The following is a 56812-nucleotide window of genomic DNA, read 5'->3' as shown; positions in this document are numbered from 1 at the left end:
CCAGGACGCTCAGACCCACGGCGGGTTGGAGCGCGGCTTGGGCCGCGGAGCGCCAGGTCCGGGCAACCCCCTCCCAGGGGAGCGCCCGGGTGGCGATGGGTACGCGCCCCATGGACCGCCTCCTCTACTGGCTTTCGGAGGCCCGGGAGGGGACCGGTCCCAGGAGTTGGATCCTCAGCCCAAGAGTGCCCTCCGGGGCGAGCCACTGCACCATCCGGGTCCCCCCCACGATGGCCGGTGGTCCCTCCGGCCGGATGTTCCAGGAATCGAGCCGCTGCACCGTGTCCTCCACGTTCTCGCTGCGCAGGGCGATGTGGTGGACGCTGGGACCCACCTGCTGGAGGTAGGTCCGAAGCGGATGGGTCTCTCCCCACGGGTAGAGGAGCTCAAAGGTGATCCCGCACGCTTCCACGAACGCGAGATCGATCTCTCGGCCCATGACGTTCTTCTGGTGGGAGACCACCTTCCCCCCCAGAACGTCCACGAAGAACCGGAGCGCCTCCTCCATGTCCCGGACGACCACGCCGAGGTGATCCACCTGCAGCATCCGCGACCTCCCGGAAGGACTGGATTCGTGTGGAGAGGATCCCTGGGCTCCGGTGCCCCGCCCCCCTCCCCGGCCGACCTATAGACCGCACCCGTGCCTGCCCATCAACCGCACCCCGAATCGGCTGCAGCATATACAAATGGACCGACCCCTGTCAACGGACCGGGGAATCGCACACAAGTTCGCCACGGTGGGGGATGAGAAACCGGAGGTCTGGGAGAGGCCCCGGAGCTCGATGGACGAGGGCTCACCCCCCCAGGTAGGCCCGCTGCACGAGTTCGTCCCGCGCCAGCTCCGCCGCGGTCCCGTGGCGCACCACGCGGCCGGTCTCCAGTACGTAGCCCCTCTGGGCCACCCGAAGGCTCATGCGCACGTTCTGCTCCGCCAGGAGGATGGCGCAGCCCTCCGCCTGAATCCTCTGCAGCACCTGGAACACCTCCCGGACGATGAGGGGTGCAAGCCCCAAGGAGGGCTCATCCAGGAGGAGCAGCCGGGGACCGGCCATGAGCCCCCGCGCGATGGCCAACATCTGCTGCTCTCCCCCGCTGAGGGTTCCCGCCAGCTGGCCGTGGCGCTCCCGAAGGCGGGGAAAGAGGGTCCAAACCCACTCCAGCCTCCGGTGGACCGTGGACCGATCCCGCACCCCGTGCGCGCCGAGCAGGAGGTTCTCGTACACCGTCATCCCCGTGAACAGCTCCCGGCCCTCGGGCACCAGTACCACCCCGGCCCGGGCCAGGCGCTCGGGGCTCCATCCCAGGACGGATTTCCCCTCGTACTCGATGCGTGCTCCGGGTTGGGGGCGCACGAGCCCCGCGATGGCCTGCAGGAGGGTGGACTTGCCCGCGCCGTTCGCCCCGATGACGGCCACCGTCTCCCGAGGATGGAGTTCCAGGTGGACGTCCTGCAGGGCCCTGTGCTTGCGGTAGAAAACGGTAAGGCCCGCGACCCTCAGCATCCGGTGTCCTGCCCGAGGTAGGTGGCCACCACCTCCGGGTGGGTGAGCACCTCCTCCGGCTCTCCCTCCAAGATCTTTCGACCCGCGTGCAGCACCACCACCCGGTCCGCGACGGCACGCACCGCGGACATCACGTGTTCCACCAGGATCACCGCCCTGCCCTGGGCCCGCAGCCGCCTCAGGAGCTCCAGGCCCACCTGGAGTTCCCCTTCCGTGAGTCCCGCCAGCCACTCGTCCAGCAGGAGGAGCCTCGGATCCCCCGCGAGGGCGCGGGCCAGCTCCAGTCGCTTCTGATCAATGTAGGTGAGGTCGCCCGCGGGAACGTCCAGCCGACCTCCGAGTCCCACCTCCTCCCCCACCTCCTCTGCCCTCGCCATGGCCTGGGCCACGGGGAGGCCCCGGGCCCGGAAGAGGAAGCCCAGACCGATGTTCTCCCGCACCGTCATCGCCTCCATGATGCGGGGACGTTGAAAGGTCCGGCCGATGCCGAGGTGCGCCACCCGGTGAGGGGGCCATCCCGTGATGTCCCGGCCCTCCCATCGGATCGTTCCCGCGTCCGGCCTGAGAACGCCGCTGATGACGTTCAGGAGGGTGGTCTTCCCCGACCCGTTCGGGCCGATAACGGCCACCAGTTGTCCGGCCCGCGCCACGAGGTCCACCCCCACCAGGGCCTCCAGGCCCCCGAACCGCCGGCTCACGCCCCGCACCTCCAGCATCTACCCCTCGCTCCCCTCCACGCGCCCCAGTTCCTCTGCCCGAATCCGCCCCGCCTCCTGCCGGCGCTCCTCTGTCCGCTGCAGGATCCCCTCCACCATCCCGGACACGCCCCCGGGCGCGTACAGGACCAGGACCGCGAGGAGGAGGCCCAGCACGAACATGAAGGGGTAGGGGTAACGGGCGTACAGCCATTCGTAGAGGAGGAGCAGCGGGATGGTCCCCAACAACGGACCATAGCTGTGCCGGATCCCACCGAGCATGGCCATGAGGACCACCTGGAACGACCGGGTGGGATCGAAGGCCATGTCGGGGAGCACGTAGGCCCACCGGGGAGCCAGGATGGCCCCCACCACCGCCATGGCGCTCGCGGTCGCCGCGAACACCCGGATCTTCACCCGGGAGACGTCCACCCCTGCGTGGGAGGCGGCCAGCTCGTCCTCCCCGATGGCCCGCAGCGCATACCCCAGTCGGGACCTGCGCAGCAGGAACGCGCTCAGGAGAAGCACCGCGGTAATCCCCCATAGGGTGTAGTACAGATCCAGGTCGCCGAAGGGTACGCTCACGATCCGGCCCACCTTCCGGAAGAGCCGCCCCTCGAACCACAGCACGAACTGCCGGAGGAACTCGCTCAGGCCGAAGGTGAACATCACGAAGTACAGGCCGCTGAGCCGCAGGGTCGCGAGGCCCACCACAGAGGCCAGCAGGTACGCCAGGACAGCCGCCGCAGCGACGCAAGCCAGCACCGGGATGCGGCCGCCCAGGTATACGGTCACGTACGTCCCGATGCCGAAGAAGGCGGCGGTGGCCAGGGAAAAGTAGCGGGTGGGCCCGGAGAAGATGGTCCAGGCGGTCACCAGGGCCATGTAACTGAGGAGTTCCACGAAGAATCCCACGAGGTACGCGGACCCCCACCGGGGCGCCGTGAGGAGGACCAGCATCCCCAGGAAGTACGTGGCCCACGCGGCGGATTCCCCTCGCTCCCTCACGTCCGCCACCCGAAAAGACCCCGGGGACGCCAGAGCAGGATCCCCGTGAGCACCGCGAAGTTCACCGTGAGCCGCAGGGCAGGGTCCCAAACCGCGCTCACCACGCTCTCCGCGAGCCCCAGCAGCAGCCCTGCGGTAAGGCTCCCCACCACGCTCCCGATCCCTCCGAGCACGATCACCACCAGGGCCCGCACCGTCACGTCAATGCCCGCGGTGGGGCTGAAGGACCAGAACATGCTCAGCAAGGTCCCCGAAGCACCCGCCAGCATCCCCCCGATGCCGAAGGCCACGAGCCGATACCGCTCCACCCCCACCCCCACGAGCTGCGCGGCCCGGGGGTTATCCGCCATCCCCCGCAGCACCCGCCCCAAGCTGGACCACCGCAGGATCCCGTACAGCACACCGCTGAGCAGAAACGCTCCCGCCGCGGCCACCAGACGGTTCGTGCTGAAGGGATGCCCCAGGAGGAACACCGGCTCGCTCCAGAAGGTGTAGTGCCGCAGCTCCGCTCCCCAGAGCATGAGGGCGGAGCTCTGGAGGATGAACAAAAGGGCAAACGTCAGGAGGAGCATGGCCACCTCGGCTTCCCTCCGATCCATGCGGAAAACCCTCCGCAGGCCCGCGAGGTAGGCGGCACCGCTCACCACGCCCGCGGCCGCCGAGACGCCGAGGAGGGAGGCCAGGGGGCTCAGGCGCCCCGCGGTGTACAGGGTGTAGGTCAACAGGGCCCCCAGCATCACCAGCTCCCCGTACGCGAGGTTGAGGATCCCCGCCACCGCGTACTGGAGGTTCAGCCCCAGGGCGGTGAGGGCGTACACTCCCCCCAGGATCAGGCCGTCCAGGACGACGGCCACCCACGTGCCGCTTCCAGCCATCCGCGTCTCCGAAAAGGAAACCGGGGGGCACTCGTTGGCTCAGGCGCCCCCCGGATCCGTTTTCTCCGTTACCTTCGCCAGGCCGGCTTGGGAACCCGCATGGGACGGATCTGCCCCTCTAGACCCCACACGCCCAGGAACTGGCCTCCCTGCCACTGACCGATCATGCTGGGCCAGTAGGTGTTCATCTGCTCCTTGAAGCGGATGGGGCCCATGATGGTCCGGAAGGTCCGGGTGGCGATGACGTCCCGGATCTTCTTCCGGTCAATCTCCCCCACCTCCTCCACGGCCTGCTCCAGGACCTGTAGGGCCGCGGGCATGTATGCCCCGCCCCAGCACTCGATGGGCCGGCCGACCACCTTCCGGTACAACTCGTAGTACTCCTTGGCGCCCGGAATCTGTGGATTGCAGCCTCCCGCGCCCATCACGCCCTCGATGGTGCGCGCACCATACCGTCTTGGAAGATCCCCGAAGGCGATCCCCACGGTTCCGTAGTAGATCTTCGGGTTGAACTGCTGGGCAATGGCCTGCTCCAGGAGCAGGGAAAAGTCGGAGGGGTAGCTGATGGAGATGTACACGTCTGGGTTCAACGCTTTCATCTCTCGGATCAGCGGGGAGACGTCCGAGACCTGCAAGGGGTAGCTCTTCACGTACAGGATCTGAAATTCCGCTCGCTTGAGGGCCGCTTCGTACGCAGGCCAGAACTCGTATCCGTGCTGATCCGCGATGTACGTGGCCACGATCCTCGGTCCGATGGCTCCTCTCCGGCGGAAGTGCACGAGCATGTCCGTCACGGCTTTGGCATGAACGTCGGGCTGGGCGTGGAACCAGAAGGCATACGGGAACTCGTGCCGGCGCTTGTAGAGCTCCACCGCGCTCGCATGCACGCCGAGCAGCGGGTAACCGTACTTGTTAAAGATGGGTGCGGCCGCGATGTGCATGGCCGTGCCGTAGGGGGGAAGGATCAGGTCCACCTTGTCCTGGAGGATGAGCCGCTCCAGGTTCCGGATCAGGGTCTCCTGCTGGCTTCGGTCGTCGTACTCGATGAACTCGATGGGCACCCGGCGGCCGAACTTCTTGAGGTATAGCCCGCCCTTCTTGTTCAGCCCGTCAAGCCAGATCTTGAACTGGTACCGGCTGGCCTCCGGCACCCCCGGAGAGAGGGGGCCCGTCAGGGAGTGCACCACGCCGATCCGGATCTTCGCGGGCCCCCCGCTCTGGGTGGCCCCGTACCCGTAGGCGCTCACCCCCAGGGCCATCAACGCCACCACGATCAGGACCTTCCGTACCGAGCGCATGCACCTCACCCCCTCTTCAAGATTTGGGACCCCGCCGCCCGGCTCCTGATGCCCGTTCCCCCGTCCTCCCACCCCCCTCAGGTCCGCCGCCCGAGCCCGTAGAACTCCACGGGGGACGGCGCGAGGTACTCCGGCCCCACCTCCTCGATCTCCGTTACCCCCAGGAGCCCCAGGGTGGTGCTGATCTCCTCCTGCAACAACTCCAGAGCCCGCTCCACCCCCTCCTGGCCTGCCGCGGCCAGGGCCCAGCACTGGAGCTTCCCGATGAGGGCCGCCCGGGCACCCAGGGCGAGGGCCTTCACCACGTCCGTGCCCCGCAGGAGACCGCCGTCCACCAGCACCTCCGCCCGACCCCCCACCGCCTCCACGATCTCCGAAAGCACGTCCACGGTGGCGGGCGCGTGGTCCAGCTGCCGGCCCCCGTGGTTGGAGACGTACACCACCTGCACCCCGTGCTCCACCGCCAGCCGGGCGTCCTCGGGGGTGAGGATCCCCTTCAGGACCAAGGGGAGGGAGGTCTGGTCTCGGAGCCAACGCACATCGTCCCAGGTGAGGGCTGCCTGGTAGGTCTCGTCCGGGACGATGTCCGCGAGGTTCGGACGTTGCGCCTCCTGGCGGGGACGAAACCGGTTCTGGAGGTCCCGTTCCCGTCTTCCGTACACCGGGACGTCCACGGTCAGGCACAGGGCCAGGTAGCCCGCGGCTTCCACCCGGCGCACCATCCGGCGCATCCAGCCGCGATCCCCCCGCACATAGAGCTGGAAGACCAGGGGACCGCCTGCGGCCTCCGCCACCTCTTCCAAGGAACGCTCAGACATCGTGCTGATCCAGGCGATGGTCCCCCGCCGGCCCGCGGCCCGGACCACCGCCCGGGTACCGTCCGGGTGGACCAGGCCCAGGTTGCCGATGGGCGCCAGCATCACGGGTGAGGCCAGGGGGTGTCCCAGAAAGGTGGTCGCCGTGGACCGGACCCGGACGTCCCGCAGCACCCGGGGTCGGAAGGCGTAGCGCGTCCAGCCCAGCCGGTTCCGACGCAGGGTGGTCTCCGTCTCCGCCCCGCCGGAGATGTAGTCCCACACGTAGGGCGCAAGCCTCCGGCGGGCCGCCTGAACGAGGTCGCGGAGGGTGGCGAAGGATTCCGCGCCGCTCACGGAGGGGACCTCCTCAGTCCAGAAGGGTCACGGTTCCCGCATCCCCATCCACCCGGATCCGCTGGCCGGTGCGGATCCTCTGGGTGGCCACCCCGGTTCCCAGCACCGCGGGGATCCCGTACTCCCGGGCAACGATGGCCGCGTGGGACATGATGCCCCCGATGTCCGACACCGTGGCCTTGATCTTCGCGAACACGGGAGCCCAGCTGGGCTCCGTCACGGGGCAGACCAGGATCTCCCCGGACCGGACCTGTGAGAGGTCCTCCGCCGTGAACACCACCCGGGCCGGTCCCTCCGCTACCCCGGGCGCTCCCGGAATCCCCCGCAGCACGTTCTCCTCCTGGGGTGCAAGCCAGGACCGGACCCGATCCGGGGTGAAGCCCCACAGCATGACCACCGCGGGATCCGTCATCTCCTCCGGCACCCGGCCCAGAAACGGCGGGGGCGTGACCTTCCGGAGGGCCTGGTGGACCCGCCGCCGACGCTGGATCACCGGCCGCCAGTACCGGGGACCTCGGGCCCCGCATCCCGCGGACCACGCGAGCAGAAGATCGTGGAGGGCTTCCGAGACCTCCCGGGGCTTCAGATAGAAGACATCCTCCGGATCCTCGAAGAATCCCTGCTGCACGAACAGCCCCCCGAGCTCCCGGATCTTGTTCCAGAACAGGCTCTGGTACCACTGCTCCACGTAGAACTTGTGGTCCTCGATCCCGTAGTACACCTTCCGCGTCAGCTGGAGCATCTGATCGAAGGCCCGCCGATCCTCCTCCGAGGGGAGGAGCCTGCGATACTCCGTGGCGATCCGGTCCCGCTCCGCCACCAGTTCCTCCAGAGGCCGGTCGAGGGTCTCCCCGGCCCGGATCCGCTCGATGTAGTGGGGCAGGACCGAGAGGACCGGTGTGGGATCGTCCTTCCACGCCCGGTGGGTGTGATGGAACCCATCTCCCGTGCTCATGTAGAACCAGGGGTCCGCGCTCCGCTCCCACTCCCCGAGCCAGCGCCGGCCTCCTTCCGTGCCCTCCAGCGCGCGCCATACCTCCTGCCAGCTCCTCCCCTCCTGGAACGCCTCCTCGATCCCCAGCTCCACCGCGAGCCGCGCCAGCCGCTTCAGCTCGTCGTTGGGCCGGAACATGCTCACGTCGATCCCGGACACCATCCGGGGGATGACCGGATCCGGGATCTCGGGGAAAGCCTGCTTGCAGAACTGGTAGAAGGTGAGGTACTCCCCGAACCCGATCATCACGATCTCCATGTGCAGCTGCCACATGCGGTAGATGCTCTCCAGGGCCCGGTGGTACGCGTGCAGGACGTCCCAGGCGAGCCCCACCCCCCGCCGCTCCAGGACCACCGCTTCCTCCTCCACCTCCGGGAGGGGAGGGAACCGCAGGGAATCCAGGGCACGGATCTCCTCCGTGACCTTTCGCTTCCAGTTCCCGTAGACCTCCTCCCACTGCTCGTAGTAGCTCCCCGCCCGCCGCAGGAAGTACGGTGTCCGGCGCTCGACCTCCTGTGGGTCCGTGATGGGAGTGGGACTCATGTACACGTACCCCAGGAGGATGCGGAACGCCATGCCCTTCGCCCCGGGGATGAGGAAGATGCGGTGACTCATCTCCCCGATCCCCACGTGCCCCGCCTCCGCGGCGACGGTGTCGAAGGGCGCGAGGGGCTCCGTGTAGTGCATGGTGTTGAGAAACCAGAACCGTTCCTCCTCTTCCTCCCGCCGATCCGGGCTGAAGAGCAGGTAGTAGGGGTAGAGTTCCTCCCACCCCTCGCACTCCGGTGGGGTCATGACCTCAAACGGACTGGGAAACCCCCGGTCCATCCCACACCCCCCTTCGGTGGATCTCGCGCAAGGCCCAGAGCCCCGCGGGCCCGGGGCGGACGTTTCCTTTAGGGATTATGGGATTCGCCCCACTTGACGCTTCTCCTGCTGCCCGAGTACGTTTGGCACGAGGCCGTGCAGAGCGGAGGTGAGGGCGGTGCGCGTGGACTTCACGGGGAAGGTGGCGGTGGTGACGGGCGGAGGGTCCGGCATCGGTCGGGCCATCTGCCAGGAGTTCGCGCGGGCGGGGGCCCGGGTGGTGTGCGTGGACCTCGACCCCCGGGGGGGCGAGGAAACCGTGGCGCAGATCCGGCGGGAAGACGGAGAGGCGATCTTCGTGCAGGCGGACGTGACCCGTTCGGAGGACGTCCAGCGGTACGTCCGGGAGGCCGTGGAGCGGTTCGGACGGATCGATGCCTTCGCGAACAACGCGGGCTGGGAGGGCGCCTTTGCCCCCATCGTGGAGCTCCCCGAGGAGCAGTTCGACCGGATCATGGCCATCAACGTGCGGGGGGTGTTCCTCGGGCTGAAGTACGTGCTTCCCGTGATGATCCAGCAGCGCAGCGGCGCGGTGGTCAACACGGCCAGCATCGCCGCCTATTACGGGAGCCCCACCATGGTGGGCTACAGCGCCAGCAAGCACGCGGTGGTGGGCCTCACGCAGACCGCGGCTCTGGAGGTGGCACGCTTCGGCGTCCGCGTGAACGCCATCGCCCCCGGCCCCGTGGACACGCGCCTGTATCGCGCCATCGTGGAGGCCAAGCAGCCCGGGCAGATGGAGGAATACAACGAGCGGATGCGGGCCGTGACCCCGGACCAGCGCCTGGGGGAGCCCCAGGAGATCGCCTGGCTCGTGCTGTTTTTAAGCTCCGACTTCGCCCGTCACATCAACGGCGCGACCATCGTGATCGACGGAGGCCTCACGGCGCAATCCCCCACTCCGCGGGGCGTTCGGCAGTAGTCGGAAACCGGGAGGCAACGCCATGGGGATCCCGCGGGAACTCGCCCTGGAGATGTACCGGCGGATGCGTCTCATCCGCAGGTTCGAGGAGCGGGTGGTGGAGCTGGTGAACGACAACGAGATCCCCGGCATCACCCACGAGTACATCGGTCAGGAGGCGGTGGCCGTGGGGGTGTGCGCGGCCCTGAGGCCGGACGACGCCATCACCAGCACCCACCGGGGTCACGGACACGTGATCGCGAAGGGTGGGGACGTCCGGTACATGATGGCGGAGCTCATGGGGAGGGAGACGGGATACAACCGGGGCCGCGGTGGCTCCATGCACATCGCGGATGTGCAGATCGGGGTGTACGGCGCGAACGGGATCGTGGGCGCAGGCTGTCCCATGGCGTGCGGTGCCGCGTACGTGTTCCGCCGGCAGGGGGATCGGGTGGTGGTGGCCTTCTTCGGAGACGGGGCCATCAACCAGGGCGTGGTCCACGAATCCCTCAACCTCGCCGCCATCCTGGATCTGCCGGTGGTGTTCGTGTGCGAGAACAACCTGTACGCCATCACCACCCCCATCCGGTCCGTCACCCGCAACGAGCTGTGGCGACGGGCGGAGGCGTACGGGATCCCCGCCCGTCCGGTGGACGGGATGGACGTGGAGGCCGTGTACGGGGCTGCGGTGGAGGCCGTGGCCCGAGCCCGGGCGGGGGGAGGACCGAGCTTTTTGGAGTGCCGGACGTATCGCTACTCGGGACACTACACCGCGGAGCGAAATCTCCCGCACGTCCGGTACCGGACGGAGGAGGAGATCGAGCAGTGGCGTCAGCGGGACCCCATCCGCACCTGGCGTCAGCGGATGCTGGAACGAGGATGGGCCACGGAGGCGGAGCTCGACGGGATCGACGGGGAGATCGAGCGGGCCCTGGAGGAGGCCGTGGCCTTCGCCCGCCAGAGCCCCTGGCCGGATCCGGCCACGGCCCTGGAGTACATGTACGCGGAACCCATGGAAGGAATCCCTGCGCGGGGGTGGCGATGATGCGGCAGATCCGGTATCTGCAGGCCATCCAGGAGGCCCTGTATCAGGAGATGCAGCGGGATCCCCGGGTCTTCATCCTCGGGGAGGACATCCGGGTGAGCATGCGGGGGACCACCCGGGGCTTCGTGGAAGCCTTCGGCCCGGAGCGGGTGCTCGATATGCCCATCTCCGAGGCCGCCTTCACGGGATTCGCCACGGGGGCGGCCATGGCAGGGTTCCGGCCCATCGTGGAATACCAGATCCCCTCCCTGGTGTACGTGGCCTTCGACCAGCTGGCAAACCAGGCGGCGAAGATGCCCTACATGCTGGGCGGGCAGGTGCGGCTCCCGATCACGTACCTGGTCATGGGCGCGGGTGCCAAGAACAACGCGGCCGGGCAACACTCCGACAACCCCTATCCCTTCCTTCTCCATGCGGGGTTCAAGGTGGTCCTGCCTTCCACGCCTTACGACATGAAGGGGCTGCTCATCAGCGCCATCCGACACGACGACCCGGTCTTCGTCCTCTGCCCCGCGGCCCTCTACGCCCTCCGGGGCCCCGTGCCGGAGGAGCCGTACACGGTTCCCCTGGGCGTGGGCGAGGTGAAGCGGGACGGCAGCGACGTGACGGTGATCGCCACGGGGCACCTGGTGCAGACCGCCCTCCAGGTGGCGGAGAAATTGGCCGAGGAGGGCATCCAGCTCCTGGTGTGGGATCCCCGCACCCTCCTCCCCCTGGACCGCGAGGGACTCTTCCGGGTCGTCCGCCGCACCGGACGTGTGGTGATCCTGGACGATTCCAACCGCACCTGCGGGTTCGCCGCGGAGGTGGCTGCCCTCCTCGCGGAGGAGTGCTTCGACGCCCTCCGGGCGCCCGTACAGCGCATCACCCGGCCCGACGTCCCGGTGCCCTTTAGCCCGCCCCTGGAACAGGCGGTGCTGCCGGGAGCCGCGCAGCTATTGCAGGCCGTCCGGCGGGTCCTGGAGTGGAAGCGGGAACCTTCCGTGGTCGTCCCCTGATCTGCAGGGAATCCAAATCGACCGGATCGTGGGAGAGCGCGGATGCCGACGGTGGAGGTCAAGGTTCCGAAGGTGGCCATGAGCGTGGACGCGGTGGACGTGGTGAGCTGGCACGTGCAGGTAGGAGATCGGGTGCAGAAGGGATCTCCCCTCGTGGACCTGGAGACGGAGAAAGCCACGCTCACCGTGGAGTCGGAGGTGGAAGGAGAGGTCGTGGAGATCCTCGCGCGGCCCGGAGACACCCTCCCCATGGGGGCGAGCCTGTGCCGGATCCGGGTGGGGGAGTAGGCAGACACGCGCAGGCGGGGCCCGAGGAGTCCTCCTTCCTGGAGCCCTACCGGGAGCTCCCGGTGCTCCGGGAGCAGCCCCTCGGACCGGTCCGGCGGATCATCGTCCACCGGCTGGGGGAGACGTGGCGGCACGGGGTGCTGGTCACCCTGCACCGAGGGCTTGAGGCGCAGGGCCTGGTGCAGGCCGCGGAGCGCACGGGCTTTTCTCCCTTCGACCTCCTCCTGCGGGCCGTGGTGCGAACCCTGCAGGAGGATCCCCGGTTCAACGCCACCTTCGACGGCACCGTGCACCGCATGTACGGGGTGGTGAACCTGGGCGTGGCCGTGGACACGCCTAGGGGGGTCGTGGCCCCCGTGATCCGGAACGCGCAGGCCCTTTCCCTGGAGCACCTCGCCCGGATGCGTCGGGAGGTAACGGAACGCGTGCGGGCCTGGCAACACCGGTTGGAGGACCTCCTGGGAGCCACCTTCACCGTAAGCCAGCTGGGGCCCCTGCAGGTGGACGCCTTCACCCCCATCCCCAATCCCCCACAGGTGGCCATCCTCGGGGTGGGCCGCCTGCAGTCCCTTTCCGTGGCGTGGTGGCCGGAACGCACCCCGCAGCCCCGGTGGATCCTGCCCATCAGCCTCACCTTCGACCACCGGGTGGTGGACGGTGCGGATGCCGCCCGGTTCCTACAGCTTTTGCAGGAATTCCTGAACCGGGAGGGAGGGCCGAGTGAAGCGTGAGACCGTGCTGGCGGCCGTGACCCATGCGCCCGGGCAGGTGGTGCTGCGGGAATTCCCGCGTCCGGAGCTCGGGCCGGACGACCTCCTGCTGCGGGTGGAGCTGTGCGGGATCTGCGGGTCGGACCTGCACATCTTCGAGGGAGACCGCCCCCGGCCCTATCCCATGATCCAGGGGCACGAGTTCGTGGGCACCGTGGCCGCCATCGGGGAGCGGGCCCGGGATCGAAACCGCGTGGACGTGGGAGATCGGGTAACCGTGGAGGTGCTCGTTCCCTGTCAGACCTGCCCCTGGTGTCGGGCGGGGACCTACAACCTGTGTCTCGCGAACCGCACGGAAGGGTGGATGTACGGGTGCAACATCAGCTGCGAGCGTCCCCCGCACCTGTGGGGAGCGTGGGCCCAGTATCTCTACGTGCCGGCCCGTGCCCTGGTCCATCGCCTCCCGGACGGGATCCCGTGGGAGCGGGCGGTGCTGACAGAACCCCTCTCCGTGGCCGTGCGGGCCGTGCACCTCAGCCCCATCCGGGTGGGGGAGCCCGCGGTGGTCATCGGAAGCGGCCCCATCGGGCTCCTCACCGCGCTGGTGGCGAACCTCGCGGGTGCGCGGCCCGTGATCCTCGTGGGGCGCCGGGAGGAGCGGCTGTGGCTCGCGCAGAGGCTCGGGGCCACCGTGGTGATCAACGAACAGGAGGAAGATCCCACGGAGGCCGTGCTCCGCCTCACGGAGGGGGGTGCGCCCGTGGTCTTCGAGGCCGCGGGCACCGTGCAGAGCCAGCAGGCGGCCTTTGCATATGCCCGACCCGGGGGCACCGTGACCCTCCTGGGCCTCACGGGCGCGCAGCCCGTCCCCCTGGCCCTGGACCGGGTGATCGTCACCCGGGAGGTGCGGGTCCAGGGATCCGCCATGGGCGCCCAGGCGTATCCCGCCACCCTGGAGATCCTCGCGGGAAGCGGCTTTCCGCTCGAGGCCCTGGTGACGCACCGATTCCCGCTCTCCCGGGTGGAGGAGGCCCTGCACACCGTCCGCGGCCGCGGGGGCGGGTGCATCAAGGCGGTGATCGCCCCCTGGGATCCCGGAGGACTCCCTACGTGAGGCCCACCACCCTTCCCTGGTCGTCCAGGGAGATCCGCTCCGCGGCAGGCCGCCGCGGGAGTCCAGGCATGGTCATGATGTCCCCCGCCAGGGCCACGAGGAACCCTGCCCCCGCGGAGAGCCGCACATCCCGGATGGTGATGACAAATCCCGTGGGCCTGCCCACCCTCTCGGGGTCGTCCGAGAGGGAGTACTGGGTCTTGGCGACGCACACGGGGAGGTTGCCGTAGCCCAACGCCTCGTACCGGGCCATCTTGTTCCGGGCGCGGGCCGTGAATTCCACCCCGTCCGCACCGTATATGGTGCGGGCAACGGCCTCCAGCTTCTTCTGGAAGGGCCAGGCGAGGTCGTACAGGAAGCGGGGTGCGGACGGCGCGCGGTTCTGGCGCAGCACGCCCCGCACCGCCTCCGCGAGCTCCATGCCTCCTTCCCCTCCGAGTTCCCAACCCCGGAACTCAGCCACGGGGACCTGCAGTTCCTTGCAGCGCCGGATCACGAGGTCCAGCTCCTCCCGGGTGTCCGATCCGAAGACGTTGAGGGAAACCACGGGGGGGATGCCGAACGCCCGCAGGTTCTCCACGTGCTTGTCGAGGTTCACGAGTCCCCGCTCCACGGCCGCGGGGTTCGGCTCCTCGTAGTTCCGACCCGCGCCGCCGTGGATCCGGAGGGCTCGCACGGAGGCCACGAGGACTCCCACCGCGGGCCGGAGGTTCCCCGTGCGGCACTTGATGTGCACGAACTTCTCCGCCCCGAGATCCGAACCGAACCCGGCCTCCGTGATCACCACCTCCGCGCACTTGAGGGCGAGCCGTGTCGCGAGCAGGCTGTTGCACCCGTGCGCGATGTTCGCGAAGGGTCCTCCGTGGACCATGGCGGGGGTTCCCTCCAGGGTCTGCACCAGATTCGGATGGATGGCGTCCTTGAGGAGGGCGGCCACGGAGCCCGCCACCCCCAGATCCTCCACGGTCACCACCGTCTCGTCTTCCCGCTCCCCCACCACGATGCGCGCCACCCGCTCCCGCAGATCCGCCCGGTTCTGGACCAGGCACAGGATGGCCATGATCTCCGAAGCGCTCGTGATGTCGAACCCGGTCTCCCGCGCGACCCCGTGGGCGCCGCCGCCCAGCCCGACCACGATCTGACGCAGGGCCCGATCGTTCATGTCCACCACCCGCCGCCAGTGGACCCGGTGCGGCGCGAGTCCCGGGATGGTCTGGAAGTAGAGGGCGTTGTCCACCACCGCGGCGATGAGGTTGTGGGCCGCGGCCACCGCGTGGAAATCGCCCGTGAAGTGCAGGTTGATGTCGTCCGCGGGGACAAGCTGCGCACGTCCCCCGCCCGCGGCCCCGCCCTTCACCCCGAAGCAGGGTCCCAGGGAGGGCTCCCGCAGGGTGACCACGGACCGGAGGCCCAAACGCCGCAGGGCGTCTCCGAGACCGATGGCGGTGGTGGTCTTCCCTTCCCCCGCGGGGGTCGGGTTGATTCCCGTCACGAGGACCAGGGCTCCGTCCGGACGGTCCTGGAGCCGCTCCAGGGCCTCCACCCGGATCTTCGCCTTATCCCGACCATACGGCAGGAGCTCTTCCTCCAGGATCCCCAGATCCTCCGCGAGTTCTGAGAGCGTGCGCGGACGTGGCTGCGCCATGCTTTTCCCTCCCGTTCGGATCCCGGCGAGCGGAATTCGGCGCCATTATGGTGAGGGATCCGGGCCCTGTCAAGGCAAGGCGGTTCGTGCTATGCTTGCCCTGAGGAGGGATGGGGATGCGCTGCCCCCGGTGCGACCACCCCGTGCAGTTCTGTGAGTGCCTCCCGCCCTCGCAACGCGCCCTGCTCGAATCCCAGACCCTGCTGGTGGACCTCGGTTGGGGGCGGCCCTACCGGATCCGGGCTCCGGGTCGCCCGCTCACGGTGCTCCTCCTTTCCGCGCTTCTGATCCTGCCGCTCCTGCTCTTCGCGCTCCCCCTGGTGGCCATCGCGGCCTTCACCGCCGCGCCCGGAACCGCAGCGCCCTGGCACCAGGCGCTCGGGTTCGCCGGAGGAGCCGTTCTGGCCCTGGGCGGGGCGTGGCTGCTGCCCGCGGCGCTGCTGCGGGTCATGGAGCACCGATCTGACCGGAGGGGAGGGTCCGTGGGGCCGCGCAGGCCGAGCCCGCGGTCTCTGCCCCGCTAGGGCTTACCGTTCGCCGCGGGCCTTGCGCTTCGCCCGCTCCACGTAGCTGGCGGTCTCCACGTCCACCCGGATCCACTCCCCGGGCGCGATGAAGGGCGGGACCAGGATCACAAGGCCGTTCTCGAGCTTGGCCTCCTTCCACACGTTCTCCGTGCCGATGGCCCGGCTGGGCGGCGCGGTCTCCACCACCTGGACCTCCACCACGTCCGGGAACACCACGCCCACGGGCTCCCCATCGGAGAACTCCACGGGGACCGTCATCCCCTCCCGCAGGTAGGCGGCCGCGGGACCCAGGCGGGCGTTCTGGATGTCCACCTGCTCGAAGGTCTCCGTGTCCATGAAGTGCGTGGCCTCTCCGTCCTGATAGAGCACCTGCATGTTGCGGCGGGTGGTCTGCACGTCCTCGATGAGCTCGTCCGCGCGGAACCGCACCTCCCGGACGGTCCCCGTGCGGGTGTTGCGCAGCTTCGCATGCGTTACCCCGCCCATCTGTCCCCCGCCCGCGTGGTAGGAGGCCGTGATGACCCGGAACAGCTCCCCCTCCAGCCGGATCACCATGCCGGATCGCAGCTCAGACGCCGCCACCATGCTCCATCCCACCCCGCTTTCCGAATCCGACTCCCCCTTGAAGTATACCGCCCGGATCCGCTCAGGGACGGGTCCGGGTGATCCGCACCCGACCCGTCTGGCCGCTCAGCACCACGTACCGGACTGCGGCACCGGCCCCCACCTCGATGGTCTGGTTGGAGCCCGGAGTGGGAGAACCGGATCGGGAGAACTCGATGAGGGGCCGACCGAGCGGGATGACCCGCACCCCTCTCGGGAACCGGTCCGTGGCCGCCACCACCTCCGTCTCCGCCCCATCCGGCCAGACGCCCCGGATCTCCACCCGATCCGAGAAGCGCACCCGCACGGCCCGCCACTCCCCGCTGCGGGCCACCGCCAGCTGCTGGGCGTGCCGGAGGGTCTGAGCCACCTCCCACGCCACGCCCTCCGCAAGCCGATCCTGCCGCGCTCGGGTGAAACCGGAAAGGGTCAGGGTCACGAACAGGCCCAGGATCCCCAGGACCGCGGCGAGCTCGAGGAGCGTGTTGCCCTCCGTGCCTCGGGCCCTCACAGCTCCTCCCGCCAGCGCGAAACCCGGATCCGCCCTTCCTCCCGCAGGAGGAGGGCGACCACGCTCCGGGTCGCCTCCCGAACCCTTCCCACGGCCCGCACCTCCACGCATGCCTCACAGCCCCCGGGCCGCCATCGGACCGCGATCCGGCCCAAGGGTTCGTCCGCGGGGAATTCCACTCCCTCGGCCACCGCCTCGCACCCTCCCCGGGCCTCCGGGTCCAGGCACAGCGGCATCCAGCCGCCCCCGGGATCCCGGAGGGAGGTGGCTCCCCCAGCATCCGTCCAGTCCGGGTCCCGCCCCAGTTCGAAGACCGCCCGCTCCAACCCCGCCTCCGCGAGCCACAGGGCCTGCTGGGCCTGGAGGGCCAGGAGCGCGTCGCGGTACTCGTTCCGGACCACGGCCACCAGCGAGGCGGAGATCGTCCAGAGGACCACCAGGGTCATCAAGGTGAGGGCCATGGCGACCCCCGATTCACCGTGCATCAAAGCCCTCACCCGCATCACCGCCCTCCTCGGACCGCGGCCTCCCCCCGCAGCACCAGATCCCGACCCGGTTCGTAGCGGCCCGATCGGTTCCGGTCGAAGGCCACCTCCACCTGGATCCGGGTGATGCGTCCCAGCTCCGGAGTGCCGAGTGGAAGGGGGGTAAGCGGCCGGTTCTCCGCATCGAAGTAGGCGAACACGAGCCCGAGGATCCGCACGCCCCGGGTCCCCTCCCGTGCGTTGAGCGGTCCTCCCCGGTTACAGGTGCTGGAGACGTCCGAGCCGATCTGCTCCCGCAGGATCCCGTCGTCCTCGTCCAGGCAGAACCTGTGGAGCTCCGACCCTAGGAGGGAGGTGAGATCCGCCTCGAAGGCAACCGAGCCGCCCGCGGCTTCCGTAAACCGGTCCGCCATACGCAGCCGCCGCACCACCCAGTCCAGGGCGAACCGGGCCGTCTGCTGCTCGTCCACGAGGGCCGTACCCGCTTGCCAGGCGCGGAGGAGGGCTCCGAGAGCCGCAGCGCAGCAGACCGCGGCCACCCCCAGGAGGGTCGAGGCCACCAGCAGCTCCACCAGGGTAAGGCCGGATTCCCGCACGCGCACGGTTCACCTCCTGGCGCGCAGGAGCGCCGCCCGGGCAAAGGCCCGGCCACGCGCCGCATCCTCCTCCGTCCGATACACCCGCACCGTGATGCGTCTGGGCCCGCATCCTTCCGGAGCCGGGCCGAGCACGGACTCGGGCTCGATCTCGACCTCCGCTGTGGCAAACTCCCGGGGCAGAGGCGGCTCTCCGGGGAGGTACGACCCCGGGATCCGTCTGCGCTCCGGAAGTGGGGCAGGCCCCGGGATGCCGCAGTCCGCGGATCGGAAGTGGGCGTAACCCCACGACCGCAGGTACTCCAGCTCCGCCTCCAGGTATCGCGCCGCGAGGGTCCGAAGGCGGGCCGGGCCCGGGATGCCCGGGTCCGGGCCGGAGGCCAGGGCCGAAGCCCCGAGACGGACGAGGGGGAGCATGGCGAGGAGCGCCAGGGTCAGCAGTTGCAGGGAGACGAGGACCTCCAGAAGCGTGAGTCCCGACTGCCGCACCGCCGTCACCTCCACGGTTCTCCCGCGGGAACAAACGCACCCGTCCAGCGGTTTTGCGGCCCCAGAGATTTCCCTACGGCCGAAATTCCATCAGGAACCGGAGGTAATGCCGGATGGTACGGAGCGGGGGGAGCTTGCTGACGCCCCGCTTGAGGTCATAGCGGAGGTCCAGGGGGACCTCCCGGACCACGGGCCGGAAGGGCCGCAGCGTCAGCAGGATCTCCGCGGCGGCCGCGAATCCCGAAGACCGGATCCAACCTTCCCGATAGCGCTCCCACGCCCGGCGGAGGAGCCCGGCCCGATACGCTCGATAGCCGGAGGTGTAGTCCCGCACGCCCGGAAAGGGAAACCGCAGGGAGAGCACCGCTCGGGCTCCCAGACTCAGCAGGCGACGGAGGAAGGGGACTCCGAGGACACGGCTTCCCTGGCGGTAGCGGCTCGCGATGACCACATCTGCGCCTTGGCGGAGGGCTTCCACGAGTTGCGGGATCTGGGCAGGGCGGTGGGAGCCGTCCGCGTCCATGGTAACGACCACGTCTCCGTCCCGGCACCGATCCAGGATGGCGGTGAGTCCCGTGCGCAAAGCCGCCCCAAGGCCCCGGTTGTGGCCATGGGAAACCACCTCGAGCGGATAGAGCCCTGGGCGTCCTCGGGCGACCTCCCCCGTCCCGTCCTCGCTCCCGTCGTCCACCACGAGGACCCGGAGGGGGAGGCGGCGTGCCACCGCCTCCAGGTCCGCCAGGAGCCCCGGGAGGTTTTCCGCCTCGTTGTAGGCACAGAGGAGCACCCAGACGACCTGCTCGCCTCCCCTGTCTCCGGACGTAGAGCCCATCTGGACTTCATTACGCCGTCCCCTACCAGTCTCCCTCCCGGGCGTAGGGGTGACTCCACAGGGCCGCCTGGAGCACCACGGCCTTCACCCAAGCCGCGTGCATCTTCTCCACCTCCTCCGGCGGGTGTCCCTTCCTGGTGAGGAAGGGTTTGATGGTCAGGGCGATGGGGGCCACGAGGGCGATCACGTATCGCAAGGGGATGTGGTCTACGGAGGCCACTCCATCCGTTCGGTTCTTTTTCGTGCGGTGGTGACGCAGGGCGATCTCGTGTTGGTAGTTGAGCCAGTCCCGGTCCCGGGGGCGGCGGCAGGTGTCCAGGATCCACTGGCCGAACCGCCGGCGGACCGCCTCCAGGTAGGAGGCGATGGGCCGGCCCTGCGGGTCGGAGAAGTAGTGCACGAGATGCGGGGTAGATCCCACGAACCCGTACCACAGGTCCAAAACCTCCTCGATCTGGTCCTCCAGGACGTCCCCCGCCATGCGGAGGTACCGCGCGTCGTCCTCCGTCCAGGCCACCGCCTGCTCGAGTCGCCGGAGCTCTTCCAGAGAGACAGGGCTCTGCGCGGCCTCCGCCGTTCCGTATGTGTATCCAGGGATGCTCATCCGCTCACCCCCATTAATTAAGGAGTCCTAACTTTATCACTAAAATGGGGAAACCTCCCCCGCCCCGTCAAGGGGGCGCGGGGAACCCATCGGAAGGTGCAGGGGGGAATCCAGCTGGTGGGCGCTGGAGGGTTCGAACCTCCGACCTCCGCTGCGTCAGAGCGGCGCTCTCCCACTGAGCTAAGCGCCCACCCCCAAGAGTATACCAGGGCCCGTCTGCGGAATCCTACTGGGCCTTTCGGATCCGGGACCGGCCAGGACCCGCGGCGGCCCGAACCTCGGAGAGCGGGCCGGATTGTACCAAGCCCTTCTCCACGGCCCAGGCGGCCGCCTGGGCCCGGTTGCGCACGCCGAGCTTCTGGTAGATGGACCGCAGGTGAGTCTTCACCGTGGACTCCGCTAAGAACAGGCGGGCGGCGATCTCTTTGTCCGACAGCCCGCCCGCGACCCCCAGCAACACGTCCACCTCCCGGTCCGTAAGGCCGTGCATCCGCCGGGCGTTCCAGGGCCCCTCCTCCGCCCGTCGGTAGAGGTCCTCCATCAGTTGGCGCACGATCCCGGGGTTCACCATGGTCTTGCCGCTGTACACCGCCCGGATGGCGTTCACCAGGTTCTGGGGTGAGATGTCCTTCAGGACGTAGCCCACCGCCCCCGCCCGGACCGCCTGGCGGAAGAGCTCCTGATCCGCGTACACGGTGAGGATGAGGACCTGGGTGCTGGGCAAGCTCTGCTTGATGGCCCGGGTGGCCTCGATGCCGTCCCCCTCCTCCATGACCACATCCATGAGCACCACGTCCGGCCGGTGGCGGAGCGCGAGCTGCACCGCCTCCTGCCCGGTCCCTGCCTCCGCCACCACCTCGATGTCCGGCTCTCGACTCAGGAGGGCCCGTAACCCCTGCCGGGTCAGGACCTGATCGTCAGCGAGCAGGACGCGAATGGGCATGTCCCCTCCTCGCACGGACGGCCTCGGAGCTCCGGGCTCCGCGCGGATCCCGCACGCCCAGGGGCACCACCACCCGGATCCGGGTCCCCTCGGGGCCGCTGCGGATCCGGAGCCGACCTCCCAAGCGTGCCACCTGCTCCTGCATGAGCATAAGCCCGAAGGAACGCCGGCTCTGCCGGGGGCCGGACCCGGTTCCCAACCCCTTCCCGTCGTCGAGGACTTCGAGGGTCACAGCATCCCGCACCCGCCGCAACCGGACCCCGATCCGGCTTGCCCCTGCGTGCCGGGCCGCATTCGCCACGGCCTCGCAGGCCACCGCGGTAAGGCCTTCCTCCACCTGCCGCGGCAGCTCCTCCGGGCACTCCACATCCACGGACAGGCGCGCCTCCGTAAAGGCCTGCAGCCGGATCCACGCCTCCTGTATGGCCTGCTCCATTCCAGGAAACGCCCGTTCCCGGCACTTTAGCACCCGTATCGTCTCCCGGACCGCCCGCAGAGCCTGCTGCACGAGATCCACCGCCTGGGTGAGCAACTTCCGTGCCGCGGTGGGATCGCGCCCGGCCTCCTGGCGGTACAGCCGCAGGGCTAGGAGGGCACGGACGAGGGCCTGGGCCGGGCCCTGGTGCAGCCAGACGGCTTGGCGGTGGCGCTCCGATTCCACCGCCTGTTCCGCCCGCGTGGACACCGCCAGCACCTCCTCCACATCCCGCCACAGAGTCCGGAGCATCCTCCGCTCCGCCCGGGAGAGGGGCAGGTCCCTCTCCACCCACAGGTCCTCCGGACGACCCCCTGGGGAATCTACCCGTATCCGGTGTTCCCGCACCGGGCTCCGGACCTGCCTCCACCGTCCCACCATCACCCGGTCCGCGGACACCGCCGCCGCGAGCACGTCCCCGATCCGGTGTCGGACGGTTTGCCCGTCCGGGAGGGTCCGAAGACACCGCCAGATCTCCAGCCGGTACTTCAGCAGCTCCCGATCCGTCAATGCTCCCTCCCTCAAGGAACCACGGAGTCCTTAACCGGGGCTTAAAAGGACGACGTCTCTCCGTAACGGGGGCAGAAGGAGATGTCTAGACCACGGCCTGTGAGCCTCGTTTCTTAACAAGATACGCGAGGAAGGGGGCCTTTCCTGCCCCGGCCTTCCTGGATTGCCCAAAAACTCATTCAAATGAATGATCCCCCTCCCCCGAAAGAGCCCGGGAACCGTCCGATCGAACGGAGGAGCCCGGGAGGCGTCCCCGGAATGCCTCCTCCAAACGATCACGATCGGGTGAGAGGGCCGTGGAGAAGCTGCGGGTCCTGGTGGTGGACGACACGACCCTGGTCCGGCAGGGGCTTCGGAGCCTGCTGGAGCAGCGGGAGCGCATCGACCTCGTGGGAGAGGCGGCGAGCGCCCAGGAAGCCTACGAGCTGCTGGAGGCTCTCCGGCCGGACGTGGTCCTGCTGGACCAGGAGATGCCGGGGCTGGATCTCGTGGAGGCCATCCGCCTCTTCAAGAGTCGCCTTCCGGAGGTGGAGGTGATCGTGCTCGCGGAGTGGGCAGACGAGGAGCGGGCTTTCCGCGCCATCGAGGCCGGCGCCACGGGGTACGTGCTGAAGGACATCCACATCGAGAACCTGGTCCGGGCCATCGAGGGGGTGACCAGTGGCCGGACTCTCATGCATCCCCGCATCACCCGGCAGCTGGTGGAGCGGTTCCGGCTCCTCATGCGGGAGCGGCAAGAGCAGAACGGATCCACCCTCGGGGGACTCACGAGTCGGGAGCTGGAGATCCTCCTTCAGATGGTGAAGGGGGCCACGGACCGGGAGATCGCAAGCCGGATGTACCTCAGCGCCACCACGGTGAAAAGCCACATCCGGTCCATCTTCCGGAAGATCGGGGCCCGCAACCGCACGCAGGCCGTGGCCTACGCCCTGCGCAACGGCTGGCACCTCCGGCCCGAGCACGGGCAGAGCTCCCCTCCGAGCAACGGGGACTCCCATGGAGGCTAGCCGGGCCCTCTTCTTCCCGGACCCGGAGGTCCTCAACCGCCGCTGCTGCCCCGTGGGCTGGCGGGTGTTGTGGCAGGCCTCCCTCTGGACCGTCCAGGGGATCTACCTGGCCCGGACGCCCGCGGGACGCCGGGAAGCCTGGCTCATCCTCGCGGAAGAACGCGAGCCGGACTGAGCTCCGCGCAGAAGGAGAGGAGAGATGGAGTTCTGGACGTACTACCGGATCCTGCGCCGGCGGCGGTGGCTGCTCGTGGGTCTTGCCCTCAGCGTGGCCCTGGCCGCGGTGCTCCTGGAGCGACCGAGGTCCGCGGAGTTCGAGGCCACCGCCACCCTCACCACGGCGCCGCCCGAGGACCAGCGGGTCTCGGACTTCGTGGCGGGCACCCGGCGGGACCGCAGCGCGGAGCAGCAGCGGGCTCTGGCGGTGGACCTCCTGCGCAGCCTCACGGTGGCGGAGCGGGTGATCCGGGGCCTCGGCCTTCCGCTCACGCCCGTGCAACTGGTGGGCCGGATCCGGGTGCAACGGGATCCCGGGAGCGACCTCATCCGGGTCACCGCCACGGCCGGCACGGAGCAGGAGGCGGTGCGGCTCGTGAACGCGGTGGCGGAGGCGGCCAGCGCCTTCCACCGGGAGATCAACCGGCGGGGCGTGACCCTCGCGCGGGAGTTCGTGGAGAAGCTGGCGGCCGACATGGGCACCAGTCTGCGGCAGGCGGAGGAGGAGCTGTGGCGGTTCCGCAACCTCCGCCAGCTGTACACCCGGGTTCCCTCCCGGGTCAACGCCATGGGGGCCGTGGAGGGGGAGATCACCCGGATTGACCTGGACCTTCGGGAACTCGAGACGGAGCTCGGGATGGTGCGGGAGAGGATCCAGCAGCACCTCGCGAAGCGGCCCCCTTCCCTCCCTCAAGCGCCCAGGGTCCCCTTCCGGGCCACGGGGACCGTGATGCTGGACGGGAGCCGTCTCGCCATCCTGCAGTCCGCGGACCGCACCTACTTCGCCCGGGTGGGCGACGTGATCGAGGGGTTCCGGGTGACCGCGGTGGAGGAGGACGCGGTAGAGGTCAGGCAGGGTGATTTCCAGCACCGGTTCGCCATCGACCAAGCCGCCCCGCTCCCTCAAGCCTCACCCGGCCCCCAGGCCCAGGCCCCGCAACTCCAGGAATCCCCTCCGGATCCGGAGTACGCGCGGCTGCTCCAGAACCACATGAGCCTAGAGGCCCGGCGGCTCGTGTTGCTGGCCCGGAAGGAGGCCCTGCGGCGGCTGAGCCATGCCATCCGGCAGGAGTTGCCCACCCTCTCCCGTCACGAGCTGGAGGAAGCCCGACTGGAGCGTAACGTCCAGATCCTCCAGCAGCAGTACACCACCCTCCAGCAGCGGCTCATGGACATCCGGGTGCGGGAGCAGGAGTTCCAGACCATCGGGACCCTCACGGTGGTGGATCTCGCCCGCATGGCCCGTCGCACCTCCCCCCTCGGCAACCGGCCCATGCGGGGACTTGCGGGGGCCCTGTTGGGGTTGGTGGGCGGGGTGGGTCTTGTCCTCTTCGCGGAGTACACGGACAACCGCCTCAAGACCCCGGACCAGGCGGAGCGGCTCCTCGGGGTCCCGGCCCTCGGTGCCATCCCCAGGCACAACCCACCCTTCGACGAGGGCTACCGCATGCTGCGGGCGAGTCTTCTGAGCTCCAATGGAGCAGGACCGCCCCGGGTGCTCGCCCTGACCAGCACCAAGCCCCGGGAGGGCACCTCCACGGTGGTGATGAACCTCGCCCGGGCCTGCGCGGACATGGGGGATCGCACCGTGGTGGTGGATGCCCAACTGCGCCGGCCAGCCCAGCACCGGCTGTGGGGAGCGCAAAACGATCGGGGACTGGCAGAGGTGCTCTCAGGATCCGCGGAGGTGGAGGAGGTCCTGATCCAGCTCGCGCCCAACCTGTGGCTGTTGCCCGCGGGCAGCACCGCCCCGGATCCCGGTAAGCTCCTGAACCCCCGACAGGTGGAGCCGCTTCTGCGGCAGCTTCGGGAGCGGGCGGACGTGGTGCTGGTAGACATTGCCTCCGCCGGCGCCTTCGCGGACGCCTACACCCTCGGGCCCCTGTGCGACGGGGTGCTGCTGGTGGTGGAAGCCGGCCGGCCGCCGCGGGGCATCGAGGAGCTGGTGCGGGTACAGCTCCACCGGTCCGGTGCCAAAGTGGTGGGCGTGGTGGTCAACAAGGCGAACCCCGAGCACGTGGACACGTACTTCTACCACCACCAGTTCTTCCAGGTCTCCAAGAACGGGCGATTTCTGCGCAAGGCGTAGGCGGTGAGGTGAGATGATGGTGGTGATCCCTCAAACGGAAATCCTCGCCCGCATCCAAAACCGGAGCGCCCGGGTCGGGGTGGTGGGTCTGGGATATGTGGGGCTGCCGCTGGCGCTGGCCGTGGCGGAGGCAGGATTCTCCGTGCTGGGCGTGGACGTGGACGAGGCCCGGGTGGACAGCGTCCGGTCGGGGCATTCCTACATCGACGACGTGGACTCCCACCGGCTCGCGTCCCTCGTGCGATCCGGCCAGCTCACCGCCACCGCCCGGTACGAGGAGCTCGCGGAGGCGGAGGTTCTCCTGATCTGCGTCCCCACACCCCTCACCCGCAGCAAGGAGCCGGACCTCAGCTACGTGTACCGGGCCGCGGAGGGGGTCCGCCGGGTGCTGCGGCCCGGTTGCCTGGTGGTCCTGGAGAGCACCACGTATCCCGGAACCACGGAGGAGGTGTTGCGGCCGCTCCTGGAGCGATCGGGCCTGCGGATCGGGCTGGACTTCTTCCTGGCCTACAGCCCGGAGCGGATTGACCCCGGAAACCGTCGGTACAGCCTGAGCCAGGTCCCTAAGGTGGTGGGCGGATGTACCGCGGCCTGCACGGAGGTGGCCTGCACCTTCTATCGCCAGCTGATCGAGCGGGTGGTGCCCGTGAGCAGTCCCACCGTGGCGGAGATGGTGAAGGTGTACGAGAACGTCTTCCGGAACGTGAACATCGCGCTCGTGAATGAGCTCACGCTGCTGTGCGACCGGATGGGGCTAGATGTTTGGGAGATCATCGAGGCCGCTGCCACCAAGCCCTATGGGTTCATGCCCTTCTCGCCGGGCCCGGGGGTCGGCGGACACTGTATCCCCATCGATCCCTACTACCTCGCGGCGAAGGCGAGGGAGTACGACTTCCACGTGCGCTTCATCGAGCTCGCGGCCGCCGTCAACGACAGCATGCCCTACTATGTGCTCTCCAAGACCACCACTGCCCTCGGGACGCAAGGGAAAACGCTCCAGGGAGCCAGGACCCTGGTCTTGGGCGTGGCGTACAAGCGGGACGTCTCGGACGCGCGGGAAAGTCCGGCCCTCAAGATCATGGAGCTGCTGGAAAAGCGGGGCGCGGTGGTTCGCTACCACGATCCCCATGTCCCCCGGGTGCGGCTTCCGAATCCCGGCGAGGACCTCATCTCCGTCCCCCTCACGGACGAGGTGCTGGCGTGGGCGGACTGCGTCATCATCGCCACGGACCACACGGGGGTGGACTACCGGAGGGTGGCGGAGCGGGCGCGGTTGGTGATCGACACCCGGAACGTCCTACGGGATTTCCGCGCCCCGCACGTGGTGCGGCTGTGACCGGCACCCGGTCCCTGTCCTTTCTCGGCTCCCGCCCGGGATCTCTGGCGGTCCCTGCGGGGGTCTTCCTCCTCGCGGTGCTGGTCCGGGTCTTGGCGGTGAGCCTAACGGTCGGATGGCCTGCGCCTGCCTCTGCGGAACCCTCCTCCGACAGCCGCATCCACATGACCCTCGTGCAGAACCTGCTCTCAGGCCGCGGCTATGCCCTCGACGGCGAGCCCGTGGCCAGCACCCCGCCCCTGTACGTCTTTTTCCTCGCGGCCCTGTACGCGGTGTTCGGGTCGCCGGTCTGGGTACGGGCGGCACAGGTCCTGCTGGGCGCGGCCGGGTGCGTGGTGCTTTATACGATCGGGCGGCGGATCTTCGATCCCGCCACCGCCCTCCTCAGCGCGGGACTGCTCGCCCTCCATCCGGCCACTGCCTACCTCGCGGGGCTGCACCTCACGGAGAACCTGTTTCTGCCCCTTCTGCTGCTCGTCCTCCTCCAGGCCCAACATCTTGCGGACCGTCTCTCCGCGGGAAGGGCCTTTGGCCTCGGAGTCCTGGTGGGGCTTGGGGCCCTGGTCCGGGCGGTGTTTTTGGGGTTTCTGCCCTTCCTCCTCTTCTGGGCATGGCTCCGGGTCCGCGGACGCGGTGCCCCTAGGTACCGAGTCTTCGGCCTCGTGATGGCGGGATGCGCCCTCGTGCTCCTTCCCTGGACGGTGCGAAACGCCGTGGTGCTGCGGGCCTTCGTGCCCGTACAGAGCAACGGGGCCATGGTGTTCTGGGCGGGCAACAACCCGCATGCGGACGGGGGGCTTGTGTGGCCCACGAGGCGGACGTGGACCGGAGGTCGTCCGCCGGACGACGGGCACTACGGGTGGCGGGACCTCGGCGTCTCGGAGGAGAACGCGCGGTACCTCCAGGAGGCCCTCCGGTGGATCCGGGAGCATCCCGGGGACTACCTGCGGCTACTCGGCCGCAAGCTCGCACGCCTGTACGGGTTTTCCAGGGCCACGGATGACCAGGGCCTGGAAGTACCGCTCGGGGTCGCGGTCTTCCAGGGGCTCCTGTATGTGGCCGCGGCCGCGGGATGGACCCTCGCATGGGCGCGGCGGAAGTCGGTGGCGCTGTTGGGTTGGCTTGTGGTCTTCACCAACCTCATGGCCCTCGTGTTCAGCGGAGCCTCCCGGTACGCGCTCCCCATGGTTCCAAGCCTCGTGCTCTTCGCCGGGTTCACCCTCCGGAACGCATGGCGGTGGGCGGAGGCGGAATGATGCTGGAACTCAGCCCCCAACTGCTCGGGACCGCCTTCGCAGGGATGTATGTGGTCCTCGCGGTGCTCAATCCCCGGGGGGCTTTGTTCCTCATCCCGCCCGCCATGGCCCTGGGACCGGAGATGCCCCTGGGTTCGGTCTCCGTGCGGCCGGAGGACCTCATGCTGGTGGCCCTGGTGATGGGGTGGGCGGTGCGGCGGGTTGGGGAGAAGCGGAGAGGAACTCCCCTCGACGCGCCCCTCGTGGTGTACGTGCTCGCGGGCATCGCGGCCACCCTGTGGGGAGCGGCCCTCGGGACCGCGAACCTGTGGAGCACCCACCCCTGGACCGCCTCCGGCTTCCACGCCCTGAAGCGGCTGGAGCTGGTGCTCCTGTTCTTCGTGATCACGGATCTCCTTCACACCCTGGACGATGCCCGCAAGCTGACCTACGTCTTCATGGCCTCCCTCGCGGCCCTCAACGTCTACGCCCTCCTGCGGTTCCACGAAACCGGGCACATGGCCATGGGGCCGGAAGGAACACCGATCCACGAGCCGGGGCTCGCGGCCATGCTGAACGTCGGACTCGCCCTCGGGTTCCTCGTGGCCTCCCAGCGGTTCCGGACCTCCCTCCTGTTCGGAGGGCTCCTGCTCGGCTCCCTGTACGTGCTCCCCTTCAGCCTGGGCCGCAACTTCCTGGTCTCCACCCTGGCCATGCTCCTCCTGGTGGGACTTTCCCGCAAGCGCAGCCTCCTGCTGCTGTTGCCCGTGGGCTGGTTCCTGGTGCCCGTGCTCTTCCCCGAGCACGTGGCGGCCCGGATCCTGAGCCTGCGGGAGGCGTTCGCGGACGTCCCGTACAGCGAGGCGTACGGCTCGGGCATCAACCTCCCGCAGCGGTTCCAGCCGGGCCTGTACTACACCTCGCGGGCGCTCCTTCAATCCCCCCTGCTCGGGTGGGGGCTTGCCAGTGTCTCGCTGGGGAGCGTGGACAACGAGTACGCGCTGCAGCTGGTGACCACGGGTCTACTGGGGTTTCTGGTCTTTCTCTGGATCGCGGTGACCCTGGTGCGGGCCACCCGGAGCGCGTACCGGGCCGCGCGGGCTTCAAACTCCCCGGCCCTTCCCCTCGTCGCGGGGCTGCAGAACTGTCTTGTGGGCTACGGCCTCTACAGCCTCTTCAGCCCCTCCATCTCCGCGGCCCGGGCTGGGGCCTTCTTCTTCCTCCTCGTGGGGCTCGTGGCGGTGGTGCACCGGTGCGTGAACCAGGCGGTCCCGGAGGCCGAGCCCGTCCGCAGGGTGCTGGGTCGTCCGGAGTTCGATCCCAGGAGGTTAGAGGGCGGATGGAGCTCTGTGTAGTGGGAGCAGGGTACGTGGGCCTCACCCTGGCCGCTTGCCTGGCGAGGCTGGGGCACCGGGTGGTGTGCGTGGAGAAGGATCCGGAGCGGCTCGAGGTCGTCCGGAGCGGCGCCTGCCCTTTCTACGAGCCCGGTCTAGCAGAGCTCCTGCGGGAGGGGATGCAGCAAGGGCGCTTGGCGTTCACGGGAGATCTCGGGGAAGCCGCCGGGGGAGCGGAGGTGGTGTTCTGCGCGGTGGGCACGCCCTCCGGCCGCAACGGGGAGGCAGACCTCTCGGCCCTGGAGGAGGTGGTGGACGGGCTTGCGCGGCTGCGGGATGGGGAACGCATCGTGGCCATCAAGAGCACGGTGCCCGTGGGCACCACGGACCGGGTGGCCCGGCGGCTCCGTCCAAACGGCGCCCCCGTGGCCTGCACCCCGGAGTTCCTGAGGGAAGGAAGCGCGGTGCGAGACTTCTTCCGACCCCACCGCACGGTGATCGGGACCCGGAGTTCCCTCGCGGCGGAGCGCCTGAAAGGGCTCTTCGCACCCCTCGGGGCCCCCGTGCTCCTCACCGACCCGCCCACCGCGGAGATGATCAAGTACGCCGCCAACGCGTTCCTGGCCACGAAGATCTCCTTCATCAACGAGATCGCGAACCTGTGCGAGCACGTGGGGGCGGATCTGCGCACGGTGGCGGAGGGGCTGGGGCTGGATCCCCGCATCGGTCCTCAGTACCTCAGAGCCGGGATCGGGTTTGGGGGATCGTGTTTACCCAAGGACGTGCGGGCCCTCGTGGAGCTTGGCCGGGAGTACTTGGTGGAGCCGGTTCTGCTGGAGGCGGTCCTGCGGGTGAACGAATCCCAGCGGCGGCGGTTCGTGGACCGGGTGGAGGTCCTGCTCGGGGGGCTCGTGGGAAAGACCGTGGCGGTCCTGGGGCTCGCCTTTAAAGCCGGGACGGACGACGTGCGGGAATCACCGGCCCTGGCCATCGCGGAGCGCCTCCTGGCCCGCGGGGCCTCCGTCCAGGCCCACGATCCGGTGGCCTCAGAAGCTGCCCGGCGCAGGCTGCCGGCCCTGGCTTGTTTCCCGAATCCCTACGAGGCCGCAAGCGGAGCAGACGCGGTGCTCCTGCTCACGGAATGGCCCGAGTACGTCGAGCTGGACTGGCACGAGATCCGGAGGCGTGTGCGCTCGCCCCTCGTGGTGGACGGCCGGGGGATGGGGCTCGCACGGCGCCTGGTCGCCGCCGGGTTCCAGGTGTTCGAGCCGGGGGCCCCTTGGCGCGGCCGTTACGGGGGCGGACCGGAGGAGGCGGAATGGCTTACCTAGTCACGGGCGGAGCGGGGTTCATCGGGTCTCACGTGGTGGAGGCCCTGTACCGGGAAGGAAAGCCGGTGCGGGTGCTGGACGACCTCTCGACCGGCAGTCTCCGGAACCTGGAAGAGGCCCTCGGGCTCGCGAGGGGTTCGCTCCGGCCTCCGCCCCCGGGCCAGGCCGTGACCTTGGCCGAGGGGTGTGAGTTCGTCCTGGGCGACATCCGCGACCCCGAGGTCCTACGGCGGGCCTGCGCAGGCGTGGAGGTGGTGATCCACGAGGCGGCCCTGCGGGCCGTGCCCAGGTCCGTGGTGGATCCCCTCTCCACGGACGACGTCAACGTGAGCGGCACCCTCAAGGTCCTGCTCGCGGCCCGGGAGGCAGGGGTGAGGCGGGTGGTCTTCGCCTCCAGCTCCTCCGTGTACGGGGCCTCCCTGGAGGTGCCGAAGGTGGAGGGCATGACGCCCGCCCCCGTTTCTCCCTACGCGGTGAGCAAGCTCGCGGGCGAGCACTACTGCCGGGTCTTCTACGAGCTCTACGGGCTCGAGACGGTGAGCCTGCGCTACTTCAACGTCTTCGGGCCGCGGCAGGACCCGGCTTCGGAGTACGCGGCCGTGATCCCGAAGTTCATCCTCGCGGCCCTGCAGGGAAGGCCTGTGGAGATCCACGGGGACGGACTGCAGTCGAGGGACTTCACCTACGTGACCAACGCGGTCCGGGCCACCCTGCTCGCGGCCGCGGTCCCGGAGGCGGCGGGCGAGGTCCTCAACGTGGGGGCGGGGGAGACGTACTCCGTCCTGCAAGTGGTGGAGGCTCTCGAGCAGATCCTCGGACGTCGCCTCGAGGTGCACCACACCGCGCCTCGGCCCGGCGACGTGCGGGTCACCCTGGCGGACACCTCCCGGGCCCGCCGCGTCCTCGGCTACGGGCCACACGTCGGCTTCGTGGAGGGGTTGCGGGAGACGGTGCGGTACTTCGCGGCCCGGCATCCCACTCGGGCGTTCGGAAAGGGCGTAGCCGTGGGAACCCAGCTGATGTGGTTCGCGCCCGCGGAAACGTCTACGGAGGAGGCGACGTGAGGATCTGCCTGGTGACCTCCAGCTTCCTTCCTCAGGTGGGCGGGGCCGAGATCGTGGTGCACCAGCTGGCCCTGGCCTTTACCGAGCTGGGAGACCAGGTTACGGTGTTGGCCCCTCGCTACAGCGCCCCGCTGCGGAATCTCGTTCCCTACCGCCTGGAGACCTTCCTTCCCGGCACCCTCACCCTGTTGAACCGAGGCCGGACGGAGCGGTTGGGCGAGGCCCTCATCCTGGCGACGGTTGCGCGGATGCGGGGCCGCTTCGACGTCTACAACCTGCACTTCGCCCTCCCCTTAGGTCCTGTCCTCGTCCGGTACCGCCGGCTCCTCGGGGCGCCCGTCCTCCTCACCTTCCACGGGACGGACGTCCAGACCGCACCCGAGGTCGGGTACGGGTTGCGGCTGGACCCCCGGCTCGATGCCAGGATCCGGGCCGCCTCGAACGGGGCAGACGGGCTTGTGGCCATCAGCCCCTCGGTGCGGGAGGCCATCCTCGAGGTGCTCAGCCGGCCGGTCCCGGTCTTCGACGTTCCCAACGGCGTGGACGTGCGCAGGCTTGCCGGAGAGCGCCCCCGGGGCCGGTTCCGGGCCCGCCTCGGGATTCCCCCGGATGCACCGCTGGTGCTCGCCGTGGGCCGCCACCACCCGAAGAAGGGGTTCGACATCCTGATCGAGGCGATGGGCCTGGTGGCCCGGGAGGAGCGGGCGGTCCACTGCGCCATCGTCGGCCGGGGGGTTCGGGGGCTCCGGGAGGAGGTGGAGCGGCTGGGACTCGGCGGGCACGTGCACCTGGTGGAGGAGGTGGGGCCGGGAGTGGACGGGCAAGGGCCGCCCGCGTTTCCTACGGACGCCGTGGTGGACGCTTACCGGGACTGCGACGTCTTCGTCTCACCCGCCTTGATGGAAGGGTGCTCCCTCGTGGTGCTGGAGGCGCTCGCTGCTGGGTGCGCGGTGGTCGCTACGGATGCGCCGGGCAACCGGGACGCGGTGCATGACGGGGGAAACGGGATTGTGTGCAGGCCGCGCGACCCACAGGACCTGGCCCGGAGGATCCTGGTGCTCCTCCGGGACCCCGAACTCCGGGCGCGGCTTGGGCAGGCGGCGCGCCGATCCGCCCGGGCCCATGACTGGCGGGAAGTGGCCCGTCGCTACCTGGCCGCTTACGGAGCAGTCCGGAGCGTCCCGCAACGCTCAGAGGTGCGGGCATGAGCCGATGGATCGTCGTCCGCAGGCCTGAACTCTTAGATCCGGGAACCGTTCGCGTCCGGATCGAAGCCTCGCAGGAGTTGGCGCGCTACCTCCGGACTCCCGTCTTCCAAGCCGCCTACGAGCATCCCGTCGACGACGTTCCGCCCTCGATTTTGGTCGTCCCCGCCATCGCGGACGTGGCTCCCGTGTGCTGGGCCACGGGCTCCGACCTCCACCTGGCCTGCGTGGACGCCACGTTCCTCCGGGCCCTGGACGAGCTGCGGGCCAAGATCGCGGAGTTCTACCCCAGCCTCCCCTGCACCACCCGGGTACTGGCCGAGGCGGTGGAGGTGAACCGGATCGCGGGGAACGGATTGGGTCTCCTGTTCAGCGGCGGCGTGGACTCCACCGCCTCCCTGGTCCGCCACCGGGCCGAGACTCCCGAGCTCGTGATGATCCACGGAGCGGATATCCCCATACGAAACGAACGGCTGTGGAGCCGGGCCGTGGAGGCGAACCGGAGATTCGCCACGGCAGAGGGCCTGGTGCTCCATACCGTCCGGTCCAACTTCCGGGAGGTCCTGAACGCGGGAGCGCTCGACGCGGAATTCTCCCAGGCCCTCCTGGGCCGCTCGTGGTGGGCCGGGATCCAGCACGGTCTTGCGCTTTTGGGTCTCCTGGCTCCGCTGTCCGCGGTCCGCCGGTGGGGGCGCCTCCTCATCGCGGCCACCCATCATCAAAGCGTCCCTCGCCCCCACGGTTCCCATCCGGAGCTGGACTCCCGGGTCCGGTGGGCTGAAGTCAACGTCGTACACGACTCGAACGACCTCTCCCGGTACGAGAAGATCCAGAAGGTCCTTAAACCCTATTTCGACCCGAAACCGGGAAAGCCCGCCCTGCGGGTCTGCCTCGCGGAGGACCCCGGGCCTTTCCTCAACTGCGGGCGGTGCGAGAAGTGCGTGCGGACCATCGTTGCCCTCCTCCTCGCGGGAATGGATCCCCGGGCTTACGGATTCCCCTACCACCTCAACGCCCTCCGCCGGGCCCGGGACCGTCTTCTCCAAGGGAGGTACAAGATCACCGTGGGTCATCTCCCCCACTGGCAGAACCTGCAGCGGCAGGTGCCCGAGTCTCCGCCCTACCCCGAGCCTGCCGACTTCTTTGCCTGGCTGCGGAGGGCGGACTTCTCCGAGATCCAGAGGATCTCGGAGCGGCGCCGGAAAGCAGAACGCGAGGCCCTGCGGCGGTCTTCCATATCGAAATTCGTGTTCGCTTCAAAGGCCCTGGCCCGCAGGACCCTCCGAACCCTGCAGGGGGCGGTCCTGCAGCTCCTCTCCCCGGATCAGAGACCATGAGAATCCACCACTTCTACCCCCAATCCCAAAACGTGGGCGATCACTTCGTCGCGCTCGGCGTCCAGCGCCTCTTCCGGGAGATCGCGCCGGCGGCCACGTTCGCCTCGTTCCCCGTCAACGGCCGGGGAGATGGCGCGGGGGAGTTCGGGATCACCCTTCACGCGGTGGAGCGGGCCAACCGGGAGGCGGACCTCGTGGTGGTGGGGGGTTCGAATCTCTACGAACCTTATCCCGGGCAGGACCGGTGGGGCGTCCACCTCGATCCCCATGCCCTCCCCCGGCTGCGGGTGCCGCTGCTGCTGGTCGGGATCGGCACCGGGTCCGACCCCGGCGCCCGGAAACCGACTCCCCCCACCCGACGGGTGGCGGAGGAGATCCGGCTGCTGAACCGACATGCGTGCTTCTCCGGGGCGCGGGACGTGGTGACCCTGCACTGGCTGCAGGGCTTGGGCGTGGGGAACGCGCGGCTTCTTGGAGATCCCGCCACGTTCCTGTTCTCCTCCCCAGCCCGGGCCCCGAAACCGGTACGACGGATCGCGGTGGTCCTGCCGCCTCGTCGGCTCTATTGGCAGCGGTGGGGCCGAATCCGGTTCTGGGACATGCGCGGCCCGAACCTGTGGCGCGCCATGATGGCCCTCCCGTCCCACCTGGCCGCTTTGGGTCTGGAGGGGGTGGTACTTTGCAACGATTCCCGGGACGCGAGCCTCGCACGCCACCTACGCGCACCGTGCGGTGCATTTCCGATCGAGGCTCCCCCGACTCCGGACGCGTATCTTGGGATTCTCCGGGCGATGGACGCGGTGGTGACGGCCCGTCTCCACACCGCGGTGGTGGCCTTCTCTCTCGGCATCCCGTTCGTGCTGGTGGACTTCGATCAGCGGACCCACGGGTTCGTGCGCACTTACGGCTTGCACGGGTGGGTGATCCCCTACGTCTGGATGGGCATGGCGAAGCGGCTTCGGCGTCAGGTGCGGCGCCTGCTGGCTCAGGAGGTGGACTGGAGGCCGCTCGTGGCGAAGCGGGATGAGATGCGTAATCGCGCCCTGGCCATGCTCCGGGAAGCCGTCGCATCTCCTCCCGCACCGAGTCCGTCCAGGGTCCGCACACGATGAAGGTCCCCGTGATGCGCATCTGCCTTTTCTGCCAGGAGTACCCGCCCGAAGTCCGGGGCGGCGGGATCGGGACGTACACGTACACCCTGGCCCGGGCGCTCGCGCAGGCGGGGCACCGGGTGCACGTGGTGGCCCGGGCCACCGCCGTACCTTCCGTGAGGCTGGAGGAGGGCGTGGTGGTGCACCGGATCCTCCCTCCGCAGGACCTCCTCCAGCGGGCGGCCCGGCCCCTCACGGGCCCCCAGAGCTTCCTCGACGCCTACGCCTATTCGCGGGCCGCGGCCGAGCGGGTGCGGGAGATCTTCCGGGAGGAGGGGTTGGACGTGGTACAGAGCCCGGAGCACGGGGCGGAGGGGCTGGTGCTCCTGCGGAACGGGGTGGACCTCGCGCACGTGGTGCGGCTGCACACGCCCCTGTTCCTGGTCAACGAGGCCGCGGGGAAAAGGCTCGGTCCCGGCGGGTGGGTCGTGCACTGGATGGAGCGGACCGCGGCCCGGCGGGCCACCCTGAACACCTGCGCGAGCCGGGCTTTGGCGCGCGCCGTGGCGGCCCGGTTCGGGATCCCGCCCCGCCGCATCCGGGTGGTCCCCAACGCCGTCGACCACGAGCTCTTCTCCCCTGCCCCTTCCCCGCCCGCGGGAGAGCCCACCGTCCTGTACGTCGGGAAGCTGGCGCCCCTCAAGGGGGCCCTGGTGCTCGCGGAGGCCATCCCGCGCGTGCTGCGGCAGATCCCGGAGGCACGGTTCCTATGCGTGGGATCCGACCACGTGGTCCCGGGCCAGGGGTCCACCCGGGAGCGCGTGCGATCCATCCTCCGGAACAACGGAGCCGAGGGATCCATCCGGTTCCTGGAGCCCCTTCCCCGGCACGAGCTGGCCGGCCTCTACCAACGGTGCCACGTGGTGGTGCTGCCCGCTTTCTGGGACAACTTCCCCAACACGGTGCTGGAGGCCTTGAGCTGCGGGGTCCCGGTGGTGGCCAGTGCCGTGGGGGGGATTCCCGAGATCGTGGCGGACGGAAAAGCGGGGTTCCTCGTCCCTCCCGGCGACCCCGAACAGCTCGCGGAGGCCATCGGCGCGCTCCTCCTGGATCCCGACCGCCGCCGGGAGATGGGACGGATGGGACGGGAGAGGGTCTTGCAGGAGTACACCCCGCCGCGGGCGGCGGCCCGCACCCTGGAGGCCTACGAGGAGGCGATCCGCCTCCATCGGACCGAGCGCAGGAGGACGGCATGATCCGCACATCCCTCCCTGAAGTGGTGATCCGGGCCGAGGATCCGCCTCCGGGGTTGCTTGTAGGTCTACGGGAGGTCTTCGCGCACCGGGAGCTGCTGTGGGCATTGGGGATGCGGGAGGTCCGGGTGCGGTACAAGCAGTCGCTCCTCGGTGTCGCGTGGGCCGCGATCCAGCCCCTCACCATGATGTTCATCTTCACGGTGGTGTTCGGCCGGTTCGCCCGGCTCCCAAGTGAGGGCGTTCCGTATCCCGTGTTCTCCTATGCGGCGCTGCTGCCCTGGAACTTCTTCTCCTCGGCCACCTCATCGGCCATCACCAGCGTGGCCGGCGGGGGCGCCCTCATCAAGAAGGTGTACTTCCCCCGGGCGGTGCTGCCGCTGTCGAGCATGCTCACGAGCGGGGTGGACTTCCTCGTCTCCGCGGGGGTCTTCGGACTACTGCTGGCCTACTACAAGGTCTCCGTAGGCTGGCACCTGGTGTACGTCGCTCCCCTGCTCCTGCTCCAGGTGGCTTTCATGATCGGGGTCTCGCTGCTGTTGGGCGCCTTCAACGCGTACTACCGGGACGTCCGGTACGTGCTTCCCATCGCGCTGCAGGTGTGGCTCTACGCCACCCCGGTGGTGTGGTCCATGAGCATGGTCCCGGCGGGCTACCGCCTCTGGTACGCGCTCCTCAACCCCATGGCGGCGGTGGTGGAGGGGTGGCGGGCCGCGGTGCTGCGGGCCTCGGCTCCGGACGCCCTGTTGGTGGGAGCCGCTTCCGCCACCGCCCTCCTCGTGCTCTTCGTGGGCTACCGGTACTTCTGCTACGTGGAGCGGAACTTCGCGGACGTGATCTAGGAGGTCGCTTTTGAGCTACGCCGTCGTCCTCGACCGCGTCTCCAAGAGCTACCGGAAGGGATCGGCCCGGTACCGGTCGCTCCGGGACGACCTCCTGACTCTGCTCGTGCCCTGGTCCTGGGCCCACCGGCGGGAGGCGTTCTGGGCGCTGCGGGAGGTGAGCTTCGAGGTAAAGCCCGGACAGGCCCTGGGCATCATCGGGCCGAACGGCAGCGGCAAGAGCACCACCCTCAAGCTCATCGCCCGCATCACCCACCCCACGGAGGGGACGATCCGCCTCCGGGGCCGGGTGGGGGCGCTCATCGAGGTGGGTGCGGGCATCCACCCGGAGCTCACGGGTCGGGAGAACATCTACGTCTCCGGGGCCATCCTGGGCCTCCGGGGCCGGGAGATCCGGCGCAAGTTCGACCAGATCGTGGAGTTCGCGGAGATCGGGCCCTTCGTGGACACCCCCGTGAAGCACTACTCCTCCGGGATGCAGGTGCGGCTGGGATTCGCGGTGGCGGCCCACATGGACGTGGACGTGCTCCTGGTGGACGAGGTGCTGGCCGTGGGGGACGCCGCGTTCCAGAGCAAGTGCCTCCGCCGCATCCGGGAGATGCGGGACCAAGGGGTCACCATCCTCCTCGTGAGCCACCAGCTCGCGAACGTCCAGCGCATCTGCCCGGAGACCATCCTCCTGCTCGACGGCCGTATCGCGGCCCGGGGACCTACCCCGCAGGTCATCGCGGAGTACTACCGGTACCTGGACGAGACGGGCGCCTCGGCACCGGAGGCGGCCCTGCGGCCCCGAGTACCGGCCCGGCAGGGAGACGACCGGCTTCGAATCCTCGCGGTGCGGTTGCTGGACCGGTCCGGCCGGGAGCGGCCCACCTTCCGGATGGGCGAGGACCTGGTGGTGCGGGTGGAGTACCTGGCGCGCGAGCGGGTGGAGCGGCCCCAGGTGTCCGTGAGTTTCAACAGCAGCGACTGGACCGTGTACACGGGCATGGACACCCGGAACGAGGATCTCCGGATCTCCGCCGTGGAGGGGCGCGGGTGGGTGGATCTCCTCGTGCCGCAACTGGGCCTCGGGCCGGGCCTGTACGAAGTGAACGTGGGCCTGTGGGACGAGACCCTCACCGCCCCGTACGATTGGCGTTGGGGCATCCGCCGGTTCGTGGTGGATACGAACCGGCCGCTCTTCGCCGGCCGGTTCGTCCTCCCGCACCGGTGGTCCTGGCAGGCAGCCTCCGAGACCGAACCTCCGGCAGGGATTGGAGCTCCTGAGGCAAAGGACACCGCGGCCCTCGACCGGTTCCAGGACGCGCTCCTGGGCGCACTGCACACCTACCTCAACGGCGAGTTCGTGGTGCCCGGAAGTCACCGCCGGGAACTGCTCTTGCCCCTCGACCTGCGCGGGAGCCGCGTGCCCTGGGACGTGCTCAAGTCCGCGGTGGTGGCTCTGCGGGAGCTTGCAGGCGATCTCCCCGGCCGGATTCGGGAGCTCGCGGAGGAAGGAGCGTCTTGTCGGTTTTTGTCCTTCGAGGGGGCGGCACGGCTCCTCTCGGCCCTCTACGGAGAGCTCGACCGGCACCTGGAGGATGGCGCGGATCGGGAGGTGCGGGTGCTGCGGGGATTCGACCCCGGGACATACCGGGAGCAGGGGCTCGGGGCGGTGGTGCACCTGGGGGAGTACGTGCGGGAAGCGCTCGCACCGCACCTCCTCGGGTTCTACCTCCACGGGAGCCTCTCCACCCTGGACTACACCCCGTACTCGGACCTGGACGATCTTCTCGTGGTGCGGCGGGAGACGGTCCTGGACGCGGAGCGGCTCATGGCCTGCGCACGGGGGTGCGTGGAGGCCGCGCGGTTCTTGTACGAGCACGACGCCCTGCAGCACCACGGGCACTTCGTGCTTACGGAGCTCGACCTCCGACGCTACCCGCCCGCGCACCTCCCGCCTGAAGCTCTGCCGTACGCCACCGCGGTGGTCGGTCCTCAGGTGTTACGGATCCGGGTCCGGGGCGATGCGCGGGCCTACCGGCGGCAGGCCGAGCGGATGGCCGAGGGCCTCGTGCGGCGCGACCGCCCGCCCCGCAACGTGTGGGCGCTCAAGGACCTCCTGGCCCGGGTGATGCTGCTGCCGGCCCTGTACCTCGGGGCGGCGGGAGAACCCTGCTACAAGAAGTTCGCGTTCGAGCGGGCGCGGTCCCGCTTCGACGGAACGTGGCGCGCGGTGGAGGTCGCCACGGAGCTGCGGGAGCGGTGGCCCTATCGGCCGGGACCTCGGGAGGCGCTCCTGCGTGCGGTGAGCCTCCGTCGCCTGCGGAACCCGGCCCTGTACCGGCGACTCGCCGCCCGGTACGCACCGCCCCCTTCGTCCGAGCTGGTCCGGTTTCTCTGGCGCACGGACTTCTACGCGGAGGCGCGACGGTTCGCCTGCAGAGTCCTCCAACTCCTGGAGAGCCCGGAGGGATAGGCCGGATGTACCGGGACGTCCAGCCCCTCACCCTCGCGGAGTACGGCCGGGTGTTGGACCGGTTCGTGGGGTACGTGTCCCGGCTTCCCCACGTGCGGGCGGTGTTCCGGTTCGGCAGCCTCCGTCATCCCGGGATTTCGGACCTGGATGTCCTGGTGGTGGTCTCGGACGGTGCGGACGCGTGGACCCTGCAGGGCATCCTCGCGGCCACCCGGGGAGGGGCGCTCGCCCAGTACCTCTTCGCTCACCCGCCCGTGGTGGTGCCGGAGGGCGTGGTGGATCGAGTACGGTGGGTGCACACCCTCGACGGCCTGGGACAGCTTTGGGGAGATCCCCTCGAGGTCCCTCCGCCTCCGCCCGAAGTCGGGCCGTGGCTTGCGCTTGCGGAGTACGTGGACTTCAGCTTCTGTGTCCGGTCCGTGCTGCGATCCTGGGAAGGGGAGAACGTGGGGCTGCGTGGCCTCATCCTGCTCCTCACCTCCTGCGTCCGCTCCCTGCGCCTGGCCTCCGGGCTGCTCGGACGGCCCGTGCATGAGGAGGGCGAGGAAGCGGTGCAAAGGCTGCGGGACCGGGTGTGCGAGGGAGCGGCAGATTTTCAGGGCGCGAGGGAGGCGGCGGCGACGGTGGTGCGGGGGCTCCGGGAGGCAGACCGGGCGCTGGCGGAGCACCTGGCACAAAGCGGGGTCGTGGCTCCCGAGCCCGTGCGGGAGTGCGTGCCGTGGGCGGACGGCCGGTACTACGTCTTTGAATTCCCGCTACAGGCCGGGGACGCCTCCAGGCGTCCTGCGGGCCGGTGGTGGCGGCACGTGGGGGTGGATCCCCGGGTGGAGGTGTATCCCACCTTCTACCTGGGCCAGTTCTCCACCTACGCCCTGTCGGGCGGCCCCCTCGGCCGCGCCCACCGGCTGCTGTTCGGAACCGGGTTCGCCCGGCTCCTCCTGAGCCCCGCCTACGCGGCGGTCCTGCGGGAGCGGATCGCGGTGGTGGAGGAGATCTACGGCATCGTCCGCCGGGGCGGGCTTGTGCCCATGGTGCCCCTGGGCCTGGGGTTTCGCTCCCCCGAGGAGATCCGTCCCTCCCGCAGGCGGCGGTGGCTTCGGGGCCTGGTGCTGCGCGGGCTCTCGGGGGGAGGCCCGTGAGGTTCTCCGTGGTGATCCCCACGTACAACCGGGCCGAGCTCCTCGGCCTCACCCTGCGGAGCGTCCTGGCCCAGCGGACAAGCGCCCCCGACGAGGTGATCGTGGTGGACAACAACTCCACCGACCACACCCGGGAGGTGGTGGAAAGGATCGCCCGGGCGGCCGCGGTAGAGGTGCGGTACGTGTTCGAGCCGGTCCAGGGCTCCAGCGCGGCCCGGAACGCCGGCATCGCCGCGGCCCGGGGCGAGATCCTCGCATTCCTGGACGACGACGTGACCGCGGAACCCACCTGGCTGGGGGCTCTGGCCAGTGCCTACGCGCGGGTCCCCGACGCCTGGGCCATCGGGGGGAAGGTGACCTTGAGGCTCCCGGACCGACTCCCGGGATGGCTGGTGCCCCTCGACGGGCTCGTGACCAGTTACCTCAGCGAGCAGGATCTCGGGGAGGAGCTCGTACGCATCGAATTCCCGAGGGGCCTCATCAGCGCGAACCTCGCCGTCCGGCGGGAGGCCTTGGATCAGGTAGGCGGGTTCCGCGGCCAGCTCGGGCGGTTCGGAAAGCAGCTGCTGAGCGGGGAGGACATCGAGCTGTGCTGGCGCATCCAGCGGGCCGGAGGGGCCGTGTACTACTGCGGCGAGGCCTCCGTGGCACACCTGATTACACCGGAGCGGCTCACCAGGAGTTTCTTCCGGCGCCGGGCGTACTGGCAGGGCCGCACGGAGGCGGCTTTCTCGGCCAGGCGAGGGGTGGTCCTGCAGGCGGCCAAGGACGCCGCGAAGTCCGCCCTCCTGTACGCCACGGGAGAGGGAAGCCGTGCGTTCCGGCACGAGCTGGCGACGTGGAAGGCTGCGGGCTACGTGATCGGACGGCTCCGCAACGGGGGGACCCCATGATGCGCCGGCTCCTCGAAAGCCTTGCCCGGGACTGCACCGCGGACCTGACCGGGCGGCGGACCCTGGTCTTAAGCCCGCACCCCGACGACGAGGTCCTGGGCTGCGGAGGGCTCATCGCCTCCAAGGTGCACCTCGAAACCCCCGTGTGGATCGCCTACCTGACGGACGGCCGCAACGGGCTCTCCGACCCGAAGGAGGCCGCGGCCCTGCGGGAACGGGAGGCCCGGGAGGCGGCCTCAGCCCTGGGCGTCCCCGAAGACCACCTCTTCTTCCTGCGGTTTCCGGACGGCGGACTCTCAGACCACCTGGGGACCGCACGGGCCCGGATTCGGACGCTCGTGGAAGAGCTGGGGATCGAGGACCTCTTCGCCCCGTACGGACGGGAGTACCACCCCGATCACGTGGCCGCCTACCTCATCGGCCGGGCCTGCCGGCGGTCCGGGACGCGCCTGTACGAGTATCCCATCTGGTACGGGCCGTGGATCTGGCGGAGGCTCCGGGGACGGGCCCGGTGGGCGGCCCTGCGGCACCTCGCAGACGCCCGCCGGGCGGTTCGGGTCCGCGTGGCGGAGTTCCTGGAGGTCAAGCGGCAGGCGCTTTGGGCCTACCGGTCCCAGGTCGCGCAGTTCGAGGCCCTGGGGGCATGGGGGGAGGGGTTCCTGCGGGGGTTTCTCACCCCGTACGAGGTGTTCTTCGTCTCGCCATGAGGGTGCTCCTCGTGACCTACGACCATCCCTTCCGCGGCCGTAGCGGGGTGGCCGCGTACTGCCGGGACCTCCTCGCAGAGCTCCGGGGCCGGGGGATTGAGGTGGTCCACCTGTACGGCGCGGAGCGGAGCTGGGTCCCGGGCTCGAGGCTACGGCGCCGGATCGAGCAGGGAATCCGGCTTGTATCCCTCGTGAACTCCCCGGCCCCGCCCGCCCTCTCCGTGGACCGGCCCCTCCAGGATCGCGGGTGCTCTGCGCTCGACCGCCTGCTCACGACCTTCTTCGAGGAGGTCCGGCCGGACGTGGTCCACGTCCACTCCCTGATGGGCTTTACGGGCTCCCTGCTCCGGTCGGCAAAACGGACCGGCCTCCCCGTGGTGGTCACCCTCCACGACTTCTGGGCCCTGTGTACCCGCATCTCCCTCGTACGGACCGACGGGACGCCCTGCGGAGGGCCGGACGAGGGGGTGAACTGCGCCCGGTTCTGCGCCCGGACGGAGAGCCGCCGGCGGAGGCTGTACCGCAGGCTGCTCGCGGTGCTTCCCTCAGGCCCCCTGCGCACGGCCGTGGAGCGCGCGGCGAACCTGTACCTGCGGGCAAGCGCCCACGGCCCGCGGGAGGGTTCAGGCCGTCCGACGCGCCTTCCCCTCCTGCAGGATGTGCGGACCCACGGGGAGCGGACCCGTCGGCTTGTGGAGGATCTTTTGGGCGCGGACCGGCTGCTCGCGGTCTCCGGGTTCGTGCGGGACGTCTACGGGCGGCACGGGGTCCCGGAGGGCCGGATGCAGGTTCTGCCCCTCGGTCTCGGGGTCGTCGGCCGCGTCCGGTGGCGGGTGCGGCATGCGTCCTCGCCCGTCCGGTTCGGGTATCTCGGCCGCCTCTCTCCCTTCAAGGGCGCCCACCTCCTCGCGCAGGTGGCCCGGGAGATCCCGGCCGACCGGGCCCGGTTCCTGTTCTTCGGCCCCGCAAGCGCCCGGACCTGCGAGGAGCTACGGCGGCTTGCGGGAGGCCGGCCGCTCGAGTTCTACGGGCCCTACCGCCGGGAAGACCTTCCCCGGATCCTGGAGGGAATCGACGTGGCCGTGGTCCCCACCCTGTTTCAGGAGACCGTGGGGCTCACGGCCCTGGAACCGCAGGCGGCCGGGGTCCCGGTCATCGCCTCCGCCCTCGGCGCTCTTCCCGAGTGGGTGGAGCACGGGCACAACGGCCTGTTGTTTCCGTCCGGCGATGCGGCGGCCCTGCGCCGGCTGATCCTGCTCGTGGCGGAGAGCCCGGACCTCGTGGCGCGCTTTTCCGCGAACACGAGGCCGCCGCTTTCCATCCGGGAGCACGTGGAGGAGCTCCTGCGGATCTACGAGGAATGCCGGAGCGTGTGCCGTGTCTAGCGTGGACGTCTCCGTGGTCGTCGTGAACCACAACACCCGGGAGCTGCTACACGGTTGCTTGACCTCCGTGCTCGAGGACGCGCGGCGGAGTGGGCTCAAGGTGGAAGTCATCGTGGTGGACAACGCCTCCACGGACGGGAGCCCCGAGTGGGTGGCCCAGCACTTCCCGGACGTCCTGCTCCTCCGAACTCAGCAGAACCTGGGCTACTCGGCGGGCAACAACCTCGGCATCCGGCGGAGCCGCGGCCGGAACGTCCTGCTGCTCAACTCGGACACGGTGCTCCGTCCCGGCGCTCTGCGGGAGATGTGCGCGAAGCTGGACGCCCGGGCGGACCTCGGCGCCGTGGCCCCCAAGCTGCTAAACCCGGACGGGTCCGTGCAGCAATCCTGCTGGCGCTTTCCCCTCAAGGCGCTGCTCATCAACGCCCTGGGACTGGGCCGGCTGGGACTCGTGGACGACTACCGGCGGTGGGACCACCGGACCGACCGGGAGGTGGAGTGGGTGTGCTCCGCGGCCGTGATGGTGCCGCGGCGGGCCTTCGAGCGGGTGGGGCTGCTGGACGAGGACTTCTTCTACGGCGCCGACACGGACTGGTGTCACCGGGCCGCCCGCGCGGGCCTGCGGTTCCTCTCCCTCTCCCGGGCGGAGGTGGTCCACCACGGCCGGGGCAGCCGCACAGGCCCTCTCGACCCACGGTTCGTGGGCGGGCCGCCGGTCCAGGAGAAGTACGTCCACAAGCACTACGGCAAGATGGGCGTCCTGCTGTTCCGGCTCCTCCTGCTGTTGAACGCGCTCCCAAGGGCCGTGATCCTGGAACTCCTGCACCGCCTCCGTCCCGGCTCCGCCCTCCGGGAGCGCCGGGAGCTGTACCGGCGACTCCTTTCCTTCGCCCTGCGGAAGGAGGGGATCCTCGCGTGATCCGGACCCGGCACCCCTCCGGAAGTCCGCGGACACGACCCGCGGTCCCGGACTGCTCCGTGGTGTTCCTCAACTGGAACAAGCGGGACCGGCTCCGCAAAGGTCTGGCAGCCCTCCGCGGTCCTTCTTCCCTCCGGCTGGAGGTCATCGTGGTGGACAACGGCAGCACGGACGGGAGTGCCGAGATGGTGCGCGCGGAGTTCCCGGAGGTGCACCTCGTGGAGACGGGCCACAACCTGGGGATCGCGCGGGGCAAGAACGAGGGCATCCGTCTGGCCCGGGGCGAGTTCGTGTTGGTGGCGGACGACGACGTGGTGATCCATCCCGAGCAGATCCACGAACTGATCCGCATCGCCCGGGAAAACCCGCAGGCCGCGGTGGTGGCGCCCATGAAGGTGGACGACCGCGGGGAGCCCCTCTACACCCACCACGTCCCGGGACCCTCCACCCTCGGCTTCTGGCACTTCCTGGTGGCGGAATGGTCCCTCCAGCAGCTGGCCCGATGGGTCAAACGCACACTGAGACGGCGTGGGGCTGCACCGCACGAGAACGAGCACCTCGTGGAGGTTCCCTTCATCGGCGGAGGGGTCATGCTGGTCCGGCGCACCGCCATCGAGCAGGTGGGGCTCCTGGACGGCAACATCTTCTTCTACGGGGAGGACTTCGACTGGTGCTGGCGGTTCCGCCGGCACGGCTGGAAGGTGCTCTACGCCCCCCAGGTCCGGGTGGTGGCCGCCTACGGGGTGAACGCCCGGCGCACCAAGCGCGCCTCCCTCATCTCCTTGCAGAGCCGGCGCTACCTTTTCACGAAGCACGTGGGGCGGTGCTGGCTTCCCCTGTACGTCGCCGTGGCCCTGGTGGGGCTGGGCTTTCGGCTCGTCTACTACGCCCTCCAGGATCTTTTACGTCCTGTACCGGGCGACATTCGAATCGGGACGTGGCTTGCGCGGTCCCTGGCCATTCTTTTCGGCCTCTTCCGGGACCCGCCGGCGTTGCCGCGGAGCTAGCCCATGAAGGTCCTCCTCCTCACGAACGAGTACCCTCCGGAGAAGACCGCGGGGACCGCCATGGCCACCGCGTTCCTGGCGGAGGAGCTGGCCTCCCGGGGTGGGCGGGTCACCGTGGTGGTGAACACACGGGGTCACGCACCGGCCCGCGAGGTTTCCGGCGGAGTGGAAGTGGTGCGGCTGCGGCCTCTCCCTGTTCCCGTCACCCGGATGGCCCAGAGGGCCGCGATGCTGCTGCGCATCGCGCAGGCCCGGGCACCGGACGTGATCCAGGGGCAGTCGCTCTCCTGCGGGGCCCTCGTGACGCTTGCGGGGAAGCTCCTGGGAATTCCCTCCGTCACCTACATCCAGGGCCTGGACCTCTATGAGTCGAGCCCGTGGGCCCGGCGGACGTACGTCCGGTGGGCCCTGCGGCACAGCACCGCGGTGGTGGCGGTCACGGAGGACCTGCGTCGCCGCGCCGGGGAGCTCGTGGACCGGCCCGTGCAGGTCATCCCGCACGGCTTGCGTATGCGGGACGCCCACCGGCTCGGCCGGGAGGAGGCCCGGCGGTCCCTGGGCCTTCCGGACCGAGTGCCGGTGGTCCTCTACGTAGGGCGGCTCCTCCGCATCAAGGGCGTGCACCACCTCCTCGGAGCCTTCCCTCGGGTCCTCGCCCGCTTCCCGGATGCCCTCCTCCTGGTGGTGGGAGACGGCGAGGAGTCCCGGAACCTCAGGGCGCTCGCACAGCGGACCGGCGTCGGCCCCCGGATCGCCTTCCTCGGCGCCCGGCCCCACGAGGAGGTGATCCGGTGCATGAGGGCCGCGGACGTCTTCGTGCTCCCCAGCCTCGTGGAGTCCTTCGGGATCGTGCTCCTGGAGGCCATGAGCTGCGGGCTCCCGGTGGTCGCGAGCCGCGTGATGGGGATCCCGTACCTCGTGGAGGACGGGCAGAACGGCTTCCTCGTGTCACCGCAGGACGAGGCGGCCCTCGCCGACCGCATCACCGCGCTCCTCTCCGACCCACGGCTGCGCGGGTCCTTCGCGGAGCGCAACGTTCAGAAGGCCTCGGCGTACGCCGTCTCCCGCATCGCGGACCGGTTCCTGGAACTGTGGCAGGACCTCTGCCGGACGTCCCGGAGGCTCGCGGCATGATTCCCGTCTTCCTCATCACCGTGGACACGGAAGGCGACAACCTCTGGGCCCGGCCCCGGGAGATCACCACCCGGAACGCGGAGTATCTTCCCCGGTTCCAGGAGCTCTGCGAGCGGTACGGCCTGCGGCCCACCTACCTGGTCACGTACGAGATGGCGATTTCCCCGGCGTTCCGGGAGTTCGGGCGGGACGTGCTGCGGCGCAACACCGCGGAGATCGGAGCGCACCCGCACGCCTGGAACAACCCGCCCCTCGTCTCGCTCACGCCCGACGACCTCCACCACCAGCCCTACCTCTTTGAGTACCCCGAGCCCGTCATGGAACAGAAGATCCGGGTGCTCACCCAGGTCCTGGAAGACACCTTCGGGGTGAAGATGCGCAGCCACCGGGCGGGCCGGTGGGGCTTCAACGAGACGTACGCGCGGCTCCTGGTACGGCACGGCTACCTCGTGGACTGCTCCGTGACCCCGCACCTCTCCTGGCGGCGGCACCTCGGGGCTCCGCAAGGGACCGGCGGGCCGGACTACCGCCGCTTCCCCGAGGACCCGTACTACGTGGACCTCGAGGACGTCTCCCGCCCGGGGAACTCTACCTTGATGGAGGTGCCCGTGACCGTGGTGCCCTCGGGCCCCTCCGCGCTCCGGCCGTGGCGGGAACGGTTGAACTCCGTCCCCCTCGCCCGTCGCCTCCTCCACCGGTTCTGGCCGTCCGTGCACTGGTTGCGGCCCGACCGCCGCAACCTCCCCCACATGCTGCGCATCGTCCGGCGGGCCGCCCACGAGGGATGCGTGCACCTGGAGTTCATGGTGCACTCGTCCGAACTCATGCCGGGCGGTAGCCCCCTGTTTCCCACCCGGGAGCACATCGAGCACCTGTACCGGGACCTGGAGGTGCTGTTCGAGCGCGCGTCCCGCACCTGCCGGCCCGCCACCCTGAGCGAGTTCTACGAGATGTACCGGGTACAGGCCCGGAATCCCTTACGGAGCAAAGGCCGATGAGCGGGAAGGTGCTGGTGCTCGGCGGGGACACCCGGGCGTTCCTCGCGGTGGTCCGGTCCCTGGGGCGCAGGGGGGTGGAGGTACACGCGGGCTGGTGCGACCCGGACTCCCCTGCCCGCCGGTCCCGTTACCTCCGGGCCGTCCACGACCTCCCGCCCTTCTCCCCCGACGACCTGGGCTGGAAGGAAGCGCTCCGGAACCTGCTCGGGCGCGAACGGTTCGACCTCCTGATCCCGTGCGAGGACCCCACCCTCCTCCCGATCCGGGCATTCCGGTCCGAGTTCGAAAGCCTGGCACGGCTGGCCCTCCCGGAGGAGGAGGCGTGCGCGGTGGCCTTCGACAAGATCCGCAGCCACGAGCTGGCCAGGACGCTGAGCATCCCCGTGCCCCGCAGCCGCGTGGTGGAGCACCCGGAGGACCTTGCGGGCCTGGACCTCCGTCCCCCGCTCGTCCTGAAACCTCCCACCACCTTCGCCTACCCCGACCTCACCAACCGCCGCGGCGTGCGGGTCTTCCCGGACCCACCGGCGCTCCGGGAGTTCCTGCACCGCACCGGCTACGCGGACCCGGTGCTCGTGCAGGAGTTCTTCTCCGGAATCGGGGTGGGCGTGGAGGTGCTGGCGGACCGGGGGGAGGTCCTCGTGGCGTTCCAGCACGAGCGGGTGCACGAGCCGCTCCGGGGCGGAGGGAGCTCCTACCGGCGCAGCGTCCGGCTGGACCCGGACCTGCTGGACGCCGCCCGCAGGCTCGTGGGCGCGCTCCGCTACACCGGGGTGGCCATGGTGGAGTTCCGCCGCAACCCTCGCACGGGGGCGTGGGTGTTCCTGGAGATCAACGGGCGGTTCTGGGGATCCCTGCCCCTGGCGGTGGCCTGCGGCGCGGACTTTCCCTACTACCTGTACCGCTTGCTCGTGCACGGAGAGCGCGGTTTCCCGCAGACCTACCGCGTGGGCGTGTACGGCCGCAACCTCACCCTGGACCTCGTGTGGCTGCGGGAGTACGTCCGCTCCCTGCATTCCCTGCCACCGTTCGCGCCCGCACCCCGGCAGGTGGCCGGCGAGGTCCGGAACCTCCTGCTCCTGCGGGAACACAACGACACCCTCACCCGGGACGACCCGGCACCGGGACTGGCGGAGGTGGGGAAGATCCTCCGCTCGGCCGTGGCACGTGTCTCGTGGCGCGTTCGGAGGCTTGCTCTGCGGGTTGGGCTCGTGCGCGGGATGGAGCGCGCGCGCCTGCGCCGGCGGCTCGCCACATCCCACAACGTCCTCTTCGTCTGCCGGGGCAACATCTGCCGCAGCCCCTTTGCGCAGGCGTACGCGGCCCGGATCTTCCCGCGCTCCGTGCGGGTCCAGGCCGCGGGCACCCGGGCCCGGCCGGGAGCCACGTCCCCGCCGGAGGCGCTTAAAGCAGCCTCGGCGTTCGGAGTGGACCTCCGGTTTCACCGCGCCGTGCGGCTGGAGCCCGCCCTGCTGGAGCAAGCGCAGGTGGTGCTGACCTTCGACGCCTCGGACCTGGAGCGCGTCCGGCGCGAGCACCCCGAGCACAGGGAGAAGGTGTTCCTCCTCGGGCTCCTGCTGGAGGGTGACCCGGAGATCCGGGACCCGTACGGCGCGGACGGCGCCGGTTACCGGGCGGTGTACGGGAGGATCGCCCGGGCCGTGGAGCAGGCCGGGCGGTGGGTCGCAAGGCCGGAGGGTGTGCGATGAGGCGGGTTCCCTGGGTCGTCGGGCTTGTGGCCCTCGCCGCGGGGCTGCGGCTGGTGCGGCTGGGGACCTGGGACATCGGCCTGGATGAAGCCTACAGCGCCCTGGTGGCGGCCCGACCGCTTCCGGACCTCGTGGCGTTCGTCGCCCGGGACGACTTCCACCCCCCTCTGTACTACGTCTTCCTGCACTTCTGGCGGTCGGTGGCGGGGAACGACGAGTTCTGGCTCCGGTTCCCCAACGTGGTCTTCGGCTCCGCGGCGGTGCCCGTGGTCTACGCCCTGGGGCGGGAGCTCGTGGACGAGCGCACCGCACTGGTGGCAGCCCTGCTCTTCGCGCTCTCCCCCCTCCACGTCTTCCACGCCCAGGACCTCCGCATGTACGCCCTCCTGCTGCTGCTCGGGAGCTGCGCCCTGCTGTGCTTCGTCCGGGGGCTGCGCGACGGGAGGGCGGCCGACTGGGCCCTTCACACGGGCTTCCTCGTCCTTGCCCTGTATACCCACTACGGCGCTTTCCTGCTCCTGGCAGGGGAGGCCTTGGCCCTGGCTTGGGTGTGGGCTGCCCGCAGGGTCTTGCCGCTCCGAGCTTGGATCACCTCCGTGGGGGCGGCCCTTGCGGGGTTCTCGCCCTGGGCCTTCGTGCTCCTGCAGCATCTCGGACGCACGGGTCCGCCGGAGGTGCCGGGGAGCGCGCTGTTACCCCTACAGCAGGTGGCCTATGCGCTGGTGGCCTTCGCGAGCGACTTCCTCCCTCCCGGCCGGCCGGTGCTCAAGGCCGTGATCCTGCTGGGGTCTGGAGGCGCGACCCTCTACGGATCGTGGATCCTCCGGCGGCGGCCGGAGTCCGCGGCCGCGCTGGTCGGCACGAGCCTGGGGGCGCTCGGGATCGCGGCGATAGCGGGGCTACGGTTTCAGGCCATCTCCGTGGGCACATACGTCCTGATCCCGCGCACCTTGCTCCTGGCCTCCATCGGGTACCTCGTGCTCCTCGGCGTGGCCGCCGTCCACCTCAGGCCCCGGCCTGTGGGCTGGACCTTGCTCGGCGCCCTCGTGGCGCTGAACCTCTTCTCCCTCCCCCGCGTGTACCTGGGCCCGAGGCCCCTCTGGGGCCCATGGCGGTCCGTGGCGGCGTACGTGGCCGAGCGGGTCCAGCCGGGGGATGGGATCGTGGTCGTGAGCGGGCACTGGGCGCGGCCGTTTGAGTTCTACTTCAGTTCCCACGCGAAGCCCGTGCGCTTCGTGCGGTACTACGGCCGGCAGGACCTGGAACGGGTGCACGAGCTTGTCCGGGGAAGCCGGCGGGTCTGGCTTGTGTCGCGGCAGCCCGAGTCCGTGGACCCTCGCGGCCGGGTCCGAACGCACCTCCGATCCGCGATGCACCCCATATCCTCGGTCTCTTTCGAGACCGGGGTTCGGGTGGAGGGGTACGCGGGAACCATTCCGACGCGGGCATTCTGGTAGGGAGGTTGGCGATGCCCACCGTCTCCCTCGTCATCCCCGCCTACAACGCCGAAGCCTCCCTGCGGGAGGCCTTGGACTCTGTCTTCGCCCAGTCCCGGCTCCCGGACGAGGTGGTCGTGGTGGACGACGGGTCCACCGACCGAACCGCGGAGATCGCGGCCTCCTACGGGGACCGGGTGTGCCTGGTCCGCCAGCCCAACCGCGGGGAGGCCGCGGCCCGGAACACCGGGGTGCGGAGTGCCCGCGGGGAGCTCGTGGCCTTCCTCGATGCGGACGATCTCTGGCTTCCCGGGTACCTTGCCTCCCAGCTCCGGGTCTACGAAGCCTCGGGCGGCGGGTGCCTCGTGTTCTGCGATGCATGGGTAGAAGGCCGGCGGACGCAGGACGGGGCTGGGCCCTTCGACGAGTCGGACCCCGTACTTTCCATCGTGCGTGGGTTCCCCATCCCCATGGACGGGGTTCTGGTCCCCAGGGAGGCGCTGCTCCGGGCGGATCTCTTCCCGGAAGGCCTGCGGTGGGGGCCGGACGTGAGCCTCCTGCTGAAGCTCGCCCGCTCCGGCGCCCCGTTCCGCCGCAACCCCGAGCCCCTCGTGGTCTACCGGCGGAACCCGCGCTCCCTCTCCAACACCCGCCGGCGGGAGTCCACGGAGCACCTCCTCCGGTCCCTCCACCGCCTGAGCCGGGATCCGGAGCTCCCTGCGCACGTGCGGAGGGCCGCTAGAGACCGGGCCGCTGCCCTGCACCGCCGGTTCTGGTTCCTGGCCCGGGAGATGCTGGTGGCGGGAGAGGTGGAGGAGGCCCGGGGGTGCGCGGCTCTGGCCTTTCGGCTGCGGCCCCAAAACCCCGCGTACGCGGCCGTCCTGGCCTTGAGCCTGATCCCCAAAGCCATCCTCCGGCTCGCCCGGAGGAGGAGATCGGTGAAACGATCGGACGAATTCGTTCGTTTGGAGCAGGACACCTAAGCGGGGGGCGGCCCATGATGGGGAGTCGGGGATCCGGATGGACGGGATGAAGGGGCTTGTGCTCTCCGGCGGCCGCGGCACGCGGCTACGTCCCCTCACGTATACGAGCGCCAAGCAGCTGCTGCCCGTGGCCAACAAGCCCATCCTGCACTTCGTCCTGGAGCAGGTAGCAGAGGCAGGGGTCGAGGAGGTGGGCGTCATCATCTCCCCGGAGACCGGGGAGGCGGTCCGGGCCGCGGTGGGCTCAGGCGAACGGTGGGGGATCCGGATCACCTACCTCCTGCAGGAGTTCCCCGGAGGACTCGCCCACGCGGTCAGGACCGCCCGGCCGTTTCTGGAGGATGCCCCTTTCCTCATGTTCCTGGGCGACAACCTCATCCAGGGTGGGGTGGCCCACCTCGTGGACCGGTTCTCCCGGAGCTCCGCGGACGCCCTCATCCTCCTCAAGGAGGTCCCGGATCCCCGGCGGTTCGGGGTGGCGGTGCTCAACGGAGACGGGAGCGTGCAGCGCCTCGTGGAGAAGCCCCGGGATCCGCCCAGCAACCTGGCCCTGGTCGGGGTGTACCTCTTCCGTCCCCCGATCCACGAGGCCATCGCCCGCATCCGCCCCTCTGCGAGAGGGGAGCTGGAGATCACGGACGCCATCCAGGCCCTGCTCGACGCCGGAGGTCGGGTGGAAACTGTGATCCTGGAGGGGTGGTGGCTCGATACGGGGAAGAAGGACGACCTCCTGGAGGCCAACCGGGCGGTGCTGGATGCCTACGCGCAGACGCGGATCCTCGGGAAGGTGGACGAGGCGTCCGTGCTCACCGGGCGGGTGGAGGTGGAGGAGGGGACGGTGATCGAGCGCAGCGTGGTGCGGGGCCCGGTGGTGATCGGCGGGGGCTGCCGCATCACCGACTCCTACATCGGCCCCTACACGGCCATCGGGGCGGGCAGTATCCTCCGGGAGGTCAGCATCGAGCACTCCGTGGTCCTGGAGGGCTGTCGGCTCGAGGGGATCGAGCGGCTGTTGGACAGCGTGCTCGGCCGCCACGTGGTGATCCGCCGATCCCCCAACGGGCCCAGGGGGCTCCGGGTGTTTGTGAGCGACGACTCCGAGGTGGTGCTGTAGAGGGGGTGGGAGCATGCGGGTGCTGGTGACGGGCGGGGCCGGATTCATCGGGAGTCACTTCATCCGGATGTTGCTGCGGGCCCTCCCCGACGTCGAGGTGACCAACCTGGACAAGCTCACCTACGCGGGGAATCTCGCGAACCTGGAGGATGTGGCCCGGGATCCCCGGTACCGGTTCGTGCGGGGGGACGTGGCGGACGCGCGGCTCGTAAACGGGCTCTTCCGGGAGGGGTTGGACGCGGTGGTGCACCTTGCCGCCCAGACCCACGTGGACCGCAGCATCCTCGACGGCCGGCCCTTCGTGCGCGCGAACGTGGTGGGGACCCAAACCCTGCTGGAGGCAGCCCTCCGGCATGGGATCCGGCGGTTCGTCCAGGTGAGCACGGACGAGGTGTACGGGCCGGCTCCGCCCGGCGTGGGCTTCTCCGAAGATAGCCCCCTGAACCCCACCAGCCCCTATGCGGCCAGCAAGGCGGCCGCGGATCTCCTCTGCCTCGCATACCGGAAGACGTACGGGCTTCCCGTGGTGATCACCCGGTGCACCAACAACTACGGCCCCTACCAGTTTCCGGAGAAGTTCATCCCCCTCGTGATCACGAACGCCCTGCTGGACCAGCCCGTCCCCATCTACGGGGACGGGCGGCAGGAGCGGGACTGGCTCTATGTGGAGGATCACTGCGAGGGGCTGCTGCAGGTCCTCCTGCATCCGGATCCCCGGCCCGTGCTGAACCTCGCCTCCGGCCGCACGGTCACCAACCTCCAGGTGGCCCGCACCATCCTTCGGCTGCTGGACAAGCCCGCCTCCCTCCTGCAGCACGTCCGGGACCGCCCCGCCCACGACCGTCGCTACGCCCTGGACACCCACCGCGCCCGGGCCTACCTCAACTGGAGACCCCGGGTAGACCTGGAGGAGGGCCTGGAGCGTACCGTGGCGTGGTACCGGGAGAACCGTGCCTGGTGGGAAGCGGTGAGATCCGGGGCCTACCGGGCGTACTATGAGACGTGGTACGGGAAGACCCTGCAGGCCGTGGGAGGGAGATGAAGGAAGGCTTGCTTTCGCTCATCGTGCCTACGTACAACGAGCGGGAGGCGATACGGCCCCTCGTGGACCGGGTGCGCCAGGCCTTGGGAGCGCTTCCGTACGAGCTGCTGTTCGTGGACGACAGCACGGACGGCACGGACGCGGTGATCAGGACCCTCGCCCAGTCGGATCCCCGGATCCGGCTGCTGCACCGCCCGGGCCGGCGCGGGCTTGCCCGCGCGGTGGTGGAGGGGATCGGGGCGGCCCGGGGAGAGGTGCTGTGCGTGTTGGACGCAGACCTCCAGCACCCGCCCGAACGGATCCCGGACCTCCTCAGGGCCCTGGAGGAGACGGGGGCGGAGGTGGTGGTGGCCAGCCGCTATCTTCCCGGCGGCTCCTACCGGGGCCTTTCCGGCCTCCGGCGGCTTGCAAGCCGTGTGGCCACGGGGCTTGCGAAGCTCCTGCTGCGCCGGGCGCGGCTCGTCTCCGACCCCATGTCGGGGTTCTTCGCCTTCCGCCGGTCCGTGGTGGAGGGTGTGCGTCTGGAGCCCGTGGGCTTCAAGATCCTGCTGGAGATCCTGGCACGGGGGAACTTCCGGAAGGTGGCAGAAGTACCGTACGCCTTCGAGGCCCGGGCCGCGGGCCAGAGTAAGCTCACCCTGCGTCAGAACCTCGACTACCTCCGCCACCTCCTGCGGCTGCTCCCCGCAAACCCCGAGGACCTGCGGTTTATGCGGTTTCTCCTGGTGGGCGCAAGCGGGATCGGGGTGAACACCGGGGCCCTGTGGGGACTCGTGCGGTCCGGGATGCCCTACCGGCCCGCGGGCGCCCTTGCCATCGCCACGGCCATCACCTGGAACTTCCTTTGGAACGATGCCTTCACCTGGCGGGACCGGCGTTCCCGGAACCTCCGCACGAAGCTCCGCCGCTACCTCCAGTACTGGGCGGTGACGGGGGTCGGATCGGCGATCCAGTACGCCCTCTACCTCCTGCTCACCGGGGCGGGGCTCCCGTACCTGCTGAGCAACCTCCTGGGGATCGGGGTGGCGGTGGGGTGGAACTACCGGATGCACGGGAGCTGGACCTGGAGGCCCGCGGAACCCGCCATCACCCGGGTGGTCTACCGGCCCACATGACGGAGCTCCAGGCTCCCCCTGAGCTCGCCGAGCAGGCCTTCGAGCGCCGGAAGTCCTTCGTGCGCTATCTCCGGGAAGGTCCTCCTCCACGGGTGCGGGTGCTCCGCGGCCGGGAAGACGAGCACCCGCGCCTTTCCATCATCATCCCCACGGCCCGCGAGAACCGCAGCGGGCTCCTGACCCAACTCCTCGGGCAGCTCGAGGGGCAGACCGAGCAGCGCTTCGAGGTGATCCTGGTGGAGGGTGACCGCCGGCAGGGCCGGGCCATCAACACCGGTGCCGCCCTCGCCCGGGGCGAGATCCTGGTCACCATGGACGACGACACCCGGATCGGCCACCGGGAGCTTTTAGCTCGCCTCCTGCAGGCCTTCGAGGAGGATCCCCGGATCGGCATCGCGGGGGTGTCCAACCTCCCACCCCCGGACGCGCCCTGGGTGGTGCGGCGGGCCATGCGGGAGCTGCCCCGCCGCTATTCCCCCCTCGTGGACCACGTGACGGACAGCGACATGGCCGAGCACCCGTGTCTTGCCATCCGCCGGGACCTCTTCTACCGGGTGGGCGGGGAACACGAGCAGATCCCGAGGGGGCTCGATCCGTACCTCCGGCGCGAGGTGCGCAGGGCGGGCTACCGGGTGGTGGTGATCCCGAACGCGTGGATCCACCACCTGTTGCCGCCGACCCTGTGGGGCATCCTCCGGCAGTACTTCCGCAACGGCCTGGGGGCCGCCTACGTGCGCAAGTTCTACCCGGAGTTCGTCATCGACCAGGCCACTTCCCACAGCCAGCCCGTGGCGGAGCGGACCTCCCTCGTGCGCCGGGCCCTCCGGTACGCCCTGAACCTGGCCGCCTCCTTACTGACCCTCCGCTGGATCTACCTGGGCACCCTCCTCACCTACGCCGCGGGCTACGTGTGGGGGACGCTGTGGCTGCGGGAAGACTCTTTATGATCCACCTCCTCTTCCTGGCCGACACCCTCCGCCGGGCAGGGCAGCGCTCCTTCGGGCGGGAGCTGGATCGGGCGCGGTTTGCGGTGTGGGTGGAGCAGTGGTATCCGGGGTGGCTGGTGCGGGAAAAGCAACGGGAGCGGCTCGGGGCGTTGGTCGCCTACGCTCGGGAAGCGAGCTCCTTCTACCGGGAGCGGCTCCTCCCTCTCTCCGCGTCCTTCAGCTTCGAGGACTACGCCCGGACCCCGCCCCTCACCCGTGCGGAGGTCGAGCGATACGCCTCCCGGATCCGCACGGGCCGCACGGGCTTCACCCGGGGATCCGGTGGGACTGGGGGAAGAGGGCTCAGGATTCCCGTGGATCGGTCCGCCTACGCGTGGTATCTGGCGGGCACCTGGCGGGGCCTGCGGTGGTGGGGAACGGATTTCACGGAGCGGGGCGTGGTCCTGCTGGGCCCTGGCCCCCGCGGTCTCCTGGGCCTTCTCACCCGCACCAAGGACTGGGTGATGAACTGGCTGCGCCTTCCCGTGGACCGCCACTTCGAGGCACGGATCCCCCACCTCCTGCGCCGCATCCGCGCCTACGGACCCGCCTACCTCTATGCCTTCCCCTCCGCGGCCCATGCCCTCGCCCGGCGCATCCTGGAGGGCGGGGAGAAGCCGCCGGCTGACCTCAAGGTGGCCGTGCTCACCGGAGAACCCCTCTACACCTTCCAGCGCCGGGAGATCGAGGAGGCGTTCGGATGTCCCGCGGTGCGGGAGTACGGAAGCGGGGAGGTGGGCTGCCTGGCCTTCGAGTGCCCTCGGGGCACCCTGCACCT

The 56812-nt window shown here is 69.8% G+C and carries 56 protein-coding genes and 1 tRNA gene (2 of these 57 cut by a window edge); 37 read left to right on the top strand and 20 right to left on the bottom strand.

Going from position 1 to position 56812, the window contains the following annotated elements; all coding sequences use genetic code 11:
• The 9 genes from QN206_09680 to QN206_09640 form a co-directional block, all read right to left on the bottom strand.
• Positions 1–112 carry the 5' portion of an iron ABC transporter permease gene (locus QN206_09680; protein ID MDR7615075.1) on the bottom strand. It extends 1673 nt beyond the left edge of the window, so only the first 112 of its 1785 coding nucleotides appear in the window; it begins with the start codon at positions 110–112; its stop codon lies beyond the left edge, outside the window.
• 12 nt (positions 113–124) lie between these two features.
• Positions 125–547, bottom strand: a complete 423-nt coding sequence (locus QN206_09675) for a VOC family protein (protein MDR7615074.1) — start codon at positions 545–547, stop codon at positions 125–127.
• Positions 548–794: 247 nt separating this feature from the next.
• The gene (locus QN206_09670) at positions 795–1502 is read right to left on the bottom strand and encodes an ABC transporter ATP-binding protein (GenBank protein ID MDR7615073.1); all 708 of its coding nucleotides are present in this window, start codon (positions 1500–1502) and stop codon (positions 795–797) included.
• Entirely contained in the window at positions 1496–2218 is a 723-nt protein-coding gene (locus tag QN206_09665) for an ABC transporter ATP-binding protein (GenBank protein MDR7615072.1), read from the bottom strand. Before QN206_09665 ends, QN206_09670 begins: the two co-directional genes overlap by 7 nt.
• Positions 2219–3205 carry a branched-chain amino acid ABC transporter permease gene (locus QN206_09660; GenBank protein MDR7615071.1) on the bottom strand — a complete coding sequence of 329 codons (987 nt, stop codon included), beginning with the start codon at positions 3203–3205 and terminating at the stop codon, positions 2219–2221.
• A complete protein-coding gene (locus QN206_09655; protein MDR7615070.1) occupies positions 3202–4080 on the bottom strand; it encodes a branched-chain amino acid ABC transporter permease in 879 nt (292 codons plus the stop codon). The genes QN206_09660 and QN206_09655 overlap by 4 nt, the downstream gene beginning before the upstream one ends.
• A 68-nt stretch (positions 4081–4148) precedes the next feature.
• Entirely contained in the window at positions 4149–5378 is a 1230-nt protein-coding gene (locus QN206_09650) for an amino acid ABC transporter substrate-binding protein (GenBank protein ID MDR7615069.1), read from the bottom strand.
• 77 nt (positions 5379–5455) lie between these two features.
• Positions 5456–6529 (bottom strand): alpha-hydroxy acid oxidase, encoded by a 1074-nt coding sequence (locus QN206_09645; GenBank protein MDR7615068.1) that lies wholly within the window; start codon positions 6527–6529, stop codon positions 5456–5458.
• 13 nt (positions 6530–6542) lie between these two features.
• A complete protein-coding gene (locus QN206_09640) occupies positions 6543–8351 on the bottom strand; it encodes a PEP-utilizing enzyme (GenBank protein MDR7615067.1) in 1809 nt (602 codons plus the stop codon).
• A 157-nt stretch (positions 8352–8508) separates the two neighbouring features.
• On the opposite strand from QN206_09640, the gene QN206_09635 reads away from it, so the two are divergent.
• Genes QN206_09635 through QN206_09610 form a run of 6 tightly spaced genes read left to right on the top strand, consistent with a single transcriptional unit; the run spans position 8509 to position 13446 of the window.
• Positions 8509–9312 carry a glucose 1-dehydrogenase gene (locus tag QN206_09635; protein MDR7615066.1) on the top strand — a complete coding sequence of 268 codons (804 nt, stop codon included), beginning with the start codon at positions 8509–8511 and terminating at the stop codon, positions 9310–9312.
• A 22-nt stretch (positions 9313–9334) separates the two neighbouring features.
• Positions 9335–10336, top strand: a complete 1002-nt coding sequence (locus QN206_09630; GenBank protein MDR7615065.1) for a thiamine pyrophosphate-dependent dehydrogenase E1 component subunit alpha — start codon at positions 9335–9337, stop codon at positions 10334–10336.
• Positions 10336–11334, top strand: coding sequence for a transketolase C-terminal domain-containing protein (locus tag QN206_09625; protein ID MDR7615064.1), 999 nt, complete (start codon positions 10336–10338; stop codon positions 11332–11334). Before QN206_09630 ends, QN206_09625 begins: the two co-directional genes overlap by 1 nt.
• 42 nt (positions 11335–11376) lie before the next feature.
• Positions 11377–11622 (top strand): DUF2118 domain-containing protein, encoded by a 246-nt coding sequence (locus QN206_09620; protein ID MDR7615063.1) that lies wholly within the window; start codon positions 11377–11379, stop codon positions 11620–11622.
• On the top strand, positions 11598–12353 hold the full coding sequence (locus tag QN206_09615) for a 2-oxo acid dehydrogenase subunit E2 (GenBank protein ID MDR7615062.1): 756 nt from the start codon (positions 11598–11600) through the stop codon (positions 12351–12353). Before QN206_09620 ends, QN206_09615 begins: the two co-directional genes overlap by 25 nt.
• Positions 12343–13446: an alcohol dehydrogenase catalytic domain-containing protein gene (locus QN206_09610; GenBank protein MDR7615061.1), complete on the top strand. Its 1104-nt coding sequence runs from the start codon at positions 12343–12345 to the stop codon at positions 13444–13446. Before QN206_09615 ends, QN206_09610 begins: the two co-directional genes overlap by 11 nt.
• Here the strand turns inward: QN206_09610 and QN206_09605 are convergent.
• A complete protein-coding gene (locus QN206_09605) occupies positions 13439–15091 on the bottom strand; it encodes a formate--tetrahydrofolate ligase (protein MDR7615060.1) in 1653 nt (550 codons plus the stop codon). The two genes, QN206_09610 and QN206_09605, sit on opposite strands and share 8 nt — an antisense overlap.
• Before the next feature lie 110 nt (positions 15092–15201).
• Here QN206_09605 and QN206_09600 point away from each other — a divergent pair, with 110 nt between their 5' ends.
• Positions 15202–15615: a hypothetical protein gene (locus QN206_09600; GenBank protein MDR7615059.1), complete on the top strand. Its 414-nt coding sequence runs from the start codon at positions 15202–15204 to the stop codon at positions 15613–15615.
• A 3-nt stretch (positions 15616–15618) separates the two neighbouring features.
• Here the strand turns inward: QN206_09600 and QN206_09595 are convergent, their stop codons facing one another.
• The 10 genes from QN206_09595 to QN206_09550 form a co-directional block, all read right to left on the bottom strand.
• On the bottom strand, positions 15619–16200 hold the full coding sequence (locus QN206_09595) for an elongation factor P (GenBank protein MDR7615058.1): 582 nt from the start codon (positions 16198–16200) through the stop codon (positions 15619–15621).
• Positions 16201–16264: 64 nt separating this feature from the next.
• Entirely contained in the window at positions 16265–16732 is a 468-nt protein-coding gene (locus QN206_09590; protein MDR7615057.1) for a type II secretion system protein, read from the bottom strand.
• On the bottom strand, positions 16729–17235 hold the full coding sequence (locus tag QN206_09585) for a hypothetical protein (protein MDR7615056.1): 507 nt from the start codon (positions 17233–17235) through the stop codon (positions 16729–16731). The genes QN206_09590 and QN206_09585 overlap by 4 nt, the downstream gene beginning before the upstream one ends.
• Complete coding sequence (locus tag QN206_09580; GenBank protein MDR7615055.1) at positions 17235–17819, bottom strand: prepilin-type N-terminal cleavage/methylation domain-containing protein; 585 nt, start codon at positions 17817–17819, stop codon at positions 17235–17237. The genes QN206_09585 and QN206_09580 overlap by 1 nt, the downstream gene beginning before the upstream one ends.
• 3 nt (positions 17820–17822) lie before the next feature.
• Positions 17823–18311 (bottom strand): hypothetical protein, encoded by a 489-nt coding sequence (locus tag QN206_09575; protein ID MDR7615054.1) that lies wholly within the window; start codon positions 18309–18311, stop codon positions 17823–17825.
• Positions 18312–18375: 64 nt separating this feature from the next.
• Positions 18376–19134 carry a glycosyltransferase gene (locus tag QN206_09570; GenBank protein MDR7615053.1) on the bottom strand — a complete coding sequence of 253 codons (759 nt, stop codon included), beginning with the start codon at positions 19132–19134 and terminating at the stop codon, positions 18376–18378.
• Between the two features lie 22 nt (positions 19135–19156).
• Positions 19157–19738, bottom strand: coding sequence for a protoglobin domain-containing protein (locus tag QN206_09565; protein ID MDR7615052.1), 582 nt, complete (start codon positions 19736–19738; stop codon positions 19157–19159).
• Positions 19739–19853: 115 nt separating this feature from the next.
• Positions 19854–19928: transfer RNA gene (locus QN206_09560), tRNA-Val, on the bottom strand.
• Positions 19929–19964: 36 nt separating this feature from the next.
• Positions 19965–20681, bottom strand: coding sequence for a response regulator transcription factor (locus QN206_09555; protein MDR7615051.1), 717 nt, complete (start codon positions 20679–20681; stop codon positions 19965–19967).
• Positions 20656–21666, bottom strand: a complete 1011-nt coding sequence (locus tag QN206_09550; protein MDR7615050.1) for an ATP-binding protein — start codon at positions 21664–21666, stop codon at positions 20656–20658. The genes QN206_09555 and QN206_09550 overlap by 26 nt, the downstream gene beginning before the upstream one ends.
• Positions 21667–21962: 296 nt before the next feature.
• Between QN206_09550 and QN206_09545 the strand changes: the two genes are divergently transcribed.
• The 30 genes in view from QN206_09545 to QN206_09400 are tightly spaced (at most 46 nt apart) and all read left to right on the top strand, a layout consistent with a single transcriptional unit that may run on beyond the window.
• Positions 21963–22673 carry a response regulator transcription factor gene (locus QN206_09545; GenBank protein ID MDR7615049.1) on the top strand — a complete coding sequence of 237 codons (711 nt, stop codon included), beginning with the start codon at positions 21963–21965 and terminating at the stop codon, positions 22671–22673.
• Positions 22663–22848: a hypothetical protein gene (locus QN206_09540; GenBank protein MDR7615048.1), complete on the top strand. Its 186-nt coding sequence runs from the start codon at positions 22663–22665 to the stop codon at positions 22846–22848. Before QN206_09545 ends, QN206_09540 begins: the two co-directional genes overlap by 11 nt.
• 24 nt (positions 22849–22872) lie before the next feature.
• A complete protein-coding gene (locus QN206_09535; protein ID MDR7615047.1) occupies positions 22873–24978 on the top strand; it encodes a polysaccharide biosynthesis tyrosine autokinase in 2106 nt (701 codons plus the stop codon).
• A 13-nt stretch (positions 24979–24991) separates the two neighbouring features.
• Entirely contained in the window at positions 24992–26314 is a 1323-nt protein-coding gene (locus QN206_09530; GenBank protein ID MDR7615046.1) for a nucleotide sugar dehydrogenase, read from the top strand.
• Positions 26311–27570 (top strand): glycosyltransferase family 39 protein, encoded by a 1260-nt coding sequence (locus QN206_09525; GenBank protein MDR7615045.1) that lies wholly within the window; start codon positions 26311–26313, stop codon positions 27568–27570. Before QN206_09530 ends, QN206_09525 begins: the two co-directional genes overlap by 4 nt.
• Complete coding sequence (locus tag QN206_09520) at positions 27570–28904, top strand: hypothetical protein (protein ID MDR7615044.1); 1335 nt, start codon at positions 27570–27572, stop codon at positions 28902–28904. The genes QN206_09525 and QN206_09520 overlap by 1 nt, the downstream gene beginning before the upstream one ends.
• Entirely contained in the window at positions 28889–30214 is a 1326-nt protein-coding gene (locus QN206_09515; GenBank protein MDR7615043.1) for a UDP-glucose/GDP-mannose dehydrogenase family protein, read from the top strand. The genes QN206_09520 and QN206_09515 overlap by 16 nt, the downstream gene beginning before the upstream one ends.
• On the top strand, positions 30202–31278 hold the full coding sequence (locus QN206_09510) for an SDR family oxidoreductase (protein ID MDR7615042.1): 1077 nt from the start codon (positions 30202–30204) through the stop codon (positions 31276–31278). Before QN206_09515 ends, QN206_09510 begins: the two co-directional genes overlap by 13 nt.
• Positions 31275–32486, top strand: coding sequence for a glycosyltransferase family 4 protein (locus QN206_09505; protein ID MDR7615041.1), 1212 nt, complete (start codon positions 31275–31277; stop codon positions 32484–32486). The genes QN206_09510 and QN206_09505 overlap by 4 nt, the downstream gene beginning before the upstream one ends.
• Positions 32483–33820 carry a hypothetical protein gene (locus tag QN206_09500; protein ID MDR7615040.1) on the top strand — a complete coding sequence of 446 codons (1338 nt, stop codon included), beginning with the start codon at positions 32483–32485 and terminating at the stop codon, positions 33818–33820. Before QN206_09505 ends, QN206_09500 begins: the two co-directional genes overlap by 4 nt.
• Positions 33817–34932: a polysaccharide pyruvyl transferase family protein gene (locus QN206_09495; protein MDR7615039.1), complete on the top strand. Its 1116-nt coding sequence runs from the start codon at positions 33817–33819 to the stop codon at positions 34930–34932. The genes QN206_09500 and QN206_09495 overlap by 4 nt, the downstream gene beginning before the upstream one ends.
• Positions 34933–34943: 11 nt before the next feature.
• The gene (locus QN206_09490; protein MDR7615038.1) at positions 34944–36167 is read left to right on the top strand and encodes a glycosyltransferase family 4 protein; all 1224 of its coding nucleotides are present in this window, start codon (positions 34944–34946) and stop codon (positions 36165–36167) included.
• Positions 36164–37006 carry an ABC transporter permease gene (locus QN206_09485; GenBank protein MDR7615037.1) on the top strand — a complete coding sequence of 281 codons (843 nt, stop codon included), beginning with the start codon at positions 36164–36166 and terminating at the stop codon, positions 37004–37006. Before QN206_09490 ends, QN206_09485 begins: the two co-directional genes overlap by 4 nt.
• A gap of 10 nt (positions 37007–37016) precedes the next feature.
• Positions 37017–39467, top strand: a complete 2451-nt coding sequence (locus QN206_09480; protein ID MDR7615036.1) for an ABC transporter ATP-binding protein — start codon at positions 37017–37019, stop codon at positions 39465–39467.
• A gap of 5 nt (positions 39468–39472) precedes the next feature.
• Positions 39473–40606 carry a hypothetical protein gene (locus tag QN206_09475; GenBank protein MDR7615035.1) on the top strand — a complete coding sequence of 378 codons (1134 nt, stop codon included), beginning with the start codon at positions 39473–39475 and terminating at the stop codon, positions 40604–40606.
• Entirely contained in the window at positions 40603–41499 is an 897-nt protein-coding gene (locus QN206_09470; GenBank protein MDR7615034.1) for a glycosyltransferase, read from the top strand. Before QN206_09475 ends, QN206_09470 begins: the two co-directional genes overlap by 4 nt.
• Positions 41496–42206 (top strand): PIG-L deacetylase family protein, encoded by a 711-nt coding sequence (locus QN206_09465; protein MDR7615033.1) that lies wholly within the window; start codon positions 41496–41498, stop codon positions 42204–42206. Before QN206_09470 ends, QN206_09465 begins: the two co-directional genes overlap by 4 nt.
• Complete coding sequence (locus QN206_09460) at positions 42203–43591, top strand: glycosyltransferase family 4 protein (protein ID MDR7615032.1); 1389 nt, start codon at positions 42203–42205, stop codon at positions 43589–43591. The genes QN206_09465 and QN206_09460 overlap by 4 nt, the downstream gene beginning before the upstream one ends.
• A complete protein-coding gene (locus QN206_09455; protein ID MDR7615031.1) occupies positions 43584–44510 on the top strand; it encodes a glycosyltransferase family 2 protein in 927 nt (308 codons plus the stop codon). The genes QN206_09460 and QN206_09455 overlap by 8 nt, the downstream gene beginning before the upstream one ends.
• Complete coding sequence (locus QN206_09450) at positions 44507–45517, top strand: glycosyltransferase family 2 protein (protein ID MDR7615030.1); 1011 nt, start codon at positions 44507–44509, stop codon at positions 45515–45517. The genes QN206_09455 and QN206_09450 overlap by 4 nt, the downstream gene beginning before the upstream one ends.
• Before the next feature lie 3 nt (positions 45518–45520).
• A complete protein-coding gene (locus tag QN206_09445; GenBank protein ID MDR7615029.1) occupies positions 45521–46651 on the top strand; it encodes a glycosyltransferase in 1131 nt (376 codons plus the stop codon).
• The gene (locus QN206_09440) at positions 46648–47649 is read left to right on the top strand and encodes a deacetylase (protein MDR7615028.1); all 1002 of its coding nucleotides are present in this window, start codon (positions 46648–46650) and stop codon (positions 47647–47649) included. The genes QN206_09445 and QN206_09440 overlap by 4 nt, the downstream gene beginning before the upstream one ends.
• Positions 47646–49358 carry an ATP-grasp domain-containing protein gene (locus QN206_09435; GenBank protein MDR7615027.1) on the top strand — a complete coding sequence of 571 codons (1713 nt, stop codon included), beginning with the start codon at positions 47646–47648 and terminating at the stop codon, positions 49356–49358. The genes QN206_09440 and QN206_09435 overlap by 4 nt, the downstream gene beginning before the upstream one ends.
• Positions 49355–50815, top strand: a complete 1461-nt coding sequence (locus QN206_09430) for a glycosyltransferase family 39 protein (protein MDR7615026.1) — start codon at positions 49355–49357, stop codon at positions 50813–50815. Before QN206_09435 ends, QN206_09430 begins: the two co-directional genes overlap by 4 nt.
• An 11-nt stretch (positions 50816–50826) precedes the next feature.
• The gene (locus QN206_09425; protein MDR7615025.1) at positions 50827–51777 is read left to right on the top strand and encodes a glycosyltransferase family A protein; all 951 of its coding nucleotides are present in this window, start codon (positions 50827–50829) and stop codon (positions 51775–51777) included.
• 46 nt (positions 51778–51823) lie between these two features.
• Positions 51824–52891 (top strand): glucose-1-phosphate thymidylyltransferase, encoded by a 1068-nt coding sequence (locus QN206_09420; protein MDR7615024.1) that lies wholly within the window; start codon positions 51824–51826, stop codon positions 52889–52891.
• A 13-nt stretch (positions 52892–52904) separates the two neighbouring features.
• On the top strand, positions 52905–53933 hold the full coding sequence (rfbB, locus tag QN206_09415) for a dTDP-glucose 4,6-dehydratase (protein ID MDR7615023.1): 1029 nt from the start codon (positions 52905–52907) through the stop codon (positions 53931–53933).
• Positions 53930–55048, top strand: a complete 1119-nt coding sequence (locus QN206_09410; protein ID MDR7615022.1) for a glycosyltransferase family 2 protein — start codon at positions 53930–53932, stop codon at positions 55046–55048. The genes rfbB and QN206_09410 overlap by 4 nt, the downstream gene beginning before the upstream one ends.
• The gene (locus QN206_09405) at positions 55045–55995 is read left to right on the top strand and encodes a glycosyltransferase (GenBank protein ID MDR7615021.1); all 951 of its coding nucleotides are present in this window, start codon (positions 55045–55047) and stop codon (positions 55993–55995) included. Before QN206_09410 ends, QN206_09405 begins: the two co-directional genes overlap by 4 nt.
• On the top strand, positions 55992–56812 hold the 5' portion of the coding sequence (locus QN206_09400; GenBank protein ID MDR7615020.1) for a hypothetical protein. Its footprint extends 496 nt past the window's final position; 821 of the gene's 1317 nt are visible here — the first part of the coding sequence; the start codon lies at positions 55992–55994; its stop codon lies beyond the right edge, outside the window. Before QN206_09405 ends, QN206_09400 begins: the two co-directional genes overlap by 4 nt.

The sequence above is a fragment of the Armatimonadota bacterium genome (genome assembly GCA_031460175.1).
Taxonomy (GTDB): Bacteria; Sysuimicrobiota; Sysuimicrobiia; order Sysuimicrobiales; family Sysuimicrobiaceae; genus Sysuimicrobium; species Sysuimicrobium tengchongense.
Note: the sequence above shows the minus strand (reverse complement) of the source record. Positions and strands in the feature narration are given on the sequence as shown.

Excerpts from the sequence above, each read along its gene's own strand:
- QN206_09675 (MDR7615074.1), bottom strand. The coding sequence starts at position 547 with ATGCTGCAGGTGGATCACCTCGGCGTGGTCGTCCGGGACATGGAGGAG.
- QN206_09670 (MDR7615073.1), bottom strand. The coding sequence starts at position 1,502 with ATGCTGAGGGTCGCGGGCCTTACCGTTTTCTACCGCAAGCACAGGGCC.
- QN206_09665 (MDR7615072.1), bottom strand. The coding sequence starts at position 2,218 with ATGCTGGAGGTGCGGGGCGTGAGCCGGCGGTTCGGGGGCCTGGAGGCC.
- QN206_09655 (MDR7615070.1), bottom strand. The coding sequence starts at position 4,080 with ATGGCTGGAAGCGGCACGTGGGTGGCCGTCGTCCTGGACGGCCTGATC.
- QN206_09650 (MDR7615069.1), bottom strand. The coding sequence starts at position 5,378 with ATGCGCTCGGTACGGAAGGTCCTGATCGTGGTGGCGTTGATGGCCCTG.
- QN206_09640 (MDR7615067.1), bottom strand. The coding sequence starts at position 8,351 with ATGGACCGGGGGTTTCCCAGTCCGTTTGAGGTCATGACCCCACCGGAG.
- QN206_09630 (MDR7615065.1), top strand. The coding sequence starts at position 9,335 with ATGGGGATCCCGCGGGAACTCGCCCTGGAGATGTACCGGCGGATGCGT.
- QN206_09625 (MDR7615064.1), top strand. The coding sequence starts at position 10,336 with ATGCGGCAGATCCGGTATCTGCAGGCCATCCAGGAGGCCCTGTATCAG.
- QN206_09620 (MDR7615063.1), top strand. The coding sequence starts at position 11,377 with ATGCCGACGGTGGAGGTCAAGGTTCCGAAGGTGGCCATGAGCGTGGAC.
- QN206_09605 (MDR7615060.1), bottom strand. The coding sequence starts at position 15,091 with ATGGCGCAGCCACGTCCGCGCACGCTCTCAGAACTCGCGGAGGATCTG.
- QN206_09600 (MDR7615059.1), top strand. The coding sequence starts at position 15,202 with ATGGGGATGCGCTGCCCCCGGTGCGACCACCCCGTGCAGTTCTGTGAG.
- QN206_09585 (MDR7615056.1), bottom strand. The coding sequence starts at position 17,235 with ATGCGGGTGAGGGCTTTGATGCACGGTGAATCGGGGGTCGCCATGGCC.
- QN206_09570 (MDR7615053.1), bottom strand. The coding sequence starts at position 19,134 with ATGGGCTCTACGTCCGGAGACAGGGGAGGCGAGCAGGTCGTCTGGGTG.
- QN206_09565 (MDR7615052.1), bottom strand. The coding sequence starts at position 19,738 with ATGAGCATCCCTGGATACACATACGGAACGGCGGAGGCCGCGCAGAGC.
- QN206_09555 (MDR7615051.1), bottom strand. The coding sequence starts at position 20,681 with ATGCCCATTCGCGTCCTGCTCGCTGACGATCAGGTCCTGACCCGGCAG.
- QN206_09540 (MDR7615048.1), top strand. The coding sequence starts at position 22,663 with ATGGAGGCTAGCCGGGCCCTCTTCTTCCCGGACCCGGAGGTCCTCAAC.
- QN206_09535 (MDR7615047.1), top strand. The coding sequence starts at position 22,873 with ATGGAGTTCTGGACGTACTACCGGATCCTGCGCCGGCGGCGGTGGCTG.
- QN206_09530 (MDR7615046.1), top strand. The coding sequence starts at position 24,992 with ATGATGGTGGTGATCCCTCAAACGGAAATCCTCGCCCGCATCCAAAAC.
- QN206_09520 (MDR7615044.1), top strand. The coding sequence starts at position 27,570 with ATGCTGGAACTCAGCCCCCAACTGCTCGGGACCGCCTTCGCAGGGATG.
- QN206_09515 (MDR7615043.1), top strand. The coding sequence starts at position 28,889 with ATGGAGCTCTGTGTAGTGGGAGCAGGGTACGTGGGCCTCACCCTGGCC.
- QN206_09510 (MDR7615042.1), top strand. The coding sequence starts at position 30,202 with ATGGCTTACCTAGTCACGGGCGGAGCGGGGTTCATCGGGTCTCACGTG.
- QN206_09500 (MDR7615040.1), top strand. The coding sequence starts at position 32,483 with ATGAGCCGATGGATCGTCGTCCGCAGGCCTGAACTCTTAGATCCGGGA.
- QN206_09495 (MDR7615039.1), top strand. The coding sequence starts at position 33,817 with ATGAGAATCCACCACTTCTACCCCCAATCCCAAAACGTGGGCGATCAC.
- QN206_09490 (MDR7615038.1), top strand. The coding sequence starts at position 34,944 with ATGCGCATCTGCCTTTTCTGCCAGGAGTACCCGCCCGAAGTCCGGGGC.
- QN206_09485 (MDR7615037.1), top strand. The coding sequence starts at position 36,164 with ATGATCCGCACATCCCTCCCTGAAGTGGTGATCCGGGCCGAGGATCCG.
- QN206_09475 (MDR7615035.1), top strand. The coding sequence starts at position 39,473 with ATGTACCGGGACGTCCAGCCCCTCACCCTCGCGGAGTACGGCCGGGTG.
- QN206_09465 (MDR7615033.1), top strand. The coding sequence starts at position 41,496 with ATGATGCGCCGGCTCCTCGAAAGCCTTGCCCGGGACTGCACCGCGGAC.
- QN206_09460 (MDR7615032.1), top strand. The coding sequence starts at position 42,203 with ATGAGGGTGCTCCTCGTGACCTACGACCATCCCTTCCGCGGCCGTAGC.
- QN206_09445 (MDR7615029.1), top strand. The coding sequence starts at position 45,521 with ATGAAGGTCCTCCTCCTCACGAACGAGTACCCTCCGGAGAAGACCGCG.
- QN206_09440 (MDR7615028.1), top strand. The coding sequence starts at position 46,648 with ATGATTCCCGTCTTCCTCATCACCGTGGACACGGAAGGCGACAACCTC.
- QN206_09435 (MDR7615027.1), top strand. The coding sequence starts at position 47,646 with ATGAGCGGGAAGGTGCTGGTGCTCGGCGGGGACACCCGGGCGTTCCTC.
- QN206_09430 (MDR7615026.1), top strand. The coding sequence starts at position 49,355 with ATGAGGCGGGTTCCCTGGGTCGTCGGGCTTGTGGCCCTCGCCGCGGGG.
- QN206_09425 (MDR7615025.1), top strand. The coding sequence starts at position 50,827 with ATGCCCACCGTCTCCCTCGTCATCCCCGCCTACAACGCCGAAGCCTCC.
- QN206_09420 (MDR7615024.1), top strand. The coding sequence starts at position 51,824 with ATGAAGGGGCTTGTGCTCTCCGGCGGCCGCGGCACGCGGCTACGTCCC.
- rfbB (MDR7615023.1), top strand. The coding sequence starts at position 52,905 with ATGCGGGTGCTGGTGACGGGCGGGGCCGGATTCATCGGGAGTCACTTC.
- QN206_09410 (MDR7615022.1), top strand. The coding sequence starts at position 53,930 with ATGAAGGAAGGCTTGCTTTCGCTCATCGTGCCTACGTACAACGAGCGG.
- QN206_09405 (MDR7615021.1), top strand. The coding sequence starts at position 55,045 with ATGACGGAGCTCCAGGCTCCCCCTGAGCTCGCCGAGCAGGCCTTCGAG.